This window comes from Mucilaginibacter sp. (assembly GCF_028288185.1).
Lineage (GTDB): Bacteria > Bacteroidota > Bacteroidia > Sphingobacteriales > Sphingobacteriaceae > Mucilaginibacter.
On the sequence record NZ_JAQBOF010000022.1, the window covers coordinates 1 to 57,671 of the forward strand.

General features: G+C 40.8%; 60 protein-coding genes and 1 pseudogene (1 of these 61 running past the window's edge). 26 read left to right on the forward strand and 35 right to left on the reverse strand.

Features of this window, described 5'->3' with window-relative positions:
* The 6 genes and pseudogenes from JWQ34_RS08795 to JWQ34_RS08820 all read right to left on the reverse strand — a co-directional run.
* Window positions 1-118 (reverse strand): annotated as a pseudogene (locus JWQ34_RS08795) (30S ribosomal protein S7); the annotation flags it as partial.
* Between the two features lie 16 nt (window positions 119-134).
* Window positions 135-548 (reverse strand): 30S ribosomal protein S12, encoded by a 414-nt coding sequence (rpsL, locus tag JWQ34_RS08800; protein WP_214071906.1) that lies wholly within the window; start codon window positions 546-548, stop codon window positions 135-137.
* A 576-nt stretch (window positions 549-1,124) separates the two neighbouring features.
* The gene (locus tag JWQ34_RS08805; RefSeq protein WP_299356557.1) at window positions 1,125-2,123 is read right to left on the reverse strand and encodes an ABC transporter ATP-binding protein; all 999 of its coding nucleotides are present in this window, start codon (window positions 2,121-2,123) and stop codon (window positions 1,125-1,127) included.
* 78 nt (window positions 2,124-2,201) lie between these two features.
* Window positions 2,202-3,032: an outer membrane beta-barrel protein gene (locus JWQ34_RS08810; RefSeq protein WP_299356558.1), complete on the reverse strand. Its 831-nt coding sequence runs from the start codon at window positions 3,030-3,032 to the stop codon at window positions 2,202-2,204.
* Window positions 3,033-3,068: 36 nt separating this feature from the next.
* Window positions 3,069-3,839 (reverse strand): hypothetical protein, encoded by a 771-nt coding sequence (locus tag JWQ34_RS08815; protein WP_299356559.1) that lies wholly within the window; start codon window positions 3,837-3,839, stop codon window positions 3,069-3,071.
* The gene (locus JWQ34_RS08820) at window positions 3,823-4,395 is read right to left on the reverse strand and encodes an RNA polymerase sigma factor (protein ID WP_367278606.1); all 573 of its coding nucleotides are present in this window, start codon (window positions 4,393-4,395) and stop codon (window positions 3,823-3,825) included. Before JWQ34_RS08820 ends, JWQ34_RS08815 begins: the two co-directional genes overlap by 17 nt.
* Before the next feature lie 128 nt (window positions 4,396-4,523).
* On the opposite strand from JWQ34_RS08820, the gene JWQ34_RS08825 reads away from it, so the two are divergent.
* Window positions 4,524-4,703 (forward strand): type II toxin-antitoxin system VapB family antitoxin, encoded by a 180-nt coding sequence (locus tag JWQ34_RS08825; RefSeq protein ID WP_299356560.1) that lies wholly within the window; start codon window positions 4,524-4,526, stop codon window positions 4,701-4,703.
* Window positions 4,704-5,117 (forward strand): PIN domain-containing protein, encoded by a 414-nt coding sequence (locus JWQ34_RS08830; RefSeq protein ID WP_299356561.1) that lies wholly within the window; start codon window positions 4,704-4,706, stop codon window positions 5,115-5,117.
* On the opposite strand, the gene JWQ34_RS08835 is transcribed toward JWQ34_RS08830, so the two are convergent.
* From JWQ34_RS08835 to JWQ34_RS08875, 9 genes are all read right to left on the reverse strand, one after another.
* Complete coding sequence (locus tag JWQ34_RS08835) at window positions 5,101-5,634, reverse strand: CopD family protein (protein ID WP_299356562.1); 534 nt, start codon at window positions 5,632-5,634, stop codon at window positions 5,101-5,103. The genes JWQ34_RS08830 and JWQ34_RS08835 overlap by 17 nt on opposite strands.
* Window positions 5,635-5,732: 98 nt before the next feature.
* Window positions 5,733-6,758, reverse strand: coding sequence for a uroporphyrinogen decarboxylase (gene hemE / locus JWQ34_RS08840; protein ID WP_299356563.1), 1,026 nt, complete (start codon window positions 6,756-6,758; stop codon window positions 5,733-5,735).
* Between the two features lie 76 nt (window positions 6,759-6,834).
* A complete protein-coding gene (locus JWQ34_RS08845) occupies window positions 6,835-7,356 on the reverse strand; it encodes a tetratricopeptide repeat protein (RefSeq protein WP_299356564.1) in 522 nt (173 codons plus the stop codon).
* Between the two features lie 3 nt (window positions 7,357-7,359).
* A complete protein-coding gene (locus JWQ34_RS08850) occupies window positions 7,360-8,064 on the reverse strand; it encodes a response regulator transcription factor (protein ID WP_299356565.1) in 705 nt (234 codons plus the stop codon).
* Between the two features lie 11 nt (window positions 8,065-8,075).
* Window positions 8,076-8,951 (reverse strand): HAMP domain-containing sensor histidine kinase, encoded by an 876-nt coding sequence (locus JWQ34_RS08855; RefSeq protein ID WP_299356566.1) that lies wholly within the window; start codon window positions 8,949-8,951, stop codon window positions 8,076-8,078.
* A 120-nt stretch (window positions 8,952-9,071) separates the two neighbouring features.
* The gene (gene hemL / locus JWQ34_RS08860) at window positions 9,072-10,439 is read right to left on the reverse strand and encodes a glutamate-1-semialdehyde 2,1-aminomutase (protein ID WP_299356567.1); all 1,368 of its coding nucleotides are present in this window, start codon (window positions 10,437-10,439) and stop codon (window positions 9,072-9,074) included.
* Window positions 10,440-10,532: 93 nt separating this feature from the next.
* A complete protein-coding gene (gene hemB, locus JWQ34_RS08865) occupies window positions 10,533-11,504 on the reverse strand; it encodes a porphobilinogen synthase (RefSeq protein WP_299356569.1) in 972 nt (323 codons plus the stop codon).
* 89 nt (window positions 11,505-11,593) lie between these two features.
* Window positions 11,594-13,168, reverse strand: coding sequence for a hydroxymethylbilane synthase (hemC, locus tag JWQ34_RS08870; protein WP_299356571.1), 1,575 nt, complete (start codon window positions 13,166-13,168; stop codon window positions 11,594-11,596).
* Window positions 13,169-13,311: 143 nt separating this feature from the next.
* Window positions 13,312-13,770 carry a hypothetical protein gene (locus tag JWQ34_RS08875; protein WP_299356573.1) on the reverse strand — a complete coding sequence of 153 codons (459 nt, stop codon included), beginning with the start codon at window positions 13,768-13,770 and terminating at the stop codon, window positions 13,312-13,314.
* A 77-nt stretch (window positions 13,771-13,847) separates the two neighbouring features.
* Between JWQ34_RS08875 and JWQ34_RS08880 the strand changes: the two genes are divergently transcribed.
* A complete protein-coding gene (locus JWQ34_RS08880; RefSeq protein WP_299356575.1) occupies window positions 13,848-14,321 on the forward strand; it encodes a hypothetical protein in 474 nt (157 codons plus the stop codon).
* A 25-nt stretch (window positions 14,322-14,346) separates the two neighbouring features.
* On the opposite strand, the gene JWQ34_RS08885 is transcribed toward JWQ34_RS08880, so the two are convergent.
* Window positions 14,347-16,851, reverse strand: coding sequence for a zinc-dependent metalloprotease (locus tag JWQ34_RS08885; protein WP_299356577.1), 2,505 nt, complete (start codon window positions 16,849-16,851; stop codon window positions 14,347-14,349).
* A gap of 110 nt (window positions 16,852-16,961) precedes the next feature.
* Here JWQ34_RS08885 and JWQ34_RS08890 point away from each other — a divergent pair, with 110 nt between their 5' ends.
* The 3 genes from JWQ34_RS08890 to JWQ34_RS08900 all read left to right on the forward strand — a co-directional run bounded on the left by JWQ34_RS08890 (window position 16,962) and on the right by JWQ34_RS08900 (window position 19,059).
* Entirely contained in the window at window positions 16,962-17,162 is a 201-nt protein-coding gene (locus JWQ34_RS08890) for a carboxymuconolactone decarboxylase family protein (protein WP_299356579.1), read from the forward strand.
* 9 nt (window positions 17,163-17,171) lie between these two features.
* Window positions 17,172-17,432 (forward strand): carboxymuconolactone decarboxylase family protein, encoded by a 261-nt coding sequence (locus tag JWQ34_RS08895; RefSeq protein ID WP_299356582.1) that lies wholly within the window; start codon window positions 17,172-17,174, stop codon window positions 17,430-17,432.
* Between the two features lie 535 nt (window positions 17,433-17,967).
* Window positions 17,968-19,059, forward strand: a complete 1,092-nt coding sequence (locus JWQ34_RS08900; RefSeq protein ID WP_299356586.1) for a hypothetical protein — start codon at window positions 17,968-17,970, stop codon at window positions 19,057-19,059.
* A gap of 26 nt (window positions 19,060-19,085) precedes the next feature.
* Here JWQ34_RS08900 and hemA read toward each other — a convergent pair whose 3' ends face one another.
* Window positions 19,086-20,312, reverse strand: coding sequence for a glutamyl-tRNA reductase (gene hemA / locus JWQ34_RS08905; protein ID WP_299356589.1), 1,227 nt, complete (start codon window positions 20,310-20,312; stop codon window positions 19,086-19,088).
* A gap of 150 nt (window positions 20,313-20,462) precedes the next feature.
* On the opposite strand from hemA, the gene JWQ34_RS08910 reads away from it, so the two are divergent.
* The 4 genes from JWQ34_RS08910 to JWQ34_RS08925 all read left to right on the forward strand — a co-directional run bounded on the left by JWQ34_RS08910 (window position 20,463) and on the right by JWQ34_RS08925 (window position 23,260).
* A complete protein-coding gene (locus tag JWQ34_RS08910; protein WP_299356592.1) occupies window positions 20,463-20,846 on the forward strand; it encodes a DoxX family protein in 384 nt (127 codons plus the stop codon).
* Between the two features lie 70 nt (window positions 20,847-20,916).
* The gene (locus JWQ34_RS08915) at window positions 20,917-21,753 is read left to right on the forward strand and encodes an alpha/beta fold hydrolase (RefSeq protein WP_299356595.1); all 837 of its coding nucleotides are present in this window, start codon (window positions 20,917-20,919) and stop codon (window positions 21,751-21,753) included.
* A gap of 45 nt (window positions 21,754-21,798) precedes the next feature.
* On the forward strand, window positions 21,799-22,797 hold the full coding sequence (locus JWQ34_RS08920) for an MBL fold metallo-hydrolase (RefSeq protein ID WP_299356598.1): 999 nt from the start codon (window positions 21,799-21,801) through the stop codon (window positions 22,795-22,797).
* Window positions 22,798-22,942: 145 nt separating this feature from the next.
* On the forward strand, window positions 22,943-23,260 hold the full coding sequence (locus JWQ34_RS08925) for a hypothetical protein (RefSeq protein ID WP_299356601.1): 318 nt from the start codon (window positions 22,943-22,945) through the stop codon (window positions 23,258-23,260).
* Here JWQ34_RS08925 and ispG read toward each other — a convergent pair.
* From ispG to JWQ34_RS08940, 3 genes are read right to left on the reverse strand one after another with little or no spacing between them, the layout of a single operon-like run.
* A complete protein-coding gene (ispG, locus tag JWQ34_RS08930) occupies window positions 23,244-25,253 on the reverse strand; it encodes a (E)-4-hydroxy-3-methylbut-2-enyl-diphosphate synthase (protein ID WP_299356604.1) in 2,010 nt (669 codons plus the stop codon). The two genes, JWQ34_RS08925 and ispG, sit on opposite strands and share 17 nt — an antisense overlap.
* 35 nt (window positions 25,254-25,288) lie before the next feature.
* A complete protein-coding gene (locus JWQ34_RS08935; RefSeq protein WP_299356607.1) occupies window positions 25,289-25,546 on the reverse strand; it encodes a Txe/YoeB family addiction module toxin in 258 nt (85 codons plus the stop codon).
* On the reverse strand, window positions 25,537-25,734 hold the full coding sequence (locus JWQ34_RS08940) for a DUF2683 family protein (protein WP_299356609.1): 198 nt from the start codon (window positions 25,732-25,734) through the stop codon (window positions 25,537-25,539). Before JWQ34_RS08940 ends, JWQ34_RS08935 begins: the two co-directional genes overlap by 10 nt.
* A gap of 87 nt (window positions 25,735-25,821) precedes the next feature.
* Between JWQ34_RS08940 and JWQ34_RS08945 the strand changes: the two genes are divergently transcribed.
* Window positions 25,822-26,442, forward strand: a complete 621-nt coding sequence (locus JWQ34_RS08945; protein ID WP_299356611.1) for an RDD family protein — start codon at window positions 25,822-25,824, stop codon at window positions 26,440-26,442.
* Window positions 26,443-26,452: 10 nt separating this feature from the next.
* Here JWQ34_RS08945 and JWQ34_RS08950 read toward each other — a convergent pair whose 3' ends face one another.
* The 3 genes from JWQ34_RS08950 to JWQ34_RS08960 are packed head-to-tail and all read right to left on the reverse strand — an operon-like array spanning window position 26,453 to window position 28,791.
* The gene (locus JWQ34_RS08950) at window positions 26,453-27,445 is read right to left on the reverse strand and encodes a DUF5668 domain-containing protein (RefSeq protein ID WP_299356613.1); all 993 of its coding nucleotides are present in this window, start codon (window positions 27,443-27,445) and stop codon (window positions 26,453-26,455) included.
* Window positions 27,446-27,465: 20 nt separating this feature from the next.
* Window positions 27,466-28,065 (reverse strand): PspC domain-containing protein, encoded by a 600-nt coding sequence (locus tag JWQ34_RS08955; RefSeq protein ID WP_299356615.1) that lies wholly within the window; start codon window positions 28,063-28,065, stop codon window positions 27,466-27,468.
* A 21-nt stretch (window positions 28,066-28,086) separates the two neighbouring features.
* A complete protein-coding gene (locus JWQ34_RS08960) occupies window positions 28,087-28,791 on the reverse strand; it encodes an SDR family oxidoreductase (RefSeq protein ID WP_299356617.1) in 705 nt (234 codons plus the stop codon).
* Between the two features lie 221 nt (window positions 28,792-29,012).
* On the opposite strand from JWQ34_RS08960, the gene JWQ34_RS08965 reads away from it, so the two are divergent.
* A complete protein-coding gene (locus tag JWQ34_RS08965; RefSeq protein WP_299356619.1) occupies window positions 29,013-29,744 on the forward strand; it encodes an ABC transporter permease in 732 nt (243 codons plus the stop codon).
* The gene (locus JWQ34_RS08970; protein ID WP_299356621.1) at window positions 29,741-30,493 is read left to right on the forward strand and encodes an ABC transporter ATP-binding protein; all 753 of its coding nucleotides are present in this window, start codon (window positions 29,741-29,743) and stop codon (window positions 30,491-30,493) included. Before JWQ34_RS08965 ends, JWQ34_RS08970 begins: the two co-directional genes overlap by 4 nt.
* 32 nt (window positions 30,494-30,525) lie before the next feature.
* On the opposite strand, the gene JWQ34_RS08975 is transcribed toward JWQ34_RS08970, so the two are convergent.
* From JWQ34_RS08975 to JWQ34_RS08985, 3 genes are all read right to left on the reverse strand, one after another.
* Window positions 30,526-31,335, reverse strand: a complete 810-nt coding sequence (locus JWQ34_RS08975) for a hypothetical protein (RefSeq protein WP_299356623.1) — start codon at window positions 31,333-31,335, stop codon at window positions 30,526-30,528.
* 69 nt (window positions 31,336-31,404) lie between these two features.
* Window positions 31,405-32,217, reverse strand: a complete 813-nt coding sequence (locus tag JWQ34_RS08980) for a hypothetical protein (protein ID WP_299356625.1) — start codon at window positions 32,215-32,217, stop codon at window positions 31,405-31,407.
* A gap of 87 nt (window positions 32,218-32,304) precedes the next feature.
* Window positions 32,305-33,129 carry a hypothetical protein gene (locus JWQ34_RS08985; RefSeq protein ID WP_299356627.1) on the reverse strand — a complete coding sequence of 275 codons (825 nt, stop codon included), beginning with the start codon at window positions 33,127-33,129 and terminating at the stop codon, window positions 32,305-32,307.
* 198 nt (window positions 33,130-33,327) lie between these two features.
* Between JWQ34_RS08985 and JWQ34_RS08990 the strand changes: the two genes are divergently transcribed.
* The 4 genes from JWQ34_RS08990 to JWQ34_RS09005 all read left to right on the forward strand — a co-directional run bounded on the left by JWQ34_RS08990 (window position 33,328) and on the right by JWQ34_RS09005 (window position 36,752).
* Window positions 33,328-34,212 (forward strand): class I SAM-dependent methyltransferase, encoded by an 885-nt coding sequence (locus JWQ34_RS08990; RefSeq protein ID WP_299356629.1) that lies wholly within the window; start codon window positions 33,328-33,330, stop codon window positions 34,210-34,212.
* Window positions 34,213-34,335: 123 nt separating this feature from the next.
* A complete protein-coding gene (locus JWQ34_RS08995) occupies window positions 34,336-35,397 on the forward strand; it encodes a hypothetical protein (protein WP_299356631.1) in 1,062 nt (353 codons plus the stop codon).
* A 203-nt stretch (window positions 35,398-35,600) separates the two neighbouring features.
* Complete coding sequence (locus JWQ34_RS09000; protein WP_299356633.1) at window positions 35,601-36,086, forward strand: cytidine deaminase; 486 nt, start codon at window positions 35,601-35,603, stop codon at window positions 36,084-36,086.
* Between the two features lie 6 nt (window positions 36,087-36,092).
* The gene (locus JWQ34_RS09005) at window positions 36,093-36,752 is read left to right on the forward strand and encodes a GDSL-type esterase/lipase family protein (RefSeq protein WP_299356635.1); all 660 of its coding nucleotides are present in this window, start codon (window positions 36,093-36,095) and stop codon (window positions 36,750-36,752) included.
* Window positions 36,753-36,812: 60 nt separating this feature from the next.
* Here JWQ34_RS09005 and JWQ34_RS09010 read toward each other — a convergent pair whose 3' ends face one another.
* Window positions 36,813-37,238, reverse strand: a complete 426-nt coding sequence (locus tag JWQ34_RS09010; protein WP_299356637.1) for a hypothetical protein — start codon at window positions 37,236-37,238, stop codon at window positions 36,813-36,815.
* 155 nt (window positions 37,239-37,393) lie between these two features.
* Between JWQ34_RS09010 and JWQ34_RS09015 the strand changes: the two genes are divergently transcribed.
* Window positions 37,394-37,900, forward strand: coding sequence for a YdeI/OmpD-associated family protein (locus JWQ34_RS09015; RefSeq protein ID WP_299356639.1), 507 nt, complete (start codon window positions 37,394-37,396; stop codon window positions 37,898-37,900).
* A gap of 210 nt (window positions 37,901-38,110) precedes the next feature.
* On the forward strand, window positions 38,111-40,951 hold the full coding sequence (locus JWQ34_RS09020) for a DNA gyrase/topoisomerase IV subunit A (protein ID WP_299356641.1): 2,841 nt from the start codon (window positions 38,111-38,113) through the stop codon (window positions 40,949-40,951).
* Between the two features lie 92 nt (window positions 40,952-41,043).
* Here the strand turns inward: JWQ34_RS09020 and JWQ34_RS09025 are convergent, their stop codons facing one another.
* The 4 genes from JWQ34_RS09025 to msrA all read right to left on the reverse strand — a co-directional run bounded on the left by JWQ34_RS09025 (window position 41,044) and on the right by msrA (window position 45,852).
* The gene (locus tag JWQ34_RS09025; RefSeq protein WP_299356643.1) at window positions 41,044-41,910 is read right to left on the reverse strand and encodes an aldose 1-epimerase family protein; all 867 of its coding nucleotides are present in this window, start codon (window positions 41,908-41,910) and stop codon (window positions 41,044-41,046) included.
* Between the two features lie 75 nt (window positions 41,911-41,985).
* Complete coding sequence (locus JWQ34_RS09030; RefSeq protein WP_299356645.1) at window positions 41,986-44,424, reverse strand: bifunctional YncE family protein/alkaline phosphatase family protein; 2,439 nt, start codon at window positions 44,422-44,424, stop codon at window positions 41,986-41,988.
* 76 nt (window positions 44,425-44,500) lie between these two features.
* Entirely contained in the window at window positions 44,501-45,298 is a 798-nt protein-coding gene (locus JWQ34_RS09035; RefSeq protein WP_299356647.1) for a 5'-nucleotidase, lipoprotein e(P4) family, read from the reverse strand.
* 5 nt (window positions 45,299-45,303) lie between these two features.
* Window positions 45,304-45,852, reverse strand: coding sequence for a peptide-methionine (S)-S-oxide reductase MsrA (gene msrA / locus JWQ34_RS09040; protein WP_299356649.1), 549 nt, complete (start codon window positions 45,850-45,852; stop codon window positions 45,304-45,306).
* 106 nt (window positions 45,853-45,958) lie between these two features.
* Between msrA and JWQ34_RS09045 the strand changes: the two genes are divergently transcribed.
* Window positions 45,959-46,357, forward strand: a complete 399-nt coding sequence (locus tag JWQ34_RS09045; protein ID WP_299356651.1) for a hypothetical protein — start codon at window positions 45,959-45,961, stop codon at window positions 46,355-46,357.
* 96 nt (window positions 46,358-46,453) lie between these two features.
* Here JWQ34_RS09045 and JWQ34_RS09050 read toward each other — a convergent pair whose 3' ends face one another.
* From JWQ34_RS09050 to ftcD, 3 genes are all read right to left on the reverse strand, one after another.
* The gene (locus tag JWQ34_RS09050; protein WP_299356653.1) at window positions 46,454-48,343 is read right to left on the reverse strand and encodes a DNA topoisomerase IV subunit B; all 1,890 of its coding nucleotides are present in this window, start codon (window positions 48,341-48,343) and stop codon (window positions 46,454-46,456) included.
* Window positions 48,344-48,562: 219 nt separating this feature from the next.
* Window positions 48,563-49,177 (reverse strand): hypothetical protein, encoded by a 615-nt coding sequence (locus JWQ34_RS09055; RefSeq protein ID WP_299356655.1) that lies wholly within the window; start codon window positions 49,175-49,177, stop codon window positions 48,563-48,565.
* 133 nt (window positions 49,178-49,310) lie between these two features.
* Complete coding sequence (gene ftcD, locus JWQ34_RS09060; RefSeq protein ID WP_299356657.1) at window positions 49,311-50,318, reverse strand: glutamate formimidoyltransferase; 1,008 nt, start codon at window positions 50,316-50,318, stop codon at window positions 49,311-49,313.
* Between the two features lie 513 nt (window positions 50,319-50,831).
* On the opposite strand from ftcD, the gene JWQ34_RS09065 reads away from it, so the two are divergent.
* The 6 genes from JWQ34_RS09065 (at window position 50,832) to JWQ34_RS09090 (ending at window position 57,359) form a co-directional block, all read left to right on the forward strand.
* Complete coding sequence (locus JWQ34_RS09065; RefSeq protein ID WP_299356659.1) at window positions 50,832-51,671, forward strand: ATP-binding cassette domain-containing protein; 840 nt, start codon at window positions 50,832-50,834, stop codon at window positions 51,669-51,671.
* Window positions 51,664-52,443, forward strand: coding sequence for a hypothetical protein (locus JWQ34_RS09070; RefSeq protein ID WP_299356661.1), 780 nt, complete (start codon window positions 51,664-51,666; stop codon window positions 52,441-52,443). Before JWQ34_RS09065 ends, JWQ34_RS09070 begins: the two co-directional genes overlap by 8 nt.
* Before the next feature lie 3 nt (window positions 52,444-52,446).
* Window positions 52,447-52,821: a GntR family transcriptional regulator gene (locus JWQ34_RS09075; protein WP_299356663.1), complete on the forward strand. Its 375-nt coding sequence runs from the start codon at window positions 52,447-52,449 to the stop codon at window positions 52,819-52,821.
* 10 nt (window positions 52,822-52,831) lie between these two features.
* Window positions 52,832-53,527 (forward strand): hypothetical protein, encoded by a 696-nt coding sequence (locus tag JWQ34_RS09080; protein ID WP_299356665.1) that lies wholly within the window; start codon window positions 52,832-52,834, stop codon window positions 53,525-53,527.
* 261 nt (window positions 53,528-53,788) lie between these two features.
* Complete coding sequence (locus JWQ34_RS09085) at window positions 53,789-56,578, forward strand: outer membrane beta-barrel protein (protein WP_299356667.1); 2,790 nt, start codon at window positions 53,789-53,791, stop codon at window positions 56,576-56,578.
* A 7-nt stretch (window positions 56,579-56,585) separates the two neighbouring features.
* A complete protein-coding gene (locus JWQ34_RS09090) occupies window positions 56,586-57,359 on the forward strand; it encodes a GLPGLI family protein (RefSeq protein WP_299356669.1) in 774 nt (257 codons plus the stop codon).
* 99 nt (window positions 57,360-57,458) lie between these two features.
* On the opposite strand, the gene JWQ34_RS09095 is transcribed toward JWQ34_RS09090, so the two are convergent.
* Window positions 57,459-57,671 carry the 3' end of a chloride channel protein gene (locus JWQ34_RS09095; protein WP_299356670.1) on the reverse strand. It continues 1,671 nt past the right edge of the window, so the window shows 213 of its 1,884 coding nt (coding positions 1,672-1,884); its start codon lies off the right edge, out of view; its stop codon occupies window positions 57,459-57,461.

Below are 57,671 nucleotides of genomic sequence, written 5' to 3' on the forward strand. Positions count from 1 at the left end.
AGTAAGCGATGGATTTTTTTCCATCATACATCATATTGTTTACAAATCTCGTCACCTGAACATCGTTAAATTTTGGATCAGGAAGGATTATTCTCTTTTTTGGTTTTGACTTTCTCATTTGTTGTTCCTCCTAATTATTTCTTTTTACCTTTTGTTGGTGCGGCAGCTACTTGTCCTGGTTTAGGACGTTTGGTACCATATTTTGAACGACGTTGGTTACGACCGGCAACACCAGAAGTATCTAACGCACCACGGATGATGTGGTAACGTACACCAGGTAAGTCTTTAACACGACCACCACGGATCAACACAATAGAGTGCTCTTGCAAGTTGTGACCTTCGCCAGGGATGTAAGCGTTTACTTCTTTACCGTTGGTTAAGCGCACACGGGCAACTTTACGCATTGCTGAGTTTGGTTTTTTAGGGGTAGTGGTATACACACGTGTGCACACTCCTCTTCGCTGTGGACAGCTGTCCAACGCTGGCGACTTACTCTTGTCAACCAGAGCTACTCTACCTTTTCTAACTAATTGATTGATAGTAGGCATTCTTGCTTTCTTGTTTTGTTTTTTTAAAGTCCCCCTGCCATCCTTCATTGGTGGGCAGTTTTAGGGACTGCAAAAGTACGGAGTTATTTTATGATTTTCAAGTGGTTATGAAAAAAAGTTTTGGGAGAAATAAAACCCACGTGTCATTTCGACGAGGAACGAGGAGAAATCTATACACACGCGAGTAATATATGTATGGATCTCTCTCGTTGGTCGAGATGACAAAAAGTGTTTTTTTGGGCGTTCCCCTACGGGTCAGGCTCTTCGCTCATACGGCTTCAGGCCTTAGGCGCAGGCCGGTATCCGCTGCGATCCTTAACGCAAACGCCCGCTCTATTATATATAAAGCGGACGTTGTTATTAATGTGTCGGCGCACCCGGAGGCGCGGGCGGTGCAGCGTGGTGCATTGCACCGCAGCCTGTGCTTAGTACACCTAATACTGCTCCAAGCAACATTAAGCGTAAAAATTTCCTTTTCATAGCGGTATGTTTTATAGGTACAATAGTGGTTGGGGTTGATTTGTTTTAGGACTAATAAACAAACCTTTACAGCAATGACAAATAGGAAGGAATTAGTTAAAACTCCAAATACTTATTCACCTTTATATGCACCTTATCGCCGGTATGGTATTTACCGGGTTGGTCATTGAGTAAGCGTAGGGTTATGTGGCCTTTTTCAATCAGCAGATCTTCATAACTGCCTTTAAACAGCACTTGTTTTACGGCCCAGTCTTTACGTGTCCAACTGCTGGTGGGTGTTGCCCATTCGGGGTATATTACGATGTTATCGGCTTTACTACTAATCCCGCAATGCCTTGCATCCTCATTGCTTAATACATTGCAATTGGTTAGCAGTTTGGCAGTATATAAATTCTGCGGATTTTGATACAGCGTTTTTGGGTGTCCCAATTCGATGATCGCTCCCTCTTTTAAAACGATCAGCTCATCAGCCATAGATAATACCTCGGCGGGGTCGTGAGATACCATGATCACCGTCAGGCCTGTCTCCTGCACCACCTGCCGTATATCCTGTTGTAATCCCTCACGAAACGAGGTATCTACCTGGTTAAATGGTTCGTCCAGCAATAAAACTTCGGGGCGGGTTATCAGGGCGCGGGCAATGGCTACCCGTTGCTTCTCGCCACCGCTTAAAAAAAATGCCTGCTTATCTGCCAGGTGTAATATATTAAGTTGCTTGAGTACCTGTGTGGTTCTTTCTTCTTTAGCACTGACATCGGTATTGGGCATTAATACAGCAATGTTATCCCTAACCTTGGCATAAACGTTAAGGCCATCAGTATCCTGGGTAACCATTTTCATGGCATCATGACCGGGAATCAGCTTTTCTTCGGGTCCCCAAATGCGTTCGCCTTTAAATTGTACACGACCCTCATCAGGCGATAATAAGCCATACAGCAATCGCAACAAAGTGCTTTTGCCGCTGCCGCTCTCGCCTATTATAGCTGTAATTTTTTGGGGCTTGATAGTTAGACTGATCCTTTTTACACCCGCCACACGTTCGCCGGGGTAGGTTTTGGTTATAGCAAGGGCTTGTAAAAAGGGAAAATCCGTCATGCGGCAAATATAGCTAAAACAGCAAAAGGCTGTCGATTAAAACAGCCTTTTGACATATTATATATAGAGTTGGTAATTTTAAAATCCGAAGGTTAAGCCTACCGCGAAGTTTTTTAAGCCTGCTTGTGCCGGACTATTTTCAAACATATCGTTAAAGTAATATTTGGCAAATAAACCTGCCGAGCCGTATCCTATGCGGGTAAAGGCACCGTAACGTACTTTGGCAAAGTGATAATCACCATCAATTTTTTGTTTACCATTTTCCTCGCTAATCTGTTTAACACGCGCACCCAGTAATATGCCGGCCTCAGGACCCAGGATAAAGCGAAAACGTTTACCATCCCTATATTCTTTGGTTCTGAATTCAAACGATAGTGGTACACGCAGATAGGTTGACGAAAAGCGGTTCTTGCTATAGTCAATCGCATCAGTGGTATAAGTCAACACCGGGGTATTTCTTTGTATGGTGATGTCTTTACGTAAGCGCAGCAACATCCAATCAAACCCACCTGATACATAAACTTTAAAGTTCGGGTTAAAGCGATAACCAAATTGCAGCAGATCAAAACCTACGTTGCTTGATTTCCATGAGCGATAGCTTAAAAAATCATTTTTGGGTGATAAGGTAAAGCTGCCGTTATCAATCAAGGTAGTTAAGCCTAGATCGAAGCGTGAAAAGGTTAGTCCGAAATTAAAGCCTGATGATTTTCTGTCGTGCATTATACTATCTCTGTGGGCCCTAAAATCGCCCATGCCAATTTTAACCGTAGTTTTTTTGGTAGTTACATTTTTAATTGAATCTGTACCATTATAAGTAGTCGTAGTGGTGGTAACAGTGGTAGTTTTAGTTTGTGCAAAACCTAGTGTTGCAACACCGCATAGCAATGCGGCTATTATTAAGCGTTTCATATTGTGTATGTATTTAGATTGTATGTATATAAATTATTATTGTCTTTTAATTTTAATTACGCCCAGATTTACTCCGGTTACGTTTGATTCGGTATCGTCATCATCGCTATCGCTAAACTCAATGATCTTGTCTTCGCGTTTGTCTACTTTAGCCACCAGTACATTTATTAAACCACCCAGGCTGCGTATACCATGTTTTTTAGCAGGGGCTTCGTTTTGCTTCTCAGCAGATGCCATTACTGCGGGCCGCTCAACCGGGGCCTGGGCCACAATACCTATAGTTTTTGGTGTGAGCTGAACATCCGGGACACTCGCGTTTATAATGGTAGATGCAGGGGCGGTTACTACAGCAATTAATTGCTGATTATCCGTTTTTGTGTATTCCGGTTCTTTAACACTATTATCAACGTTAATAGTTACCGGCATTGTAATTTTATTTACCGGTAATGCATTAACAGTTTGATGTTTTGCTATGGTTGCAACCCTGTCAATTGGTTTTGTTACAACAGCAGGCTGGGTTTCTGTTTTATTGATCTGCGGTTTTACAGGCTCAATATGATTTGCGGTCAATTTGATTTTATCTGCCTTTTGTGCCGGGGTATTTCCTTTTTGCATAAACAATATACCTGCGGTAAGTAGTACCAATACAGTTGCGGCTATACTTAAATAAGGCATTATAGCGCGTTTACCTTTTTTACCATCCAGTTCATCAGCAATGTTATCCCATACCATTGCTGATGGTTCCATTTCAAAATCTTCAAACTTCGAGTTAAAAACCTGATCAAACTCCTTATCCTGCATATCCATATTTTTTATCCTCCATTTTTAAAACCATATCTTTTAATATTGCACGGGCCCTTGATAATTGCGATTTAGAGGCTCCCTCTGTTATGCCAACCATTCCGGCAATTTCTTTGTGCGAGTAACCTTCGATAGCATAAAGGTTAAACACCATTTTATAACCCGGCGATAGTTGTTGAATGATACCCATCAGATCTTTTACATCCATATTTGCCATTACTACCGGGTTAACAGATGGCTCATTACTCATTTCTGTAACATCTACCATCTGTACCATTTTATGATGCTTGCGGTAATACTCTATCGAGCTATGTACCATTATCCGCCTTACCCATCCTTCAAAAGAACCATCGCCACGGTAGTCTTCCAGCTTTTTAAATACTTTAATAAACCCGTTTTGCAACATATCTTCTGCCTCCATCCTGTCTGTCGCATAACGCATGCAAACACCCAGCATTTTAGCCGCAAACTGCTTATACAACTGTTCCTGCGCCTTACGTTCGCCAGCCTTACAGCGGGTTATTAATTCTTCAATTGTATAAGTAGGTTTCAGTAGCATCATTTAAAGGTAAGATGATAGTTAGTACCAAATGGTTGCATGGGGTTACAAATATTTTTTAAATAGTTATTTATAAATATAGAATTCTGTATTTATAAATATTTTGTGTATCTTTATTAAAATTTATGTGTATGAGAACTAATATTGAAATAGATGATGAGTTAATGGCAAAAGCTCAAAAATCAAGCAACATAAAAACAAAAAAGGCTTTAATTGAAAAGGCTTTACAACTATTAGTAAGTATTGACAATCAAAAAAACTTAATAAATCTTTGGGGAAAAGTTGAGATTGATGACAAAGCTTATTTATAAATGGAGACAATTTTAGTCGACACTTCGGTTTGGATCAACGCGTTTAAAGGCATTGAGACTAAAGCGAGTGTTTTTTTAAGAGATAGTAATAATATTTTAGTTGCTACCTGTCCAACCATTGTACAAGAAGTTTTACAAGGCATAGTGTCTGATAAAGACTATCAAAATATTAGCGAGTATTTTAATAATATAATAAACCTCCCTACAAATGGTTATAACTATGCGCGTGAAGCGGCCAGTTTATACAGGCTACTCAGAAAGAAGGGCATCACAATACGCAAACCTAATGATTGCTTGATAGCTGTTTATGCGATAAAAAATAATATTAGTGTTCTGCATGATGATAAAGACTTTACTAATATTGCTTCTTTTAGCGAGTTGAGAACTGCACAGATCTTTACTTCTTCTCTCTAAAATACTTATAAACCTTCACTGCCGACATCAACACGAGCGAGAAAGCAATTATCCCCACCACCCCAAAGATCCAGCTCAACGAGTTTTTAAGTACTGCCAAAAACACAATGGCAAACAGCAGCAGGGTTGCCAACTCATTCCATAAACGTAGTTGGGTCGATGTCCATTTGTAAATGCCTTTGCGCATTTGGTTCATTTTATATTGGCAGATAAAATGGTAAGCTATCAGGCCAACCACAAACAGCAGTTTAATATGCATCCACCCCATTTGCAGCCAGCCGGGCGCCAGGCAAAGCATGGTGACGCCGGCAGCTAAAACCAGGTACATAGATGGTGTGGCAATGATCCACCAGAGCTTACGCTCCATGATCTCGAATTGGTCTGAAAGTATGGTACGGGCAGGCTCGGGTTTATCCTGCGCTTCGGTATGGTAAATAAACAGGCGCACCATATAAAATAGCCCCGCCATCCAGCAGACTACAAATATGATGTGTATGGCTAATATATATTGGTACATGCGCCTTGTTTGGTTGTCATTGCGAGGAGGAACGATGAAGCAATCGCGAACTTTGCATCCTTGCGATTGCCACGCTTCGCTCGCAATGACATATAAATTTAGTACTTAAATTCTTTTATCACCTCAACCGCGTACTTCACATTATCAAATGGGATATCAGGCATAATGCCGTGACCTAAGTTAAATATGAAGCCATTCTCGCCTTTCATGCGATCAAACAGGCGGTAAATTCTTTCTTTAATTACCTTTTTATCAGCATACAAAATATGCGGATCAAGGTTGCCTTGTACGGCTATTCCTTGCGGTAGTCGTTTTTTAATATCCAACAAGTCAACGTTCCAGTCGATAGAAATTACATCAGGTTTAGCTTCGGCCATTAATGGCGCAAAAACCGAGCTCCCTTTACAGAACGATATAACCGGAATATCTTTTCTGTCTAATTTACTAATGATCTCCGTAATATAACGGTGCGAAAACTCTTTGTAATCATCCCATGCCAACGCCTGCGCCCAGCTATCAAAAATCTGTACGGCGTTTACTCCGGCTGCAATTTGCAGGTTAAGGTAATCTGCCGTTACAGTAGCGATCTTTGCTAATAGCTGATGCGCCATTTCCGGCTCATTATGCAGCATTAGTTTAGTAAGCTTAAAATCTTTTGATGATCCACCTTCAACCAAATAGCTCATTACGGTAAAAGGCGCGCCGGCAAAACCAATTAACGGAATACTGCCGTTAAGCCTTTGCTTAATAACTTTTATCGCGTCAGCAACATATTGTAGCTCGCCAATACAATCGGTATTTAAGTTATCAATATCCTTTTGGGTACGTATGGGGTTGGCAAACTTAGGGCCTATGTTTTGGGTAAAGCTTAAATCTCCGCCCATAGCTTCGCCGGTAACCAATATATCCGAAAATAAAATAGCGGCATCTATACCCAACAGGTCAACCGGCAACATGGTAACGTCGGCGGCTATCTCTGGTGTTTTGCACATCTCCAGGAAAGAATATTTGTTTTTTATCTCCCAGTACTGGGGCATAAACCTGCCGGCCTGGCGCATCATCCATACGGGCGGGCGCTCGGTTTTTTCAGAAAATGCAGCTTTTATTAGTAATGAATCTCTCATGTTTATTTTAATGAGAGTCAAGATGTAAGAATCAAGACAATAAATTCTCTTGATTCTTGATTCTTACATCTTGACTCTATTTCTTATCCAATTCCTGATGAAGTCGTTGTACTACATCCTTCATTTTGGCGGTTATTTTTTCTTCGTGTTTATCAGCCAGGGCTAAATAAGCTTTGGCTTTGGCAAAATCATTATGTCTTATGCTGATGTTAGCCACATGCACTAGCGCCGCCACATGATCATTTGCTGTTCGTAACGGGTATTGCGCTGCTATTTCGTAGTGTTTTTCTGCTTCATCATAATCAAGCTTTTGCAGGCATACACCGCCGTATATAAACTCATAAAAACCGCGGCGTTTTTTGCTTAACCAATCTGGCTTAGTCACTTGTTGTAACAAGGCCTCGGCTTTGTTATAATCCTTGTTATGAAAAGCTTTGGCTGCCAGTACAATAGTGCCTTCTTTAAAGTAACCCCATATCAGCAGCAAAATAAACATACCGGTAACACCGGCTATTTCATAAACTTTAAGGTTTATGGCCACTGCCATCATAATAACAAAAGCGCCTATAACAAATATGCGTGCCCTGTTTGTAAACATTAATTAATGCTGATCTGTAAATTTATACCCAACACCACGTATAGAATGAAAGTAAACCGGGTTTTTAGGATCCGGTTCAAAATACTTACGGAATGTTAGGATAAAGTTATCAATGGTACGGGTTGATGGATATACATCATAGTTCCATACGGTCTCTAATATCTGCTCACGCGATACGGCGTCATTACGACGCTCTATCAACAGCTTCAGCAACATGGTTTCTTTTTTAGTTAACGGGGTAATGCTACCATCGCCATTAACCAGCTCGAACGAGTTAAAATGAATAGTTTTATCGCCAATTTTATAGCTGTTAAACTCTTTCAAATCATCACCTTTCAGGCTGCGTTTTACCAGGTTGTTAACCCTTAAAATCAATTCTTCCAGGTTAAAAGGTTTGGTAAGATAATCGTCTGCACCTTTCTTTAATCCGGCTATTTTATCTTCGTTGGTGTTTTTTGCGGTCAAAAACATAATAGGCACCTCAGAGTTTTCCAGTCTTATAGTTTCGGCAACTACAAAGCCATCAATTTCGGGCATCATTACGTCCAGTATCACCAGGTTAAAGCGTTCTTCTTTAAAAATCTGCAACGCTTTTTTACCGTTGTTAGCGGTTGATACTTTATAACCTTCCAACTCAAGGTTAAGTTTAATGGCTTCTAAAAGATGGTCTTCATCTTCGGCCAGTAAAATTCTTTTTCTGCTAGGCATTTTATTGTGATTTATGTGAGTCCAAAAACAACCTCAAATATGCTTCCCTCAGGGCGATTGTCTTTGACCCTGATGCTTGCCTCATGCTTATCCAGTACTTGTTTTACTATGTATAAGCCAAGGCCGGTACCTTTTGTATTACGCGTATCTTCGCTTCCAACCCGGTAAAACTTGTCGAAAATACGGCTTTTTTCTTCATCGGCTATGCCTATGCCATGATCTGCCACCTGCAGGTGTATCCTACCCTCTTTCTGGAATAGCTTAACCTCTACAGCTTCGCATGGTTTTGAATACTTTATGGCGTTCTCCACCAAATTGGTAACAACTGACGTTAACGCGAACTTATCGCCCGTTATTTCAATCTTAGGTTCAATTTCGGCATTGATGATCTGCTGGTTGCCATCGCATTTAGTTATTTGCAGGCGGTTTACAATACTATCAACCAAAACAGATAAACTAAAACTTGCTTTAGGGAAACTGTACGACCGGTTTTCGATTTTTGATGCCAGCAACATATTCTCTACCATATCATCCAGTCGCTCAATATCTAACAATGACTTACCTATAAAATCTTGTATTTGCGCTTTAGTCAAATCTCTTTTTTGTATAGTTTGCAGTAACAGTTTAATAGATGCCAATGGCGATTTTAGCTCGTGCGTTACTGATAGCAGGAAATTCTTCTTTTGTTCCTGTAGCTTACGTTCGCGGTTAATAGACCGATGTAAATAGTACGCACCAAATGAAAGTACGATCACAAACATCGAACCTTCGCTCAATATCATACCTATCTTTTTATGCTGCAGGCTTACCAATTGGTAGCCCCACCATATTAACTGCGCAACGGCATAAATTATTAATGCATAAAATATAACAAGCGATCTCTTCATAAGCCCCCTCTAAATCTCCCCCCAAAAGGGAGACTTTTTGTTTTAGTTTTATTATATGATCTTTTCATATTAACAATATTATAAAGCCCCTCTCCTTTGGAGAGGGGTTGGGATAAGGCGTTATTTTTTAAATACTAAATCAAGGCTATCAAATATAGCTCTTTTTGCTTTCTCCAGGTCTATCTTGGTATGTGCCGATGATATGAACCCAACTTCGTAACCCGAAGGACCTAAATATATACCCCTGTTTATTAGCTCGCGGTGCATTATTTTAAATTTCTCCATGCTGGCCGGGTCTATCTCTTCAGCCTTGCTTATAGTTTCCTGGCCCGTAAATGCGAACCAAAATATAGAGCCAATGCTAAATACTTTAAACTTATAACTCCTCGCGGTAGCAAAACGTTGGATAGCCTCTGTAAACTCTTCCGTTTTTTTATGCAGGTTTTTGTAAAAGCCCATGCGTAGCAGCTCGGTCAACTGGGCAATACCTGCTGCCATAGCCACCGGGTTGCCTGATAAGGTACCTGCCTGGTAAACCCCGCCATCAGGCGATATATGCCCCATGATCCCGGCAGAAGCACCATACATACCAACCGGCAAGCCACCACCTATAATTTTACCATAGGTGATAATATCCGGCTGTATCTGGTAATGTCCTGCAGCACCTTCAAAGCCTATACGGAACCCTGATATAACCTCATCAAATATCAATAACGTCCCATTTGCTGTACAGATGTCGCGCAGTGCTTGTAAGTATTCTTTAGTTTGCAATAGCAAGCCATTATTTGCCGGAATAGGCTCAATAATAACCGCGGCTATCTGGTCTTTAAAATCACTAAATGCTTTTTGTAAGGCTTCGATATCATTTAGGCTGATAACAATTGTTTCGTCAGCAAAAGCTTTGGGTACACCTGCTGATGAGGTTTCGCCGAAAGTAACCAGGCCCGAGCCTGCTTTAACTAATAAGGAGTCTGAGTGCCCATGATAGCAGCCTTCAAACTTTAAGATCTTATCGCGTTTGGTGTAGCCACGCGCTAACCTTATGGCCGACATTACAGCCTCGGTACCCGAACTTACAAAACGCAGTTTCTGTATAAATTTATTGTTTTTGAGGATCAACTCGGCAAGCTCATTCTCTAACGCCGTAGGTGCGCCGAATGACATACCATTTTGCATTACCTCAATTACTTTCTCTTTTACTTTTGGGTGATTATGGCCGAGGATAAGCGGTCCCCATGAACAGCAAAAGTCAATAAACTCATTATCGTCCGCATCCCAAATATGGCTGCCATCGCCTTTTTTAATAAAAAGCGGCGTACCGTATACTGATTTAAACGCCCTTACCGGCGAGTTAACTCCACCCGGGAAAAATGTTTTAGCCTTTGCATACAACTCGGCAGATTTTTCCCTGCTGATATCCGGCTTACCCGAAGTATTCACTGGCAGATCATCCTCGCTGGAAAACATTTTTTTTATTGAATCTAACATAGCCCCCTCTAAATCTCCCCCGGTAGGGGAGACTTTTTGTTTTGTTTTTATATTTTATTAAAGCCCTCCCTACCGGGGAGGGTTGGGTGGGGCTTATATCCACCCATTCTCCAACACTTCCTTCGCATGATACGTCAATATCGCGGTAGCGCCTGCCCTGCGGATGCTGGTTAACACCTCGGTTACGGCGCGCTGCTCATTAAGCCAACCTTTTTGTACGGCGGCTTTTAGCATGGCGTATTCGCCGCTTACGTTATAGGCTGCTACGGGTAGTTCGGTATTGTCTTTTATTAATTTTATAACGTCAAGGTAGGCCAACGCCGGTTTTACCATTAAAAAATCGGCTCCCTCTGCTTCATCTAAACGGGCCTCTATTAGTGCTTCACGTTGGTTGGCCGGATTCATTTGGTAGCTTTTCTTGTCACCAAACTTTGGCGCCGAATTTAACGCATCCCTAAACGGACCATAAAAAGCACTGGCATATTTAGCCGAATATGACATGATAGATACCTGCTTAAACCCTGCATCATCCAGCGTCCTACGAATATAACCTACCCTGCCATCCATCATATCGCTCGGCGCAATAATATCTGCTCCTGCATGCGCATGAGCTAATGCCATTTTGCCTAATATCTCTAGCGTTTCATCGTTTAGTATTTCGCCATTCTCTACAATGCCGTCATGGCCATCACTGCTGTAGGGGTCCATGGCTACGTCTGTTATAACACAAGCTTCGGGGAAGTTCTTTTTTACCTGGCGGATAGCACGCAGATACAGGCTTTCCTCGCGGTGGCTTTCGGTAGCGTATTTGTCTTTCAACTCTTCGCTTATGTTGGGGAAAAGATCAAACGAATTTAACCCCAGCTTCATGCAGCCTTGTACTTCGCGCAGCAAATTGTCTATGGAGTACCTAAAGATACCCGGCATAGACGCAACCTCTGTTTTTTGATTTACACCATCCACAATAAATAGCGGGAATATCAAATTAGCCGCACTAACATGCGTTTCCTGCACCATCTGGCGGATAACTTCACTCTTACGGTTTCTTCTTGGTCGTTGTAACATAAGTTAGTCCATGGACCATGGTCGATAGTCCATGGTTGTTTTATGCAAATTTAAAGTCTATGGACTATCGACCATCGACTATGGACTTCTTACAATCCAAACACCGCCTCTGCCAGTCCAACTTCGTCTGGACTAAAAGGCAATGTATATTTTACGCCCATTTCATCAAACTTTTTGCCGGTTGATTTACCTATGGCAATTACTTTTTGATATGGGTCCAATAAGTTGTCGGCGAAGTAGGCATCTACGTTTGATGGACTGGTAAATACCAGCACCTCGGCACCCGACCCTTCTACTTCATCCTCCAATACAGTTTCATATACCACCAGGTCTATTACTTTAGTATCGGGCGACAAACCTTTTTGTATGCTTTTAAGCGAGTCCTCGGCACAAGGAAACAATACCTGCGTACCGTTAGCCACCTTAGCAAATTCTCCGGCAACTTCGGCAGAGTCATTACCCAAACCGGTAAAGTCAGCAAAATGCCCTTTGCGGCGCAGCATTTCTTCACTGCCTGCACCCATCACCCCAAACTTAACATGTTTTGGCAATAGTGGTTCTAACTGGAAAAAGTATTCGACCGCGTTTTTACTGCTGAAGAATACCCAATCTATATATTTTAATATGTACGAATCTAATTTGGTAATAACCGGCACCGTGCGTATCAGCGAGCGCCCGTCTATCTGTATATTATGCTTCTCTAAAGCCCTGCGGAAATAGCTTTTCTCATTCACTTCGCGCGATATAAACACGCTGCCCGGCAATTTACGCCCGGGGTTAAACGCAGCTACTATCTTTTCGGCAAGGCCATCGGTGGTTTCTGCTTCTAAAAATAAACGATCGGGGAACTGGTCGCCTTCATCTGCTTTTGATGTAAATACCTGGTAAACGCCATCTTCTTTACGGCAATATACACCCAATGGTAAGTGGCAGCCTCCACCAAATAGTTTAAGCACCGTACGTTCAACCGCAAGCTCTTTGGCTACTTTAGGGTGGTTTAGCACTTTCAAAGCCTTTAATAGTTCAGTATCCGCTTCGCGGATCTGTATAGCTAAAACACCCTGTGCAGGTGCAGGGATTAGCTCGTTAGGCGTTAGCTCTTCTACATGGAACTCGCTCAAATCAATACCTAAACGGCTAACACCGGCTTTGGCCAGCATAATAGCATCGTAATTCTCATCGCGCAGTTTGCCTATGCGGGTAGGTACGTTGCCGCGCAGGTCCTCAATCTCCAAATCAGGTCGGTAGGCCAGCAGCTGCGCCTTTCGGCGATTGCTTGATGTACCCACAATAGCGCCATATTTAACCGACAGTTTTTGCTTAACATCCACACAATCTTTCAAGATCAACAGCAGCTCAGACGGGTCCTCCCGTTCTGATACTGCCGCGATGATGAGTCCCGGAGGGTTTTCTGTAGGCAGGTCCTTGTGGCTATGTACCGCCAAATCAATAGTGCCTGCCAATAATTCTTCTTCCAGCTCTTTGGTAAAAAAGCCTTTACCTTCCAGCTTATCAAAACTTAAATTTAGTAAGCGGTCGCCTTGCGTTTTAATAATTTTCAGTTCGGCGGTAATATTAGCTTTAGCCAGGCTATCCTTAACAAAGTTTGCCTGCCATAGCGCCAAATCGCTACCGCGTGTTCCTATAATTAATGTTCTTTCCAAAGGGGTTATCTATTTGCAACCGCAAATTTAATTTTTTATACCGATGGTTGTAGTTTTTATTGAGGATATGAAAGTAGAGTGACAAGTTAATGAGTGATTGAGGGAATTAGTGAGTGAGTGAATGGTGGCCCGAGCTTAAATCGCTAAAAACTAAATGTCCCGGCCACTAAGGTAAGCTGTTCATCATCATCGCTTATCAAATGGCTAAAATTGCCGGATACCGGTTTAGTACTTGATATCATAACTGCTCCAATCATAGGTACCGGCACACTGGAATGTGAGGGATAAAATATAATTTGAGGGTCTTTAGACCGTGCGGACTCGGCAACAAAGTGCCCTGACCTAATCATTGTAAAGGATATGATCAATTTTTCACCATTGTCAAAAATAGCCGTCAAACTCTTTGATGAAGCATGAACAATACTTGTGGCCAACTTTATACTATGGCCCCGATGATCAACAAATGTAAGTTTACAAAATGGCTGCACTTTGCTTTGCGACAAAGCAGCATGATTAGCTTTTACAACAGGTTTAAAACCAACAAATGAACCGCTGATGCAAACTAACAACGCCAGCATGACTATTAATGAGCTCTTTTTCATAGTATAAATATAATGCTATTTTAATATTTTTGGCAGGATTTATGTATCTATTATTGTATACTTAGATATATATGGTTATGAAAAAGACATTACAACTAGCATTTACTGTTTTAGCATTTGTTTTTATTTTACAGGCCTGCTCAACTACCAAAAGTTTAGTGGGTGCACAAAATGGCCATATTAATGGTACCTGGACACTAACTAACGTTAGTTATGACGGGCTTTTACCCAACGCCGTACAGGATGTGTTTAATCAAGCCCCTCCGCGCGATTTTATTAACAGTACCTGGCAACTAACCAATAGCGGCAACGGTATGTATACGCTGGCAAACGGCACATCGCAAACCATATTTTGGAGCTATAATACGCAGGATAAAAGCAATCCTATATTTCAGTTTAAAAAAATATACCAGGGCGATAAAGCTAAAAACGTAACGGACGGCTACCAGCTTAACATAGCGCAAAATGATGGTAAATTTATGACCTTAAAATCGCCCATTAGGGTAGGTGATAAAACAGCTTATATTGTTTATTCGTTCCAAAAAAAGTAACTAACAATACGTTATAAATATCCTACTAAAACCCCTTAAACATATCCGGCATACCAATAGGCGCACCCGGTGGCATTTCTAACGGCGGGGCGGGTTGGAACTTATCCGGTGATTTTTCAAACTCGTCTATCTTTAACAGCGCGAAATATAGTGACGCTTTTTGCTTAGGCGCAGCGGTGGCCAGTTTGCCCTGCATCCAGCTTTTAAGCTCGTGGATCTTTAACAATGTTTCGCCACGTACGTTCTCGGCAGTTTGGGTATCGGCAGCCAGCATCAGCATGTATTTTAGGGTAAGGTTGTTTACCAGTATCTGTAATTCGCCTTTATAACCGGGCACAGCCGGAGCCTTCCATGTTCTGGCTATCAACTTATCCAATACGGCAAACAGGCCGGGTTGAGCGGCATCGCGGGCGTTATATTCAATTAAACGGGCGGCACGGGCATTATCCAGTAGGTAACCTAGTGTGGTAGACGCGGCAGTTTCGGCAGCCGCAATAGGGTCGAACGTTGGGCCGGTATGGCCGCCAAAGGTCTCTACACTGGCCGGGTAACCCGTAGGGCGTGGCGGTATCTTTTGTATCAATGCTTCGGGCAGTGCCAGGGCATCGGGCGTTACGGAGTTCATCATGGCATCAAAGGCACGCCATTGCTCGGCAGGGGCAACCATTTTAGTAGGTTCCTGCCCATCATTCTTAACTGCATGGGTAAAATACAGGCCGCCAATTGATTTAGAAACAGCCTCTAATTGGTAACGGTGCAGCAGGTACATGGGCACCAGCACATCTTCCAGCATAGCCATTGGTGCATCCTGCTGTATAGCTTTTTCAGAGAAATTATCCAACACATGGCGCCTTATGGTCATTAGCTTATTAAACTGGTCAATAGGGTTTGTACCGTCATCCCATTGGTTTGACATAGGGTGAGCATTGCCACCAATATCTGGTATATATTTATAGCCTGCGGCCAGGGTTTCTTTCATGATTTGTCGCAAAGCAGCACTCTCATCGGCAGTGCCAAAGTCTGAATATCCCCAGATAATAGCACGTTTATCCCACGTACCTATGCCTTTGGCGTAAACGTCTGACAGATCAATAGTACCGTCCTTCTTCAAATTAAAGCGCGGAAAAGGGTAATCCATTACCGAAGCCCTATCTTTAGGACTGGCGGCAAAATTGTGGGTAAGGCCCAGCGTATGCCCAATTTCGTGCGCGGATAGCTGCCTGATACGGGCCAATGCCACTTCCTGCATTTGTGTAGATACGGGCTTGCCATCCTCATAAGGTTGTAATAAGCCTTCGGCGATCAAATAATCCTCCCGATGACGGTCAGACCCTAAAGTAACTACGCCTTTAATGATCTCGCCGGTGCGTGGGTCTATGTACGATGAACCGTACGAAAACGCACGTGCGGGTGTAGCCGAGCGATCAACCCAGTTAACTACGTTATAGCGGATGTCCATTGGGTCGGCACCCTCTGGCAATTCTTTTACGATGAAGGCATTTTTGTAACCCGCGGCTTCAAAAGCCTGATTCCACCATGAGCCGCCTTCAATCAGCGCTTGCTTGATGATGGGTTGCGCGCCACGGTCTATATAATAAACAATAGGCTCAACCGGCTCGCTTATAGCTGCGGATGGGTCCTTTTTTTGTAAACGATGGCGCTCTATAAATTTTTTGGCGATAGGCTCATTCATCGGCGCGGCAAAATCAAGATACTGGAAAGTAAAATAACCAGACCGTGGGTCGAACCTGCGGGGTTTGTAATTACCATCGGGCAACTCAATTAAAGCCTGGTGCACGTTAACCGTAACCGATCCAGGATCAGGTGCCGCGCCACGCTGGCTATTACCGGCAAAGGTTAGCATAGCTTCAAACTCGGTATTTTTAGGAAAGTTTTTGGTATTCTCCAGGTATATGGCTGATCGTGTTTCGTCCAAGCGGTAAGCTCCGCCACCTGCTGCACCACCACCACGAACAGCGGCTGCACTGCCCGGGTTACCGCGGCCGCTGCCTAACGCATCGCCCAGGTGCTGGCCATCTCTGACTAAAAACGGAGTAAAGTCTATCAATACCTTGCCACCATCAATCGCCACCGGTGCAAAACCAAATATAACCGATTTAGCAAAGGCGGTTTCTACTGATTTCTTTTCGTCCGGATTACCATTTACAGCACGATATTTTAAATTGGGCTCTACAAAAAATATCTTTGCTCCTACCCTAACAAACTTTGCTACATCAGACGATGCCTGCCCACGCTCGGGCCCGCCATTGCCTACCCCATCAACCAGAGATGTAAAGTACAAAAATTCTTTATCCAGCTTATCTATCTCTAAAAAGATCCTGCCGGTTTTATCGTCATAATAAAAGTTAAAATACCCCTCATATTTTTTAAAGTTTTGGGTAAAGGATGATATACTAGCCGGAGATGCGTTGGCCCTGTTTTCGGCACCACCACCCGGGGCACGGTTTTGTGCATTTGTTGTTACCAGACCAGTTATAAGGATGCAAAAGAGAAGTAAAAAGTATTTCATAGCGGGCTTTTTAGTTAATCGCTAAAAAGATACAAAATATTTTCCAAAAATGTCCAATTGAGCTTAAACTGATCGTCATTGGGGCATAATTAATAACTAAAAGAAAACAAATGGAACCAAGATTGAATGCTTTTGTAAAAGGACAAAACGCCATGCGGGCGTTGTATGGGATAGGCGCTTATTTGGCTAAATCGCCGGTTGAGCAGCCGTTGTTAAACTTAATTTACTTCAGGGTGTCGCAAATAAACGGCTGTGCCTATTGTTTGGATATGCACGCTAAAGACTTACGTGCCGAAGGCGAAACCGAGTAGCGCCTGTATATGCTTAATGCATGGCGCGAAGCCCCTTTCTATACCGATCGCGAACGTGCCGCACTAGCCTGGGCCGAGGCTGTTACCAAGATCACTAACCGTAATGTACCTGACGAGGTGTACAACGATGTCATAAAACAATTTACTGAAGAAGAATTGATAGACCTTACGCTGGCTGTTACCACCATTAATACTTATAACCGTATTAATATAGCATTTAAAATACCGGGTGGAAGTTATACGGTTGGGCAGCATGCGGTGCAGGTATAGCTAGTCCCTTACCGAGCGTCATTGCAGACGAGGTACGAGTGTGGCAATCTGCGCGCCAGGTATGTGAGCTGCCTATCGTGTAGAGATCGCCACGCTAATGCTCGCGATGACGTAGCGGTAAAAGAAAATTGGGGCTTTTACTAATTATTGTTGATCAAAATATACTTAGCCATTATCATAGTACACTAACATCTTTTTCTACCGGCTGTCCGAAGCTTGCAACTTTGGACTTGTCAGGCAATTGGCTTTCAAAGTCAATTGCCATAAATTCGGCTACTAAAGCATAAGCACCTCACAATCAAACTACTTTGTTTTCCCTTTAATAAAACTTAAAATTATCATCGCATTGATAGTTGATTTAAAAATAGATTTGATAATGTCTAAAAATAAGTAGAAATTGACCCCAAAGGTTGTGCATAAATAATAATTTACTTGGCCGTGATTATTATTTAAGATATTGATTTTTAATATAATACATAATTTTGTTTTATCCTCTGTTTTTAATCAGACTATACACTAAACCCAATAATTAATTATGAAAAAAAGTTACTTTTTATTAACTGTCACACTATTTCTTGCAACAAGTAAGTTGTTCGCCCAGGGATGCGTGGCCATTAAAAGCACAGGGGGGGTATGTTCTATGCTTGACCATCCCGAAGAAACAGACAAAAATGGCGGATGGGTTTTTAATTCAAATATCCGATACTATAAATCATATAAACATTTCATTGGCAGGCAAGAGCAACCCCAACGAGTAACTTTAGGTACTAATGTTATAAATCATGCTTATACGCAGGATATTGCTTTAACGCGTGTAATTAATAGCCGCTGGTCATTTTCGGTTGATGTACCCATTATATCAAATACCCGTTCGTCCTTATATGAACACGGCGGTAATGAAAGACATTCGACATCGTCATTTGGTATTGGCGACATTCGTATCGCGGGGTATGTTTGGGCATTTGATCCACATAAATTTAAAAATGGAAATATCCAGTTTGGTTTGGGCCTTAAACTACCCACAGGCGATTATAAATACACTGATTATTTTTACAATACCGGCCCTGGTGGTACTAAATTATTGGGCCCTGTAGATCAGTCTATTCAGCTTGGTGATGGCGGTACAGGTATTACTACTGAAATTAACGCTTTTTATCATTTATCACATACTTTTAACTTATACGGAAACTTTTATTATCTGATTAATCCCCGTGAGCAAAATGGAGTTTCATCAGCGCGTGGCGGTACACCAAGTGCCACTTCCATAGCTTATGGAAGCGATGTAATGAGTGTGCCTGATCAGATGATGCTAAGATTTGGCACAAGTGTGTCTGTAAAGCGGTTCATATTTTCAGCCGGTTTTCGCGACGAATGTTTACCTAGCAGAGATATTATAGGTGGCAGTAATGGTTTCAGACGTCCTGGCAATATAATTTCAGCCGAACCTGGTATAATATATGCTTTTAAAAAGGTGAGTGTAAATGCATTTGTTCCTATAGCTTTAATCCGTGAAAGGACACAAAGCGTGCCTGATAAAATTAAAACCGATTTAACCGGAGTATACGCGCAGGGGGATGCTGCTTTTGCAGATTACGCAATAAACATTGGTATAAGTTTTAAATTATAAGCAATGATGAAAAACCGGGGATGGAATTAATTATTATTGATCAAAATATCCTTAGCCATTACCATAGGTACACTAATATATTTTTTCTCCATGTAGTTGATCACCTTTTCCAGTATCTCGCGCGAGTGAGCATCCATACCTTCCAGATCATCAGCAAATACGCTATTGATGGCGGTATTGCGTATCTCTTTTATTTTTTCGGGAACCTGGCGCATGGCTAGTTCTACTTTACGCTGTTTAAGCATTAAGCAAAACTCGGCTATATTATCTTCTATAATAGTCTCGGCGTGGGTAAGCTCCTGGTAGCGTTCCTGTAGGTTGCGTTTGGCAACTTCGTTTAATGAGTACACCTCGATAAAATTAACAGGGAACTGCTCTAAAACTTCGGGGGCGGTATCGTTAGGGATAGCAAGGTCAACAATGGTTTTTTTACCGGTTTCGCCGTTTAATAGCGTTGTATAAATTTCCGGGGTGATGATAGGCTCGACTGCCGATGTGCAGGTGATAATTACATCAAAACCTTTATTATAGGTAGCTAAAGCATCTAAAGTAAAAGCTTCGCCATTCAGGTCAACAGCTAATTTCTCTGCTTTTGACAGTGTACGATTAAACACCGCGAAGTTAGAGAACTTATGTTTTTGCAGATACTTGGAAATGTTTTGGTTGGTTTCGCCTGCGCCGATGATGAGGATGCGGGCATTTGTACATAGCTTAAGATCTTTAAGCTTGCGGTAGGCCAGTGATACTACCGAGATGGGGTTTTTGGAGATGTTGGTGTTAGTGTAAACTTCTTTAGCGGTCTTGACCACACAATTCATAAACATTCGCAGGCCATCTCCGGTTAAGCCCTCTTCGCGGCTGCACTCGTAAGCCTTTCGCAACTGGGCCAAAATTTCTTTTTCGCCAACTATCAGGCTTTCCAGCGAGCACGACATTCGTAACAAATGGTTCAATGCATCGCGGCCTTCATAAATAGAAGCCGCGTCAACAAAGGTACCCATGTACTTAGCGCACAGGTCAATATTTAATGCTTCAATAAATTTCTGGGCAAATGCTTTGTCAACAACCTGCGGGGTTAGCATTACAAACTCCACACGGTTACAGGTAGCCAAATAAAATATTTCAGTTATACCAAAATCAGCTTTTACTTGCTGTAGCTTGCCCGTTAAGTTCTCCTCGCAGATCACCAACTTCCCCAGCTCCTTCAGTTCGATCTGTTTGTGTGTAAAAGCTATTACCTTTAAATACTTCAAAGCATTTTTAAATTTGACCCGACAAAAATAACATCCTAAACCAGAACCAATGTCAAGCCTTTGTCATACCCATATATTTAGAATGTTTATAAATAAATGAGGGTTAATTAAATTAACATCTGTTTTACAGCCAAAAACGTAGCTAAAATTATGAAATCGTTAAAAAAGATTAGTCTTCTGATTCTCATTTTTGGTTATTTGTATGCTGGGGTTAGCCATTTCCTTAATCCGGTGGGATATATCCGCATAATTCCGCATTATATTCCTTTACCCAAACTAGTAAACTACCTATCTGGTATGTTTGAAATATTGTTTGGTTTACTACTTATTGCAAAAATATCCCGCCCAATTGGCGCTATTGGGATTTGCTTATTGCTTATAGCCTTTTTGCCCGTACATATCCAAATGATAATTGACGCTCCTTTTAAGTTAGGTACGTTTACCGTTAGCCCTTTGGTTGCCTGGATACGGCTGGCCCTGCAACCGCTGTTAATAGTATGGGCCTGGTGGTATGTTAAAAAGGATAGTTTGTAACAACGGTGTTAAAAGATCATCTATAATTTGTTTACTACAGCCTATTGTGGTAATATTGACTTACCTAACTATGATCAAAAAAGAATTTTTCACACTATCGGGCGCCAAGGGCAGGGGCATGTTAACCGACCTTACCTATGATGATAAATTCAGGGATGCGCCGCTGGTAATTTTCGCACATGGTTTTAAAGGATTTAAAGATTGGGGCACACATAACCTGGTGGCCAATTACTTTGCTGAAAACGGATATCGTTTTTTAAAATTTAACTTTAGCCATAATGGTACCACACCCGATAACCCGGTTGATTTTACAGACCTGATAGCTTTTAGTGATAATACATTTTCTTTTGAACTGGGTGATTTAACTACTGTCATTGATTTTGCCTGCAATGGCTCGGCAATACCACAGGCAAATGGGGTATATTTGATAGGCCATAGCATGGGTGGCGGTATAAGTACCATTAAAGCTGCCGAAGATGAGCGGGTAAAAAAACTGGTTAGTATGGCTTCGATATCAAGTTTTCATAACCTATGGCCAAAACAAGCCGAAGAACAGTGGCGCTTGCAAGGCATAATGTATATGCTAAACACCCGCACCAACCAGCAAATGCCATTAAAAGCAAGTTTATTGGATGATTTGGACAAGAACCCCGGCAGGTTGGATATTTTAGCTAAAGCGGCCCAGATAACACAACCCTGGTTAATAATACATGGCGATGAGGATAAAACCGTACCCCTTAGTCATGCCAAACAATTAAAAACAGCCCAACCCCATGCCGAATTTTTAATTGTTAAAAATGGCGATCATACTTTTGGCGGCACCCATCCCTATACCGAAAACACATTACCAACTCAACTGCATGATTTTTGTAACGAGGTGATTAAATTTTTTAATAAAGAAGTCTAAACAACAATTACCCCGTTGTTGATATAATATTTCACTATACAGCTAATGAGTATATCAGGATCAAGAAAAAAGAACGGGAAATTTTTAAATCCTATACCTACTACCCAAGTTGGTGTCGACAAGATCATACCCATGATAAAGGCGTATGCTACCAACAAAGCCGAGGTTATACCCAAACAACAATTAGGGCCTTTTAAAACAGATAAATCCATATACCAAACCCCACCCGCAAGCGGATTAAGGATTACCTGGGTTGGCCATTCGAGTTTATTAATTGAGATTGACGGCAAAACCATATTAACCGATCCGGTTTGGAACCAGTGGGTATCATTCATCAAGTTTATGGCGCCAAAACGTTTTTTTGATCCACCGATAAAGTTAAGCGAGCTGCCGCCACTGGATGCCATCATTATATCGCATGACCATTACGACCACCTGGATAAGGCCACTATTAAATTTTTTCAAGGATCAACCATTCCTTTTTATTGCTCATTAGGTGTTGGTCGACATTTACAAAGCTTCGGTATAGAAAGAAATTATATTACTGAATTGGATTGGGGCGATAGTGTAATGATAGATCACGACTGTGTTATAACCGCTACATCGTCAAGGCATTTTTCGGGCCGTGGGTTATTTGGCCGGAATGAAACGCTATGGTCGTCATTTGTAATAAAAGGCACTAAACATAATATTTTTTTTGGTGCCGATTCTGGGTACTTCCCAGGCTTTAAAGATATTGGCGAAGCCTTTGGTCCGTTTGATCTGACAATATTAGAAATTGGCGCATACAGCGAATATTGGCCAGACATACACATGGGACCTGACAATGCAAGCAATGCGCACCTGGATTTAAAGGGTAAGATAATGATGCCTATCCATTGGGGTACCTTCAACCTTGCCCTGCATGATTGGTTTGAGCCTATTGAACGGTTGCAACAATACGCCATCGATAAAAAAATAGAACTATTTGTACCCGAGCCAGGTAAACCAACCGAAGTTACAGGCGCATATAATTCTGGGTGGTGGAAACAGTATTTGAGTTAGCAGTTTTTAGTTGACGTTGGCAGTAAACCAATATCTATTAGCTTAGTTTTACCAACAACAATTGCAACAGATTGGTAAATCTGTTGCAATTTTAACAACTATTTAACTTTAAATTTCGTAATTTGCTAAAAAAGTACGAAAAACAATGGGACGAGTAGTGATAATTGCCTACAAACCGAAGATCGGTAAGGAAGAGGCATTGAAAAAGCTGGTGAAGACGCACTGGCCCCGATTAAGGCAAGAAGGCCTGGTCACGGAGAAAGAAGCATATAGTTTAGAAACCCAGGATGGAACCCTGGTTGAGGTGTTTGAATGGCTATCAGATCATGCCATAAAAACTGCCCACAAAAACCCTGCGGTACAGCAAATATGGCGCGAGTATGCCGAAGTGTGTACCTACACCCCGCTGTGCAATGTGGCCGAGGCCGGTCATTTATTTGCCGAGTTTACTCCGCTAAACTAGGCTCAATCCAGTTACCATCTTCACGGATAATACCGATCAATTCATCAAGGGCATTAGCTGCGCTGATGTTTTTCTTTACGGCTTCTTTGCCGCGGTAAAGGGTGATCTTATCTGTACCTGAGCCTACATAGCCGTAGTCAGCATCGGCCATTTCGCCGGGGCCATTTACTATGCAGCCCATAATACCAATTTTTAATCCTTTTAAATGGCTGGTACGGCTACGGATCATTTGTGTGGTAACCATCAAATCAAACAAGGTACGACCACAGCTTGGACATGATATATATTCGGTTTTTGATATGCGTGAGCGTGTTGCCTGTAGTATACCAAATGCCGTTGAGGTAATGATCTTAGTATCAACTTGTGGCACATCTATCCAGATCCCATCGCCAAAACCGTCTATTAGTAATGCACCAAGATCCGTGGCTGATTGTAGTTGTAAGTTTTGAGTTCTGAGTTCTGAGTCTTGAGGTTCAAAAACATAACTCCGTTTAATAATAACCGGCACTTCCAATTCTAACTCTTCCATTTTAAAGAAGAATATGCGTTGATCGGCCATGCCATGTAAGGCATCAGTTTCTAAAATAAAAACCAGCGAATTACTAAATGGCAATGAACCAAACTCGTCCGAATCAATATCGGCAGACTTTAATGTTACCAGGTTTAATGATGATGATCTGTCAACATCACCGACATATTCTTTTAAAGTAAATACGGGATGGCAAAGTGTTTTGTCAGCCAGTTTTTGCCAGGCCTGGTAATTATATAATTGCTTTAGGTTTGATGGCAAATTAAACGATGGCAATTCATTGCCAAAAAAAACAAAATCAACCGATTGCTCGGCCATATTATATTTATCCAACAACGGCGAGTAGATATACCCGGCACTATTTAATACCGAAGTGTCTTTCAGATTTTCTTTAGACAGATCAATCACCACACGCGGCACCATGTGCCCGCCTATAAAAGCGTTAGCTTCGTAGGTTTGGCGTTTTTTGTATTCGTAGGGATTATGTTTGAAGTTTTGAGTTGTGGGTTGTGAGTTGTGAGTATTTTCTTGATTCTTGGTTTTTGATTCTTGACTCCTCTTAACATATCGCTCTACCAATGCAATAGCCACCGGTGCTTCGGCTTCGGGTTCTTCGGTCAGAGATACACGGACAGTATCGCCCAGGCCATCTTCCAGCAAAGTACCAATACCTACGGCTGATTTGATACGACCGTCTTCGCCATCGCCGGCTTCTGTAACTCCAAGATGTAGTGGGTAGTTCATGCCTTCGGCAACCATAGTTTCCACCAATAAACGATAAGCCTGCACCATTACCTGCGGGTTGCTTGATTTCATGGACACTACTAAGTTGTAGTAATTCAACGTTTCGCACATTCGCATAAACTCCATTGCCGACTCCACCATGCCCTGCGGGGTATCGCCATAACGACTCATTATCCTGTCGCTTAATGAGCCGTGATTGGTGCCGATGCGCATAGCAGTGCCATACTCTTTGCAGATCTTTACCAACGGTGTAAACTTTTGGTAGATACGTTCCAATTCGCCCTGGTATTGCAGGTCGGTATATTCTATCTGGTCAAATTTCTTTTTATCGGCATAGTTGCCGGGGTTTACCCGCACTTTTTCAACAATACGTGCGGCTACTTCGGCGGCGTTGGGGGTAAAATGTATATCTGCTACTAAGGGGGCGGTGTATCCCCTTTGACGTAATTGCTTTTTTATCTCTGCTAAGTTTTGCGCTTCTTTTATACTGGGCGCGGTAATGCGCACATACTCGCAACCGGCATTGATCATCCGAATAGATTGCTCGACTGTACCCATAGTATCCATGGTATCAGTAGTGGTCATGCTTTGTATACGAATAGGGTTATTACCGCCCATAGGTACATCGCCAATATTAACCTCACGGGTAACAAAACGCGAGTACTTGGTTAACGAGTTACAATAACGGCCGGGGAGTAATTTTATAGCAGGAGCATTCATGGCAGGTGTGTTCTTTAATGCAAAGATAAGGAATACTAGTAATGTCCTTTTAAAGAATAAACATTTAGCTTATCACCATCTAAGCCATACACTAACCTATGCTCATGATTAATCCGCCTGGACCATTTGCCCGATAATTCATGTTTTAATGCTTCCGGTTTTCCAATACCAGAATAAGGCGATTCTTGAATAGATTGAAGTAATTCTTTTATTTTTTTCTGCAAGCCGATATTTCCGCTCTTTTTTAAATCATGAAGATCTGATAAAGCTTTCGGTGTGAAAATTACTTCCATAAATTTTCAACATCAACCTTAATGCCCTTACCTGCTTTAAGGTCTTCATCCCCTTGATTTATCATAGCTACAAATTCAGGGTCATAAGAAGTTTTCTTTTCTTCAAATGAAATTTTAAACGCTTTCATAAAAGCTTTTAAAGCCGTAAGCTGTTCTTTATTATTTGGATGAACTATTAATGTTTCCATATTTCAAATTTAAATAATTTTAGTTAAAAATCGATGTTTAACATCAGCGATAATTATTTACCTTTCGAAAGTATATTTACACCCAACATGAACAACGAATATTACCTGGTTGAAGGCGAAGAGAAAACAGGCCCGTACACTTATCAAGAACTAATAAATATGGGTATTACTATCCATACAGAAATTATCACCTCAAAAAGTGATGCGCCGCAATACGCGTCTGAACTGCCCGAATTTATTGATTATTTTGAAGCACAAGGCATATATTTCCCTACCGGGGATAATTTGGCTACTTATGGCTCCAGGATATTTGCTTTTATTATTGATTACTTTTTGGTGAGTATAATTGTTGCCATAATTGATATTAAATCAGGCTGGATCACCTTGCCCGCACAACCTACATTTACATTGCCGTATCCGCAATCCATTATATTGGTGGCCAGTTTTTCGGCTACCTTTTTATTGTATAATGTATTGTTTGAGCTGTCTAAATTTAAAGGAACCATAGGTAAAATACTATGCAAAATAATGGTGGTTGATATTGATGGCCAAAACCTTAAAATAGGCAATTCTATTGTCAGGAATTTAGGTGTATTGGTATCATTAATGATCTATGCCCTACCCTTTTTAACCGCTTTATTTGGCGAGCACAGACAAGCCTGGTACGAAAAACTAACTAAGGCTTACCAGATATCAAAAGCCAATTAATGTTAAGAGATTAGTATCTCTTAACATTAAAGTCGGCCATACCGCCGCTCATTTTTATGAATAATTTGTTAGCAGCGCTGCTAAAGCCCGGGGTTTCGTAGGTATTATCTTTAGTTTTAGTAAAACCTTCGAAATTGGTTGATGAAAGGCCGGTGCTGCTGGTTATACGGCAAGCCGCAGTTGTTGGCACGCTAATGCTTACCGATGACATCCCTGTTGATACCACAACATTTGTTGCAGACAATGGCTGGCCCAGTTTTACACTAAAATCTGCCGCGCCACCGCTTAGTTTTAATGATCTTACTTTAAATTTAGATAGATCAAAATCAAGCTTGGTAGCACCTGTTTTTACATCGATGTTCCACTCAGGGTTAGGGTTCAGTTTAAAAATAGCTGTGTTATTTCTACCGTATTTACCATCTTTTTTATCCTCACTATCAAAGCCAAAGGTAAAGCCGTGGCCATTTTTCATTTTATAGGTAAGTACCGCGCTCGAGTCTGAATTAGTGCGTATAAGAGAGTTCACAAAGTGTTTACCAAAAACTTTGGTATCGGCACTAAACAATTGGTTAGTGGTATCGCTTAACTTATACAATGCGCCGCCACCGCTTATATTCAATTCGGCAACTTTAATGGCCGTGGTATAAGGTTCGTCAAAAACCTTGCTGCCTTCTACTTTTGTTATTTTACCACCGGTGCTGTCGCTATCATCATTGGTATCAAAATTATAGCTGTAATCGTTCCAGCCGTTATGGCGCTTGCCAAAATTGCCAAATAAAATTAAGCAAAATCCAATGGCAACTACAGCTAATTTTACAACAGTTGCCCAGGCAGACCGGTTGTTATGGCCAAATATTAAATTTATGCCGGCTATCACTATTAGTATAGGTATGAGGTATACAAAGTTGAACCAATGGAAGGTTACATAGCCAAAGTTGTGAAGCAGTATAATCGCTCCTATCATTATCAGGACCGCGCCCGGAATTATTTTATCGTTTCTCATGATCGTATTTTTAATAGTAGTTAAACTGCCGGAGGAGTGTCCTCTGTTTTATCTTCTGCTTTAGTTTCTGTTACCGGTTCTTCGGTAGCGTTCCAGTTTTCTTTTTCCCAAGGATCTTGTTTTTTGCGCGAAAACATCAACAACAATCCTCCGGCAACAAATATCAGCGGCCATAAGCGGTCAAACTCCCAATTGGGCAACAAGTCAAAGTTATCTAACAAAAAGAATGATCCAAATGCTACTAATGCTATACCAACAATTATCCCCGCGTTTGATTTCTTTTTAGGTGGCATTACAAACGGAGCGCCTTGTTGTTGTGGGCGCGCGAAACCACCAAACGGGTTAGGTACGCTATAATCTGTCGGTCCGTCGCCTTGTGGTGGTACGGTATAATCAACCGGACCGGGGTTATTAAAACCGGGGCGGTTAAAACCATACACCTTTTTAGGCATTACAATCCATAGTATAATGTAGGCTCCTAAGCCGCAGCCATGCAGTACCATTGCCAGTACAAATGCTGCCCTTACCAGGGTTATGTCAATGTTTAAGTAATCAGCAAGGCCCGCGCATACGCCTGCTATCATTTTATTATGTTCATCGCGTTGTAGTCTCTTTTCCATGATCTTAGTTATTAAAATAGGTTATAATTGCCCGCCAGCGGGTTTTATGGTTATTTGGTCAACATTGGCGCCTTTGCTCATTTTGTAAATATTTACAATTGCCGATGCTATATCTTCGGGCAGTACCATTGTGTCTTTGTCAACATCCTGTCCCCTCCATGAGTCTGTTAATGTTGAGCCGGGAATAACCGCAGTTACCTTAACCCCGTGCTGTTGCATCTCTAATCTCATTACATTAGTAAGACTTAGCAACGCAGCCTTTGTTACGCTATAAGTACCAGCATCAACCACCGGGTTTAATGCTGCTACCGAGCAAATATTAAATATATGCCCCTCGCCTGCTGCTATCATTTCTTTACCAAAACGGCGGTAAAGTTCATAAGTTGGCATCAGGTTGGTATTTATCATTTGCTGGAACAAACTATCTGCATCATCCAGTATTTTACTGTACTGGTACATGCCCAGGTTATTTACCAGGATGTTGATGCTGCCCAATGCCTTTGTGGCATCATTTGCAAATTGCAGTAACTCTGTTTTGTTACTACCATCCGCAACAGCGGTAAAAACTTTTATGGCCGGGTTAATTTGCAGCAGTTCGGTTTTAAACGCGTCAAGCTCGTCAGCTTTTCGCGAGTTAATGGCCAGGCTGATACCCTCTATCGCAAATGCTATGGCTATTGCCCTGCCCATTCCTTTAGTTGCTCCGGTTATTAACGCGTTTTTCATAGTATAAAAGTAGATATATTTGAGAGAAGCCGTTTATATAAATCGGGGAACAGGGCAGATTAATCGGTAAAAATGGAAATTTTATCCGTGTAGTAATTAAACAGCAGGCTTTAAAATATATGCTACGCTAAACAAAACCTAACATATTTAGTTAATTACTACGTTGTACCCAATCAGGTTTAAAAAGTAAAATGTATTTTTAACCGGTTTTATATGATAGCATGTTTCACAGTTTAGGCAAATACCTACTTTTATTACGATTAAGTTTCCGCAAGCCTGAAAAATTCAGTGTTTATTGGGCCGAGGTAATGCGCGAAATGGTTTCTATCGGCATTGGCTCGTTAGGCATTATCGCTATCATATCGCTTTTTATTGGGGCGGCTACTACTATACAAGTGGCTTTCCAGCTAAGCAGTCCACTGGTATCTATGAGTATTGCCGGTAAAATTGCCCGCGACTCGACCATACTGGAATTTAGTCCCACCATATCCGCATTAGTTTTAGCAGGGCGCGTAGGTTCAAGCATAGCATCGCAAATTGGCACCATGCGTGTTACCGAACAGATTGATGCGTTAGAGATAATGGGTGTAAACGCGCCAGGTTATTTAATATCGCCAAAAATAATTGCCAGTATGACCATGATCCCTTTATTGGTTATAGTATCTATAACGCTTGGATTAACCGGTGGTTATTTGGCTTGCGTATTTTCGGGAGATATTACTCCCGGCGATTATATTGCCGGTGTGCGCGATGGTTTTGACGGGTTAACTGTACAAGTGGCGTTGGTTAAAGCTATTGTATTTGGATTCCTGATCTCGTCCATTTGTGCTTACCAGGGTTTTTATACTTCGGGCGGCGCGCTAGAGGTTGGGCAATCATCAACCAAAGGCGTTGTATACAGTTGTGTTATGATATTATTTGCCGATTTAGTTATAACCCGCATAATGCTATGATCGAGATCAAGGATATTCATAAAACCTTTGGTGAGAATGATGTATTAAGAGGCATATCGGCAAGTTTCCAGCCCGGTAAAAACAACCTGATTATTGGCGGATCAGGTTCAGGCAAAACAACCTTACTGAAATGTATTGTGGGCCTGCACGAGCCCACCAAAGGCGATGTTTTTTTTGCTGGCGAGAACTTTACCGACATGAATTTTGAGCAGCGCGTACCTATACGCACGCATATTGGTATGCTGTTTCAAAACTCGGCCTTGTTTGATTCTATGACGGTTGAGGAAAACATTATGTTCCCCCTAAACCTGTTTACCAAAAAAACCCAAGCCGAAAAACTGGAGCGTGCCAATTTTTGCCTGGAGCGGGTTAACCTGGAAGGTAAAAATAAACTTTATCCCGCCGAACTTTCGGGTGGTATGAAAAAGCGGGTTGGTATAGCACGCGCTATATCCATGCAGCCTAAATATTTATTTGTTGATGAGCCCAACTCGGGCCTCGACCCAAAAACTTCTATCCTGATTGACGACCTGATCAATGAGCTTACCGAAGAATACCAAATGACCACCGTAATAGTTACGCATGATATGAACTCGGTAATGGGTATTGGCGAACACATTATATTTCTGCACAACGGCGAAAAATGGTGGGAAGGCAGCAACAAAGAAATTGCCAAAACCGATAACAAAGAGCTAAACGACTTTGTATTTGCCAGTAAATTTATGCAGGCGGCAAAATCGAAGTTATAAAGATTGGTTGTTGAAGATTAATCTTTGACAATTCACTTCACTAATGTATACTGACCCCAGCAATCCGTATCATACCTGGCTGTGCCCAAGTATACGTTAGCTATTTTTGAATCTATCGACATGCCGGCGTAGTTACCTGCGGCATCACGGGTTATCTCAAAACCGGGTACATAATCTAATGCTACGGCGTTTAACCTGATATTATAGCTAAAGCGGTTCAAATTCGCGGCATCAATATTTAGCAATTTTAAATCAATACCCAGTTCTACCGTATATACCAGTTTATCGTTAAAACCAGATTTTGCTTTTATGCCATCTACATTATAAATTGACAGCAGCGTATCAACATCAGGCAAATTGTTTGTTCTTATATATTTTGCTTTTTCCTCAAGGCTATTATTACAAATCCGCATTACCGAATCACGGCGGATGGTGTTTACGGCATCGGCTAAAGCGTCAGACAGGTTACTAAAATTAATTACGGCCCTGTTATTACGGCTATATACGGGATAAGTAACTGTAATTGCGTCAGCGATAGTTTTTTTATCGTTTTGATTGATGCTAAAAGAGACGCCGCCGTTAATAATTTTATTGATGATCTCGCGCTTATCGGTTTGAACAACTAAATACAATCTTTTATCATCATTGGCAACTGTATAAAAAACCTGGGTAGATCTATTATAGGCCTGCAAATGGTTACCCCATTCGGTAGACTTGCCGTCTATCTTAATATTAGCCGGAGCGCGCAGACTGTTTTTTTGGATGCCCGGAAGTTTTTGGGCAAGCGCCGTAAACGATACAGAAGCGAGTAATATAAGCTGTACTACTTTTATTTTTTTCACGATTTAGGTATTGATTGCATAAAGCTATATATAACCTATGGCTAAATCAATTTTATGATCGTATTTTTATCATTTGACCAAAGTGTATTCCCCCCAACAGTCTGTTGTAGATAGCGCGCTGATGAATGAATTGGCCAGTTTGGGGTCAACAACATTCATCATATCTATGGTACCGTCGTTTTTCCTGGTGATGACAATGCCGGGTACAAAATCTATCTGCATTTCATTAAAGCGGATATTATAATTAAACTTTTCAGAATTGTTTACCGATAATCCCAGCAGTTTAAGGTCTATTGATAATTCGAGCGTATAAGCCATTTTATTATTGAAGGCCGATGCTACCTTAACCCCATTCATATTATAAATAGAAACAAGTGTATCCAGATCGTTTATACCGTTTACTCTGATAAATTTTGCTTTACCTGATAACCTTGAATTATTAAGATTCATTAACGAGTCTGTCAGTCTGCCGGCATCTTTTGAAGATGGATCTATTAATGCCATATTGTTAACATTGATATTGGGGCGGTCGTCCATATTAAACACCGGGTAAGTAACAGACATCCCGCCGTTGGTTGTTTTCTTGATCCCCTTTTTTATAGTGAGTGAAACGCCGCCGTTAATAATTTTGTTAATGATCTCGGGCTTAACTGCCTGTACCGTTAAATAAAGTTTATTATCATCGTTTGATAGCGTGTAATAGGCTTGTATAGCTTTGTTATAAGCCTGGAACTGGTTGTTCCACTCGGTGGTTTTACCGTCTACCTTTATGTTGGCAGGGGCACGCAACCCGGCTTTTTGAACAAGCGGGAGCTTTTGCGCGTTAGCAATGTTAAAAAACAATAAAATGGGCAAAATGCCTTTAAATAGGGGGCTGGTCATTTTTTCACGAATTGGGTTAATTGGTTAAATAAATGTACTTATTTAAACCCTATTTAAAATAAATATTTTGTCGGGATAAATTATATTCTATTTGGCCAAAGTATATACTCCCGAAAAATAGGTTGGATTTGCAAAGCCGAGGTTATCCGGGCCTGGGTATCCTATATTAACTTGGCTACCATCGCCGGCGGTATAAACCATTCGTTGCCCATTGTCTATTACGCTAACATCACCCGGAGGGCCGTTTACCTGCAATGTATATTTAAATATACCCGGCTTATCGGCAGCAAACTTTATATAGCTGAGCGGTATGGCCAGTTCATACGTATAAACTAATTTAGCATCAAAGCGTGCCGCCGCTTTAAAGCCTTCCGTATTAAAAACAGAGAGCGTGCTATCTGCAATTGATGGCTCACCGATAATGCCAATTGTTTTTAGTCGGGCGGTCAGCACGGCGTTATAACCAATCATTACAGAATCGGCCATTGCATTGTTTCTATTAGTATCCTTTACCGTTTCGAAAGGGCTTTTTAAATTTAAAAATACAGGGCGTTCTGTTTTCGCATAAACCGGGAAAGTAACCGCCAATCCATTTTTATTTTGTTTTGGATCTGCCAGTATAGTTAAAGTAATACCGTTTGATATTATTTTCCTGATGATTCTTCTTTCATTAGACTGTATAGTTAAATATAGTTTGGTAGCACTGTTTGATAGCGTATAATACATCTCGGTTGTACGGTTAAACGCCTGAAATTTATTGTTCCATTCGGTTGGTTTACCGTCAATTTTAATATCTGCAGGTGCAAGCACGCTGGTTGTTTGTATTTTAGGTAGCCTTTGAGCGTTCGCAATTATCGAAAATAATAGAGCTGGTAAAAGCAGGGCAAATGATGTAATTTTTATCTTTTTCACGTTAATATCTGTTAGCGAAATAAAAATACATATTAAACCCTACCCATAAAAAAGTTTTGGCTTATCTAACAAATATGTTACTACTTGGCTAAATCAATGCTTTCTTAAAAATCCACATGCCAATCCATTAAATATAGGGTAATCCTTATATTTGCCGCAAATAACTAATCTCTGATCTCCAAACACTAATCTCAAACTATGATCCAACTGCTTACCCCCACCCACTGGAAAGATTACGAGCTTATTGATTGCGGCGATTTTGAGAAGCTGGAACGCTTTGGTAACGTAATATTAATCCGCCCGGAGCCGCAGGCCGTTTGGAGCAAAGTTTTGCCACAGACAGAGTGGCAACGCTTACACCATATCAGGTTTAAGGGTCGCTCGGCAACATCAGGCGAATGGGTGAAGAAAAACCCGGCTACGCCCGATCGCTGGCACGTGGAATATAGAAATCCCGAGGCAGCAATAAAATTCAGACTGGCATTAACCTCTTTTAAGCATTTGGGTATTTTCCCCGAGCAGGCGGTTAATTGGGATTATATCTCGCAAAACATTAAAAAGTTTAAAACACCCGATCCTAAAGTACTTAACCTTTTTGCTTATACCGGCGGCGCATCCCTAATAGCAAAAGCTGCAGGAGCAGATACTACGCATGTCGACTCCATAAAACAGGTGGTTACCTGGGGTAATGAAAATATGGAACTATCGGGCTTAAAAGATATACGCTGGGTAGTTGAGGATGCCCTTAAATTTGTAAAGCGCGAACTTAAACGCGGCAAAAAATATAACGGTATTATTCTGGATCCACCTGCTTACGGCCATGGACCAAATGGCGAAAAATGGAAACTGGAGGATCATATCAACGAAATGATGCGGGACGTAGTGCAGCTACTTGATCCGGAAGAACATTTTTTAATTCTGAACACCTATTCGCTTGGCTTCTCGGCAGTTATAGTGGAAAATTTGATAAAAAGTGCATTCTCAAAAGTGCAGAATTTAGAGATAGGCGAGCTTTACCTGCAGGCAACATCGGGCATAAAATTACCGCTGGGTGTATTTGGTAAGTTTTATAAACACAAATAACCATTTTGTGGATAATTTTAAACGAACGAACGCTTTAAAAGATGTTATTTTGCATCTTGTATAATACTATCAAGCCGATACTTCACAATTAGCTGCAATACAACACAAAAACAAATTCATTAAATGAAAAACATTTTTTTATCAGCAGTATTATTGCTGTCTTCGTTAGGTTTATTCTCTAACTGTACTCAAAACAAGCCAGGCGCAGCAAATGCTAAAGCAGTAACCAAAACTGCAGCTACCGCTGCCGAAAGTACCGAGCCTGCTCCCGGAGATACAACCGTTAAGGTAACTTACCCGCCCATTAATAAGGCGCAATATGATTCATTAATGAAACGCATGGCCCATGGTGATACTACCGGCAAATGGCCCGTTAAAAACACCCCCTATCCTATACCTGGCGCTATACTGCCTTATAAAAGGGTAGTTGCTTATTATGGTAACCTATACTCTAAAAAGATGGGCATTTTAGGCGAATTGCCTCCTAACGAAATGCTGGCCAAATTAAAAGGCGAAATAAAACATTGGGAAAAAGCAGATCCGCGGGTACCTGTACAACCTGCCTTACACTACATTGCCGTGGTAGCCAGCGGCGACCCGGGTAAAGATAAAATGTACCGCCACCGTATGCCTTTTAAGCAAATTGATACAATTTTATCTTTAGCTAAAAAAGCACATGCCATTGTGTTTTTAGATGTGCAGGTGTCTTTAAGTAACATCCGTACAGAATTACCTTTATTAGAAAAATATCTGATAATGCCGCAGGTACATTTTGGTATGGACCCTGAGTTTTCTATGAAAGATGGCTCGCTTCCGGGTAAAAAAATAGGGACCTATGATGCTAATGATATTAACTATGTATCAGGCTATCTTGCGGGATTAGTTAAAAAATACAACCTGCCTCCAAAAATATTAATAGTGCACCGCTTTACTAAAAAGATGGTGACCAACTATCAAAACATCAAACTTCATCCGGAGATTCAATTGGTAATGGATATGGATGGATGGGGCGAGCCTGATTTGAAAGAAGGCACCTGGCGCTACTTTATCTATAATGAGCCGGTACAATTTACAGGCTTTAAATTATTCTATAAAAACGATATCAAAAAAGCACCACACCACATGCTAACGCCCGAAGAGGTTTTGAAGAAGAAGCCTTACCCGATGTATATACAGTATCAATAATAAAAAAGTCAAAAGCAAAAAGGCTCCCGAAAATATCGGGAGCCTTTTTGCTTTTAGCACCATTACTGTGCAGGTTATATAATTATTTTAATTTTTCATGTATTATCCTTATCTTGTTTCCCCGCTCTTTAAAAAGTTCGGGGAATTATTTTTTTATAAACTTAAAAAGGAACCCTTTCCTTTGGAGGGGCAAGGTGAGGCCGATGACTAACCACGAAATAAAAATAGCTTTCCAGGAATATACTTCTGTTAAAGAATTAGATACAATCGACCAGGATCTGTGTGCCGAAGCAGTTAAAGCAATGAAAAATTCACATTCGCCTTATTCAAAATTTAGGGTGGGGGCCGCATTACGCTTAAAAAGCGGTAAAATAATACTGGGTAGTAACCAGGAAAATGTGGCTTATCCATCTGGCTTATGTGCCGAACGGGTAGCACTATTTCATTGGGGTGCCAACCATCCAGATGACCCTATTATTAGCATGGCCGTAACCGCGCATACGGATGAATTTGTGCTGCAAAAACCCGTAACCTCGTGCGGCGCATGCCTGCAGGTTTTAGCCGAGTATGAGAAAATGCAAAATCAGCCGGTAAAGGTTATCCTATTTGTTACAGAAGGGCCGGTTTGGGTAACCAACGGAATAGAATCTTTTTTACCATTTTTGTTTTTCGAGGATCGTTTATCCTAACTCAACATGAAATTAAAATTAGCCTTTCTATTTGCAGCATTTATTATTTGCACCAATCTATATGCGCAATCAGGGTTTCCATTTGCTAAAGAGGTACAGGCTTTTAAGCATCAGGATAGTTTAGATTTTCCCAAGCCTAATGGTATGTTGTTTATAGGTGCTTCATCCATACGTAAGTGGGCAGATCTGGAGCAGCGTTTTACCGGTGTGCCCATTATTAAACGCGGTGTAGGCGGGTCAGAATTGTGGCAATGGGCGCAGTATTATATGCCCTATATTGTATTTCCGTATCATCCGCGTAAAATATTTTTATATGCCGGCGAAAACGATATGGCCGTTGGTAAAAAAACGCTTGATCAAACCTTTGAGGCATTTACCAGATTTTACACCGTGATGCGTAAAGAGTTGCCCAATGTCGAGTTTTATTACCTTGCACAAAAGGCCAGCCCAAGCCGTCCAAAATTCATAGCCCCGGGTATCGAGCTAAATAATCGTGTAAAAGCTTACATAGCCGATAAGCCCAAAAACACTTATGTAGACCTGGCCACCCCTATTTTAAATGATAAAATGCAGCCAGACTCATCCTTATTTGTAAAAGACATGCTGCACTTAAACAGTAAGGGCTATGATAAATGGCAGGCTGCTTTGCAGGATTATATAAAATAATATAAAAAGAAAAGGCCCTAACTAACAAGGGCCTTTAACTATAAACAAAACTAAACTAAATTAAGATTGTGTTTCGATCTTAGTGATTCTAAAATCAGCATGGTCTAATGAAATAGTTACCAGGTTAGTACGCACATACCCATCGTAACGTAAAATTACTTTCACAACCATGTCCTTGTCTGTTTCATCCATAACAGATGTTACATAAGTACAGGCCTGTTCAACATTTTCTGATGCTTTGAAAGATGCAAGTAATTGTTTTTTGTCGAAATTAAACTCCTTTTCGCCACGATACATGGTGAATTTAACATCTTTAGCAAGGATGTTTTCAAGGCCATCAATTTTTCCATGAACCACTGCATTTACATAAATATTTAATACATCGTTTTTTGTTAATACTGCCGCAGCTGGTTTTGTAGAAGCGTTGGCAAATGAGCAGGCTACTAATAATGTTAGGCCTAATAAAAGTGATTTTAAAGTTTTCATAATATGGTATTTAAGGTTATTAATTAATTTTTATATCCATAAGACAGCAGTGATAACCGAAACGTTACACACAAAAAATATTTTTTTGTTGATTTAACTAAAATTTAACATTTGGCCGGTTTTGATAAGGCGCATATTTAGCTGATATTTATAGCATGATCGAGTTCAAAACCATCATTTTACAGTTTGGTGAGCAGGGCGAAAAGACAGGCTGGCGATATATTGAAATCCCTGCTGATATTGCTCAAAAATTAAAACCGAACAACAAAAAAGCATTCAGGGTACGTGGTATGCTGGATAGTTTTGCGATAGAAGGCTTCGCGTTAATGCCCATGGGCGATGGTAAATTTATTATGCCCATCAAAGCCGAAATACGTAAAAGCATCCGCAAAGAAGCAGGCGCCATGCTTACTGTAAAATTAGAGGAACATAAAGATTTTAAAGTATTAGTCCCTACCGATCTACAAGACTGTTTTGACTTTGACCCTGAAGCTGAAGCTCAATTTAACAGCCTTGCCATGTCGCACCGTAACTATTTTATCAAATGGATAGAAAGCGCGAAGACGAATGAGACACGTGCAAAACGGATCATCAATACCGTAAATGCCATGCTGCGTAAATGGGATTATAATGTAATGATAAGAGAAATGCGAAATGATTGATGGATGTGTAAATGTGCGGATATGCAATATGTACAGATGAAACGATTTTCTTGGTAAGTTACCCTAGCCGACTTAATAAAGCTAGCCAAGGCAAATTTGTACTATAAATAACGTTTATAAACAATATAATGTGCAAAAAATATGCACATCTGCATATCCGCATATCTGCACATTCGCCTATCTTTATCCATCCAAATTTTTTAGTAACTAATGAGTGAAGATCCGAACGAAAACGATATCCCTGCTAACAACAACGAAGATAAAATACATACCGTTACCTCACTCGATGGGTTGTACGAAAACTGGTTCCTTGATTACGCGTCATACGTAATACTTGACCGTGCCGTTCCGCATATAAATGATGGATTAAAGCCAGTGCAGCGCCGTATCCTCCACTCGTTAAAAGAGATGGATGACGGGCGTTTTAACAAGGCCGCTAACGTTATTGGTAACACCATGAAATATCACCCGCATGGTGATGCTTCCATTGGTGATGCCATGGTGCAGATAGGCCAGAAAAACCTGTTGATTGATTGCCAGGGTAACTGGGGCGACCCAGTAACCGGCGACTCGGCAGCAGCACCACGTTATATTGAGGCCCGCTTATCCAAATTTGCTTTAGAGGTTGTTTTTAACCCGGATACCACTACTTGGCAAGCTAGTTATGACGGCCGTAATAAAGAACCTATTACACTACCGGTTAAGTTTCCGCTATTACTAGCTCAAGGTGCCGAGGGTATTGCCGTAGGTTTGGCTACCAAGATATTACCGCATAATTTTATTGAACTATTGGATGCATCGGTAGCGGTATTAAGGGGACAAACACCAAACTTATTGCCAGATTTCCCTACCGGTGGTATGGCTGATGCCTCTGCTTATAATGACGGGCAACGCGGAGGCCGTATCCGCGTACGCGCAAAAATTGTAGAGCGTGACAAAAAGACTTTAGCTATTACCGAGATACCTTTTAGCACCACCACGGGTGGCTTAATTGATAGCGTAATATCTGCCAATGATAAGGGTAAGATCAAGATAAAAAAGATAGAAGATAACACTGCGCAAAACGTCGAGATCGTTATCCATTTGGCACCGGGTATATCGCCTGATGTTACTATTGATGCCTTATATGCTTTTACAGATTGCGAGGTTTCCATATCGCCAAATACCTGCGTAATACAGGATGATAAGCCGCGCTTTATGAGTGTGAATGATATGCTTACCGAAAGTACGCATTTCACCAAAGAACTGCTTAAACAGGAGCTGCAAATAAAGCTAAGGGAGTTGATGGAGAAAATATTTTTTAGCTCGTTGCTAAAAATATTTATCCAGGAGGGGATGTACAAACATGCTGACTACGAAACATCAGGCACATTTGACGAAGTACTGGTAGTATTGAATCGTTTGTTTGAGCCTTTTTTGCCATTGTTCTATCGACCTATTGTTGCCGAGGATTACCGCAAGTTGATAGATAAACCTATGAGCAGCATTACCCGTTTTGACTTTAAGAAAACGGATGAGCAGATAAAAAATTTAGAGAACGAAATAAAAACCGTAAAAAATCATCTTAAACATCTTACCGAGTACACCATTGACTGGTTTGAAAAGCTGAAAGATAAATACGGCAAAGGCCGCGAGCGTAAAACCGAGCTGCGCACTTTTGACAGGGTAGAAGCATCGCAGGTAGCGTTAGCTAACGTAAAACTATATGTTAACCGCGAAGATGGTTTTATTGGTACCGGCTTACGTAAAGATGAGTTTGTTGGCGATTGCTCTGATATTGATGAAATCATAGTTTTCCGTGAGGATGGTCGCTGCATTATTACCAAAGTGCAGGAAAAAGTTTTTGTGGGTAAAGATATCCTCCACGTTGCAGTTTTTAAAAAGAACGATGAGCGCACTGTTTACAACATGATTTATAAAGACGGGCAAAGTGGCGTGAGCTATATTAAACGTTTTGCAGTAACCGGCGTAACGCGCGATAAAGAGTACGACCTTACTAAAGGCAGCAAGGGATCAAGGGTCTTATACTTCTCTGCCAATCCTAACGGCGAGGCCGAGGTTGTTAACGTTGCGTTAAAGCCTCATGCCAAGTTAAAGAAATTGCAGTTTGACGAAGACTTTGCACAGTTAGCTATTAAAGGCAGGGCATCCATGGGTAATATCATTACCAAATATCCAGTTAAAAAGATTTTGTTAAAGAGCAAAGGCATATCAACTCTTGCCGGCCGTAAGATATGGTATGACGATATTTTAAAACGGCTAAACGTTGATGCACGTGGTAAGTTTTTAGGTGAGTTTGATGGCGATGACCGTATACTAACCGTTTTTGCAAATGGCATTTACGAGCTAACCAGCTTCGACCTGAATAACCACTATGATGATAAAATGACCATCATAGAAAAGTATAACCCCGAGAAAGTTTACTCGGTGGTACATTATGATGGTAAATCAAAAAACTACCTGGTTAAACGGTTTGTGTTTGAGAATACGGTAATAGGCAAAGAAACCAGCATTATCAGCGATGAAAGCGGATCAAAAATGACACTGATATCAAATGCGGCTGAACCCATCGTTGAAGTGAAACAACTAAAAGGCGCTACCAAAATCCCGGAGACTATCGAGCTTAATTTGGCCGAAGTAATAGATGTTAAAGGGATGAAAGCAATGGGTAACCGCATCTCGCAACATCAGGTTGAAGCCGTAAAACTGATAGCTGAAAACAATCCGGTTGAGGAAGTAATAACAGATGAGGTTGAAGAAGAAGTAGAGGAAGAGTCGTTAGAAACAACAAATGAGACACCTGAAGCTGTAGATCAACAACCGGAACCAGTAGCGGATTTACCTAAATTACCTAAACCTGCTGTAATTGAACCTATTGAACAACCCAAAATTGAATCAGTTTCAGAACAGCAGCCCGAAATGGAAATTGAGTCTGAGCCTATTGAAAAGCCTAAAACAGAAGAACCGCCGCCAGCTAAGAAAATAGATTTCGAGATAACTAACCCGGATGATATTGATATAGACGATAAAGGCCAGTTGGGATTATTTTAAAGAGATTTTGTCATTGCGAGTGAAGCGTGGCAATCGCAAGGAGAAAAGTCCGCGATTGCTTCGTTGTTCCTCCTCGCAATGACAAATGAGTATTACATACTTATAAAAAATGCCGCCTCAAATACGTGGCCAATACCTAGTTTTTGTATAGCTTCTTTTTGGGTTATGTCTGCATGTTTGCCTACGCTATCTGCGCAACCCAACCAGGGTTCAATACAAACAAAATCGGCGCCGGGTTTATTCCAAAGCCCCAGGTAATTAAAATGTGGGAACTCTACCGTTAGTGATTGATCATGCTGCGTGCTTTTTATAGTCACCACTCTTGAACGCAGGTTTTTAAATACCAGCGCGTCATTAGCAAATAGGTCGCGGGTTAAAAACAACTTGCCTTTATCGGTGGCTACCGGCTCGGTTTCGCCATTAAATGTTCCTTCTGGCGCTAGCAGATGTGTTTTTAACTTCTCGTCAACTTCAAATTCTATATAATAATCCTCGTGCTTCTCGCCTTTATTAAAGGGTACATTAAAGGCCGGGTGCCCGCCAACCGAAAAATAAATTGGTTTTTTATCCAAATTAATAACCTTATAAGTTACACGCAGGGCGTCATCTATCAGGTCGTAATGAATTTGGAAATCAAATTTATAAGGATATTTGGCCAATGTTTTTTCACAATAAGGCAAAGAGAACCACGCCGATTGTTCGCTAGATGAGATCAGCAATAATTCAGACGTGCGTGCAAAACCATGCCTTGGCAGTTCATAAGTTTTACCATCAACTAAAAGCTCATTATCAATCAGCTGCCCAACAATGGGGAACAAGTTTGGCGCATGCCATGGCCAAATGGCGGCATCGCCTTGCCATAAATGTTCAATGCCGGTAGTTTTGTTAAAAAATGAGGTGAGCTCGCCGCCCTGGTTACGAATAGCTACTTTAAAAAGATGGTTTTCTATAATTGTCATCGGTTATTTATTGGTACGCTAAAGTTAACAATTATCATACATAGTGGTTTTACCTTTAGCAATTAATCAATAAACTTAGTCATCGTCCTTTTTCTTTTTTTGCTCAAGAATAACAAATGCGCTGCGTCTTGGAGCCGGCATAACAGAATCTTCGCCCTTAACAGATTTCCAGACCACGTCATTCAATTCAAGGTCCGGCACCTTGTCTTCATCAGCAAGGTTAAACATTTCAGAGCGTTTACTGCTTCTGTTTACCGCTACATTGCGTTTTTCTATATCAACTTGTGGTGCTTTTAAAGTGTATCGTGTAAAATCGGGTTTGTTGGTAAAGCAGTCATATAAGGGCATTGCGGCTGCATCATACTGGCTCATAGGCGGCAGGCCCAAAATCAACTCCATAGTACGTAACACACCTGATGTTGAATACATGCCATGAATCACTGCATTGCGCTTAACATACGGCCCGGCAACATATACCGGCGAGCGGTGCGCATCCACATGGTCTGAGCCATTTTGCGCGTCATCCTCCAGAATAAACACTACCGATTCCTTCCAGATAGCGCTTTTTGAAAGATGTTCTAACAACATACCTACGCCCTGGTCATTGTCAGCAACTGCCGCAATTGGCGATATGGCACCTTTTCGTTGCCCGCTGGTGTGGTCATTGCCCATCCGCACTATATTCATACGCGGTACCTGGTTAATATTAAGGAGCGAATCAAAATCATGCGCCCATACATTAGCACGAAACCTGTCGGTAATATCTAAAGTAAAGCCCGGCGTTTGCACACACATGTGGCCTTGCAAGGCTTTAATAGTTGTTTTGCCATAAGCTGCAAACTCGCCATAACTGCGGTAGCTTACACCTGCGCGTTTACAATAATCCCATATATAACCATCGCGCGGATCAACTATTTTACGCACACCTTCAGAGCCATAATCGCCACCACGACCGCCATAGCTGGTTGGCCAGGTTTTTTCTATGTAATCTGTAGCATAGGCAGCTGTGCTCCAGTTATGGCCGTCGGCACTAACTTCAGCATCAACATAAAAATTATCCAATAGCGCAAATTCATTAACAATAGCATGGCTGTTTGGTGTAACCTTACTACCGAAAATACAAAGTGAAGTATCGCCGTTACCTTTTTCTACATCGCCTAAAACCTGGTCGTAAGTACGGTTTTCTTTGATGATATAAAACACATATTTAATAGGCGATTTATCAGCCGGGCTGCGTGGTATAGGGTTGCCGGCTTCGCCTGGTGCCCTTTTTTCTAATTTGGCAGTAAAAGGTGTATTGGCATAAACTTGTTTAGTATAAGCTTTAAGTTGATCCGGGGTAGGTGTATTGATAAATGACAATGTACCCTTAAACAAGCCGCCAATATATTGTTCTTTTGTATTTGTAGCACCTTTTTGGTAACTGCTGTTATCAGCTTTCTTTATAGGATGCGGGCCGTTAGGATTTGCCATAGAGGTAAATCCTTTACCATTTGACACTAAAATTTTGCTGCCCAACGTTTTAATATTGGTAGGGTACCATCCAACCGGAATAAACCCACGGCTTTGGCTTGCGCCGGATTTGCTAACATCAAATACAGCCAAACAATTGTTATCGGCATTTGCTATATATAAAGTTTTTTCATCGGCTGATAATGCAAGTCCGTTAGTAGTTGAACCTGTTAGTTTTGTTGGATAAAGCGAGGTAGACAATACTTCGGTTACTTTATCGGTAGCCGTGTTAATAATAGATACCGAGTTATCATTAGCATTAGCCACAAATAAGCGGGTGCCTTTTTTATTTAACAAAATCTCGTTAGGATGGCTGCCTACTTTAATAGTATATAGCTTACCGGACACTGTATTATAGCAGGTAACTTCTTCGGCATTCCAGGTAGATATGTATAGTATTTTCTCATCAGGGGATAGCACACAAGTATAAGCCTCGGACGCTAGTTTTACTTTTGATTTTACTGTACGATTTGCCAGATTGACAACGTATAAGCTATTATCTTCTTTAGTTACGGTGTATAACAGTGTATTGCTTTTGTTTACCGCGATGCCCGTAGCGCAAACTTTGTTTTTTGGGTACGCCGCCGGAGCAAGTTTAATGGTATCGGCAGGTACAAGTTTATTGTTTTTTATGCTGAAATCAATTATCCAATTATCATGGCCGCCCGATGCATACAAATGTTTATCATCACGGCTAAATGTTAAACCGTACCACAATTTGCCTATTACTTTTTCGTCCAATAGTTTTTCATTTACAGGATCAATCAACTGTATAGATTGGGTGCTTTGCCCGTTATTGGTAACGGCCAGCAATTTGCCTGATGAGGAAAGCTGTATGTTTAACGGCAGATCGCCCAAAGGTAATGAAGTACCGGCAGGGCTCAACTTCCATCCGTTAGGTAAAAGCACCTGACCTGTTTGTGTTATTTTACCGGGTAATTGGGCCTGAGCTTTTAGTGCAACAGCTGTAAGCGCTGCAAAAATTAATAGTTTTTGTTTCATTGTTTTTTAACTAGTGTACCAAAAATACATATTGATTTACTGTAAAATCCTATTTAACAAAAACTTAATATAGATGTTACTTATCTAGCTTAATTAAAGATTTGATCACCGAATCTTTTTGAGCCGAAGTAAGTTTATAATTAAACTTAAATATAGCGTTCTCAAAATCACCATAAGATGGATTGGGTATAATGATATACTTATTCCCGAATTGCTTTTTCAATTTTTCGGTAGTTGCCATACGGCTTTCTTCTGATGGTTTATTATCATATAAGGCATCAAAATCAGTCAGATTATCGCCGCAAAGTAGTACGATGTTATATTTGGATAATACAGCCTGACGGCGGGCTTCTTTGCTTGATACAGCTTGTTTTAAAATGATATGCGTATCATCAGCATAAGGCAAATGGTAAAGCTTTAAATTTTGAGTTGTTCCAAGGCGTTCATCCTCATCCCTATTAGTGATATAAAATACAACAACGCCTTTTGATGCGGCGTATTTAAAAAATGATGGCGCTCCCGGCACAGTATCAGCAATGCCTTTGGCGGTCCATTGTTTCCAGGCTTTCAGGTCGAACTCCTGATTGTTGATAGCTCTTGCTGCATCGTAAGGGCTATTATCTAATAGCGTTTCATCAATATCGGTAACTACGGCAAGCGGCTTTTTGCCTTTATGTTTAAGGGCCGCATCTAAACGCAATTTAGCCATGTTATACGCCTGGAAACATAGCGCTTTATACTCGGCCGCACGTTGCTGGTATAAGGATGACCATACCTTGCCCCCATTGGCAGTAGATAGATCTTTGGGAGTATCCTGCGCGTTAGCGGCAATAACCGTGAATAATAAACCTGTTAGCAAAAGTAATTTTTTCATGAAAATTAGCTTAATAGCTCCGGCTTTATTTTATCCAAAAAATCTTTGGCAAACTTATTTAGCTTGGGTTGTATCACAAACGAGCAATAAGGTTTTACCGGGTTCTCGTTAAAATAGTTCTGATGATAATCTTCGGCCTTGTAAAACTCACTTGCAGGGGTAACTTCGGTAACGATGGGCTTGCTGAACACGTGCTCATCGGTTAGTTTTTTTATCATGGCTTCGGCTGCTTGCTTTTGCTCATCAGTAGTATAAAATATAGCCGAACGGTATTGTGTACCCACATCATTGCCCTGGCGGTTTAAAGTGGTGGCATCATGCGTTTTAAAAAATATAAGCACTATCTCATCCAGGCTAACCGCATCGGCATCATATTCTATCTCTACCACTTCTGCATGTCCGGTATTGCCACTGCAAATTTGCTCATAAGTAGGGTTTTTAGTTTGGCCTCCCATGTAGCCTGAAACAATAGCCCTTACACCCTTAACTGTCTGAAATATAGCTTCGGTGCACCAAAAGCAACCGCTGCCAAATGTTATTTTCTGTATATTCATAATATTATAACGAAGGTATGACACTTTAGTTTAAAAGCACATGTTTAAACATTTATATTTGGTATTTTAATTGAGTAACTTTAATCACAACAAAAAACTTAAAATTATGAAAATTGCAGTATTAATTGCACGGATATTACTTGGTTTGATCTTCGTGGTGTTTGGATTGAATTTTTTCTTTCCGCAGGTTTTGCATATGGCACAACCGCCTATGAGCAAGGAAGCTTCTGCATTTGCTGGCGGACTTTGGGGTTCGGGCTATTTTTTCCAGTACCTGAAAGTTATTGAAATTGTAAGCGGGTTATTTTTATTGGTTAACCGTTATACCGCTTTCTTTTTACTGGTATTACTACCTATCAGTGTAAATGTCTTCTTGTTTCATACCATGTTGGCACCGGCAGGCATACCTGTTGGAGTTGCTGTATTGGCATTAAACATATTTTTATGCATTGGTTATATTAAATATTATGCCGGTGTGTTTACTGCTAAGCCAACGGCTAGCTAAATTATTTGTCATTACAAAGGGTAATAGATTAGACAACTTTTTAAAAGTTGTCTAATCTATTTATCCTGGTAATCTTCTAATCCTAAAAATCTTAGTCTAGCTAGCTATCGGCAACTCTTCTGCATCTTCTACAATGGTAGGGTTCACTGTTTCATCATCTTTCTCCACCCTTAAATTACCGATGATGTGTTGTTGTCTCGCGGGGGTGTTTTTACCCATAAAGTACTCTAACAAACCTTTGATATTGGCGTCTTTCAGGATAACCGGATCCAGGCGGATGTCTTTACCTATAAACAGGCCAAACTCATCCGGCGATATTTCGCCCAGGCCTTTAAAGCGGGTTATTTCTGGTTTTACACCTAATTTAGCTATGGCATTACGGCGCTCTTCGTCGCTGTAGCAATAAATGGTTTCTTTTTTATTACGAACCCTAAACAACGGAGTTTGCAATATAAATACGTGCCCGGCTTTTACCAGGTCTGGGAAGAACTGCAGGAAGAAAGTCATCAGCAGCAAGCGTATATGCATACCATCCACATCCGCATCGGTAGCTATTACTATATTATTATAACGCAGTGCATCCAGGCCATCTTCTATATTAAGCGCATGTTGCAACAGGTTAAACTCCTCATTCTCATAAACCACTTTTTTTGTTAGTCCGTAGCAGTTTAGCGGCTTACCTTTTAAGCTAAATACTGCCTGTGTCATCACATCGCGCGATTTGGTGATCGACCCGCTGGCCGAGTCACCTTCGGTAATAAACAGGGTGGTATCTTGCTTACGCTCGTGGGTATCATCAAAATGCAGCTTGCAATCGCGCAGCTTGCGGTTATGTAGCGATGCTTTTTTGGCGCGATCGTTAGCCAGTTTTTTAATGCCGGCAATATCCTTGCGCTCGCGCTCTGATTGCATGATCCGCTTTAATAGCGCATCTGCCGCAGACGGATTTTTATGCAGGTAATTATCTAGTTCTTTCTTTACAAAATCGCCGATAAATGTGCGGACAGATGGCCCTTCCGGACCAATATTTTGTGACCCCAGCTTGGTTTTTGTTTGCGACTCGAACACCGGCTCCTGCACTTTTATCGCGATAGCAGATACGATAGATGCACGAACATCCGAAGCATCAAACTCTTTTTTATAAAACTCGCGGATAGTTTTAACTACTGCTTCACGGAAAGCCGCCTGGTGCGTACCGCCTTGCGTAGTGTGCTGGCCATTTACGAACGAGTAATACTCCTCGCCATATTGCTGCCCGTGGGTCATGGCTATTTCTATATCCTCGCCTTTTAGGTGGATGATAGGATAACGCAGGGTTTCTACATCGGTTCTTTTGGTTAGCAGATCGTACAGCCCGCGTTCCGAAAAATATTTTTGATTATTAAAGTTGATGGTCAGGCCTGAGTTAAGGAACACATAGTTCCAGATCATGCTATCTATAAACTCGGGGATAAAATGATAATTCCTGAAGATGGTCTCATCAGGATAAAAATTGATAGCGGTACCGTTGCGTTGTGTGGTTTCTTTTTCGGGTTCGTCTTTTACTAACTCGCCTTTTTCAAACTCGGCAATTTTGGTGCGGCCATCGCGGTATGATTGCACAATGAATGATGTTGATAATGCATTAACCGCCTTTGTACCTACCCCATTTAAACCTACCGATTTCTGAAACGCCTTGCTATCATATTTACCACCTGTATTTATTTTTGATACGCAATCTATCACTTTACCCAGTGGTATACCGCGGCCATAATCGCGTACGGTAACTTTATGGTCGCTTATATTGATCTCGATGGTTTTGCCCGAGCCCATTACAAACTCATCTATCGAGTTATCTACAATTTCTTTCAGTAATACATATATCCCGTCATCATAAGCCGAGCCATCGCCCAGCTTACCAATATACATGCCGGGGCGCAGGCGGATATGTTCTTTCCAATCAAGCGACCGTATACTATCTTCACTATAACTTACTGCTTCTGCCATTTTAATATCTGTGTAATTTCAATCCGGGATGCAGGAAGCCTCCCTACAGCAAAAATAAAGTTTAGCAGCTCAACTCCTAATTCAAATCTCTTAACTTATCAACATTGTTGTTAAAGATTGAAGATTAGTGATTAAAGATTGGTGCCTGGCGCTTTTTTACCCAACGACAGGCACTAATCTTTAATCTTCAATTAACTAATCTTTAAACCCTAATCTTTGTTACTTAAACTTCAGACAATTACTGGCAAGGTTCATGTTTTTAAAGAATTCGGGGCCCTTTTCGTTGGTGAAACAAATGGCCATGATGGTGCCCGCACCGTTTTTTTGGAGTACAACCAACAACGCGTATTTATAATGTTTGGTAATGGGCGAATCGTCGAGGTTTAATAGATAGGTGCTGCCGGCATCGGCGTTATACCTGTCTAATATGTATGATGGAAGGTCTCTTTTTAAATAACCTTTCTCGGAGGTAAAAGCTGTAATCTGATTTTTAGCCAGGCTTTTATATAATGAATCAGTAGCTATATGAATGTTTTTATCCGCTAAAAATTTCTCGGCTTCCTTTTGGGTATTAATGCGCATCCATACTTCAAAATCCGCATCGGGTAATTTCATTGCGTAATCAAACGGGAATGCATCTGTATTAGGCGCTTTAATTTCCTTAAAACCCTCCGGGAAAGTAAACGCAATATTTACCTGGGCCAATGAGTTGGTAAAGTTTTTAAGCTGATTTCCTGCAGGCGCATGGTTTATCTGCGCAAATACGGGAGTTGCCAACAGCAGCAACAAAACATTAAATAGAAAACAGTTAATACTTTTTGTGACAGTGTTCATTATATAAGCAATGCAAAAAACGTTAATTTTTAGCTTATTGTATGCCAACTTAAAATTATGAAATTTTATAATATAAATTTAAAAAATAAACAATTAGGTTAAATTAAAACTTTATTAGAAAAGCACCTGTTAACTATAGTTGGTACTCGATGATCCTTTTTTGCGGATCAAAAGGTGCCAGTTCATTTAAACCCATTGCTTGTATAGCGGCATCAATTAATTTAGTTTGGTTAACCACATAGGTAATGCCTTGCTTATGCAAAAAATATTGGCCGGCATCAACTATGGCTCTTAGGGGGATCATGCCTATCAATTCGCTGCCGGTAACGTTAACACCGTGTGCTGTTGCACGGGCGCATACTTCGTCAAACACTACATGAATTGGGGTTGCGGCTATATTAGTTAAATTCATAGATACCTGTGCTTTGCCATATTCTTCAATATACCAGCCAATAGCTTTTACGTATTTTAACGTCCCCTGGATTCGTTCTTTGCCATTTTCACCAATAATAATTTTACCGGTCTCTCTTACCTCCTGCGCAATCTCATTGGCCACGTGGGTTGATTGCGTATCCAGGTTAATATTATAGGCTATCAAAAAATCACGGGCACCTATTACGGTTGCACCGCGTTTGGCATCCAATTCGGCGGGGCCAAAATCTGGCAGCCAGTTGGGCAGTTTTATTTTTTTGAAGAACCCCTCATACTCGCCGGCACGTATGGCGGCCAGGTTACTACGTTTTTTGTTGGACTGCGAGTGCTCATATAAATAAACCGGGATCTGCAATTCGTTACCAACGCGTTTGGCCAGTTGCAGGGCATATTCGGCAACCTCATCAATGGTGATATTGCTAACCGGTATCAACGGGCAAACATCTGTAGCGCCCATGCGTGGATGCTCGCCGGTTTGCGTGCGCATGTCTATTAACTCGCCAGCCATTTTTATGGCGAGGAAAGCCGCTTCAACAACCGCATCGGGTTCGCCGGCAAAAGTTACTACGGTACGGTTAGCTCCGCGGCCCGGATCGACATTCAATAATTTCACGCCCGTTACCGATCCTATTTCGCCGGTAATACTGTTGATGATGTCAGGATCAACACCTTCGCTAAAATTGGGTACGCACTCTATAATTGGTTTCATTGGAGGCGCAATTTAAATATTATTTGGGAAGATAGCCTCTCTATAGATCACCCTCCTTAAAAATTAAGGCACATCTTTGAGCCATCATCATCTAATAAAAATGCTCCCTGCTATTCACACCAGTATTGCGGTTTTTAGCGGTAGTAAAATGGGCTGGTTTTAAAGTATATGCCGTTTTACCGGTAGTAATTTTACGCATTTATCGGATATAAGCCTTTTTACCGGTAGTGTTTTTTGCCATTTATCGGGTATAAGGCACTTTACCAATGGTATTATTTTCTATTAATTTATTGATAATAAGTATCTTATGATAATTCAAAGAACACAGAATGGTTTTTTACTAAACTCAATATTTTGCTTTAATATTTGATAATTGGAAGTATTGTGATTATAGCAATATACAAAAATTACAGTGCATTAATGGTGGCAATATTTGGCTTTTTTAAATAAATTTTGAAATACAAATTCTTTATTTACATTTGTAGTGTACTATTTAACTAATACACTAAACCAATGATCGAATTATCACAATTAACATTTGGGTACGGCAAACAAAAACTATTTGATAACCTAACCCTATCCTTAAAACCCGGCCATATTTACGGGTTGCTGGGTATGAACGGAGCGGGCAAATCAACGCTGTTAAAAAACATAGCCGGGCTGGTTTTCCCATGGTCAGGCACTTGTATCGTAAACGGGGTAAATGCCGATAAACGCCTACCCTCTTTTTTGCAGGAGTTGTTTTTTGTTCCGGAAGAAATATATCTGCCATCAGTTAACGCTAAACAATTTGCAGAAAGCACCGGTCATTTTTATCCTAATTTTGATTTTGGGCAATTTATTAACATCCTTACCGAGTTTGATGTACCTATCGATAAGCTATTAACCAAACTATCATTCGGTCAGCAAAAAAAGGTGATCATCGCCTTTGGCCTTTCAACTAATACATCTTTATTAATAATGGATGAGCCGACTAACGGTTTGGATATTCCATCAAAAGCCCAGTTCCGTAAGATCATTGCTTCGGCATTGACGGAGGATAGATGTGTCATTATTTCAACACATCAGGTACGCGATCTCGATAATCTGATAGATACGGTACTGGTACTGCACAACCGCCAAATAGTATTGGCCAGCAGCCTGGATGAAATTGCAGATAAAGTAAACTTTAGCTCGATATCAATAGATAGCACAGATCATATCTATGCAGAGGAGAACATTAGCGGACTACACGCCATTACAAAAAACACTAATGGCAGCTATACAAAAGTAGATATGGAACTTTTATTCAATGCCATCATCAGCAATAACACACAACTTATTGAAATTTTAAACAAACCCGGTCATGAGTAATACATTTAACTTAACCCGCTTTATCAGGCTTTTTAAAAAGCATACTTTGGAGCATGCAAAAACTTACCTGCTATCAACCGGCGTACTGGCCGGTGTAACAGCTATAGGGCTTGGACTTTTTGTTGTTACTAATGGGGGGCGATTAGCTATACCGTTACAAAACATTGTTTTTATTTACGTATTGACGCTTGCAGGCAGCATATTTACCAGCCTGGTTTTTGCTGATCTGGGCGATAAACGTAAAGCCAACCAGGTGTTAACTCTGCCGGCTTCGCACCTGGAGAAGTTCCTGGTAACATGGATCTACTCGTTCGTTATCTATCAGTTGTTGTTTATTGGGGTGTTTTATGTAGTAGATTGGGTCATCATCGGTATTAGCCATCCGCCGGCCAATGACCCTAACAAAATGATCAACATTTTTGATCTGGAGCAAAGAGCATATATGGCCTTTATAGTGTACGCCATTTTTCATGGTTTTACGTTATGGGGCGCTATATTTTTTGAGAAGCTTCATTTTATAAAAACCGCCTTTATTTTCTTTATATATGTATTGGTATTTACAGTAATTAATACCCCTATGTTGCAGTTTATAATTGGTAAAAATGACCTAAGATCGTTTGTATTTCAACAATTTAGCTTTACAGACAATAAGCGCGGCTGGGACATCTGGGCCACTGACAACATGAACCATACAACATTAATAGTTTTTGCCATTGCGGTAATTATATTATGGTTAAGCGCATTTTTTAGATTAAAAGAGAAAGAGATATAACCCATGAATTTTAAAGATAAGGAAGCCATTTACCTCCAGATTGCTGATTATGTGAGCGAACACATAACCTTAAACAAATGGCTGCCTGACGAAAAAGTACCATCGGTACGTGAGCTGGCAGTTGAGTTGCAGGTAAACCCCAATACGGTAATGCGCACATACGAGTATTTACAGCAGCATGAAATTATATTTAATAAACGTGGCCTGGGCCTGTTTGTAACGGCCAACGCTATTGAAAATATAAAAACCATACGCCGCGAACGTTTTATGCAGCAGGAACTGCCGGATTTTTTCAGGAGCCTTTATCTGCTTGACATTAGTCTTGAAGAGTTGCAAAAACGCTATGAAGATTTTAAGTTGAAAAATTACAAGAATTAAAGATATAACCATGAAAACAAGCAACAAATTATTGCTATTGGCCACCGTTATCCTATTTGGTTACCTGGCAATATTTAATTTTCAATTACGGGCAGAATACCTAAAAGGCGATTTTAGAAACCCATACTACGGCATGAAATTTACTCCGTTAAATAGTTTTACTACTATTCGGCATAACGCTGGTAACGTAGTGGCTCTGCGTGTAGAAAAAGGCCCCAAATTTGGCGTATGGATGGTGGATAATGTAAAGGAAAAAGTGGCCCTTACCGAACGTGATAATACCTTATTTGTAGATTATGTTAACAAAACTAATTTTAACTATTATCAATCTGGCATAGTGGTGGTTTGCCCGGAGGTAAATACTGTTATTACTACGCCGCTTGCAATGCATCAAGTAATGTTTTGGGAGCGGGCGGTAACCCGGGTATCAGGTTTTAACCAGGATGCTATGAATGTTATAGCCGGTAAATCTACTCAGATTGAATTAGATGAAAACACTATACACAAACTAAACGCGGCTACAACTGCCAGCGAGGCTACACTAACCATTAATACACACAACCAAATTCAAGCTGCCGATTTTAAGATAGCCGGCAAAAGTGATCTAAGGTTATTAAGTCAGATCGCCAAGAGCAACTATAGCTATACAGATAGCGCTACTATTACCTTAAACGGCAAATCATTTGCAAAAGTAAATCAGCATTGACCAATTACTTTTGCAATTTATATTTGAGTTTCATCCCAATTTCATACACTTTCATCACTTTTACTTTATCACCATAATATGCCCCTTACCTTGGGGGCATGTTTATTATTAACCTAAAATATTTATCACAATATCAGTAACTAATAGAAAAAACTACCGTCTTATGGGTGACTATAAAATGTTAATTAAAGTTAAGAAATGTTAAAATATTTCTATTACTAATTTTTTAGTTACATCTTTACCCATACCAAAAACAACCTAATGAAAATCACAATTTCATCAATTGCGCTGCTCGTGCTGTTCTCGTTAACCGGTTATGCGCAAAGCAATTATGCTATCAAGGGTTCGGCTGTTGATACGTCCGAAAAAAAAGCCCTGCATAATACCACCATCATGGTGTTAAATGCCAAAGACTCTACACTATCTAAATTTACACGGGCGGCGGCTGATGGGGCTTTCGCTATTAACAACCTTAACGCAGGCAAGTTTATACTGGTACTATCCTATCCCGGCTATGCAGATTATGCCGAAGATTTTACGCTGGATGAAAAGGCACCTATACATAATTTCGCCAAAATAAGCCTGATACTTAAATCGCGCTTATTAAAAGATGTGATCATTAAAGGCCAGGTAACCGCCATAAAAATAAAGGGTGATACAACAGAGTTTAATGCCAAAGCCTACGTTATACAACCTAATGATAAGGTAGAGGATTTGATAAGGCAGTTCCCCGGTATACAGGTTGATAAGGATGGCAAAATTACCGCGCAAGGCCAAACGGTTAGCAAAGTATTACTGGATGGCGAAGAATTTTTTGGCGATGACCCTACCCTGGTAACCAAAAATATACGTGCCGATATGGTTGACAAGGTGCAGCTTTATGATAAGAAAAGCGACCAGACCACTTTTACCGGCATAGACGATGGTGTTAAAACCAAAACATTAAACATTAAATTAAAAGACGGCAAAAAGAGTGGCTACTTTGGCAAAGCCGATGTTGGTATAGGTACCGATAAGTATTATACGGGCCAGTTACTGTACAATAAGTTTCAGAACAAAGAAAAATTCTCATTATACGGCACAGCCGCCAACACCGGCAAAACCGGCTTAAACTGGGATGACAGCCAGAAATATGCTGATGGAAACGGCTCAACTATGGATGATAACGGCAATTATTATTTTAACGGTGGCGGCGATGACCTGCGTTATAACGGCCAGGGCATACCAGTAGCAAAAACCGGCGGCGCGCATTACGACAATAAATGGGCCAACGATAAGTATACCATTAACAGCAATTATAAAGTGGGCGCATTGGATATTGACGGCACCAAAAAAACCGTAAGGCAAAACAACTTGCCGGGCCGTATCATCAACAGCACTACCGATCAGCTTTTTAACAACTCCATCTTCAGGCAAAAACTTGATGCTACCTTAAATATAAAATTTGATACTACCGCCAATTTAAAAATAGCGGTTGACGGCACCATTAAAGAAATTAAAAACAATACCACATCGGCAGATACCAGCCGCCGTGGCAACAATACTTTACTAAACCTAAGCAACAGTATCACAACCAATGATAATAAGCGCCGGCAGTTTAATGCCAGCGCTTTTTTTACTAAAAAGTTAAAGAAAAAAGGTCGCACTATATCGGCATTATTTGCAGTTTCATCGCTTGATGACCAGAGTACAGGCTTCTTAAATTCTAAACTGGCTTATTTTGATACAACAGGTGTTTTAACCCGTACAGAACTAACCGACCAATATAAAACGGGTAAGAATAAAAACATCAACTTAAACACTAACCTAACTTATACTGAGCCGATAACCAAAGCATTGTCAATTGTATTTAATTATGGCTTAAATGCCAACAATGGCAGCTCAGATCAACGATCATACAGTAAACCTGCAGGTGGTATTGATTATAGCGTATTAGTAGACTCGCTGAGTAACTATTTTAAACTTAACCAGCTATCTAACCAGGCTGGAGCTATCCTTAATTATACTAAGGGTAAAACCATCATCAACTTCGGCACCAAAGCGTCTGATGTTTCTTTTAAGCAGATAAACGAATATACCGGCGATATATTAAAAAGACATTTTATAAACTGGAACCCGCAAGCTATGTTTATGTATAAGTTCTCGCAACAACAAAGCCTAAGGGTTAGTTATAACGGTAATACCAACCAACCTTCTATCGGCCAGATACAGCCGGTTAAAAATAATAGCAATCCATTGTATATTACGCTGGGCAACCCTGATCTTACGCCTTCATTCAGGAACAACTTTGGCGGTTTTTATAATTCTTATAAAGTGCTAAGTGGGCAAAGTGTCTATATATCCGGCAACTACTCGTTCACAACCAACCCCATCGTAAACAATACCTCTACCGATGCCGGTGGCAAAACAACCATACAATATTTCAATTTACCCGGCAAAAGGCCAAGTAACTATAACGTTTATACAGAGGTTAGCCGCAAGATATTGGGCATAAACATAGGTCTGGGCGGCAGCATGTATGGCAATACATCCTACAATATGGTAAAGAATGATGTAAACGCCACCAACCAGTTAAATACTACTAAAGCTATTGATTATTCGGTCACTATCAATATTAACAAATACGTACAGAATAAATTTAATTTTTATGGAAATGTGGGGCCAACGTATAGCATAAATCAATCATCATTACAAGCCAGCAATAATAGTAATGGCGGCGGGTTTAGTGGCTATTTTGGGGGTAACTACTATTTACCGCTTCAGTTTGAATTAAACCCGAACGTTAATTACACCTATTCTGCACCAACGGGCGCATTGCCGCAGGGTTTCAGATCTACTATATTGAACGTCACCTTAACCAAATCTTTCTTTAAAGAGAAAAACCTGAAGTTATCGCTGGCAGTTAATGACTTGCTGAACCAAAACAACGGCTTTAACCGCTATGCCTATGGCAGTATAATTACCGAGGACAGGTACACCACCATTAAAAGATATTTCATGTTCTCTGTAACTTATGATTTTACCAAAATGACAGCCGGATCAACCAAATAACCTACCTATGAAAAATCTATTAATAACCCTTAGCTGCTTTTTTATATTGGCCAATACCAAATGCCTGGCACAGACCGAGCACTTTACTACATCGGGCATTATTGAGTTTGATAAAACATCAAACATGTATGCTATCATAAAAAAGGAAATAAATAAGGAAAATGAGTCGTACGTGCAACCCGCGTTCGAGCAGTACAAGAAGAATCAACCGCAGTTTAAAGTATTAAAAAGCGCCTTAAAATTTGGCAACAACAAAACCTTATTTACCCCAGCCGAACAGGAAACGCCGCCCAATAACTTTTTTAACGTAATGATAGCCGAGCAAAACTCGACTATTTATACCGACCTGAATACCGGCATAAGTACTAATCAGAAAAAGGTGTTTGAAGAGACTTTTTTACTAAAAGATACCACCCGTAAAATTAAATGGAAGATAACCGACGAAACCCGCGAAATAGCAGGCTATCCTTGCCGCAGGGCTAACGCGTTAATAATGGACTCGGTTTACGTAGTAGCGTTTTATACCGATAAAATATTGGTTACAGGCGGACCTGAATCATTTACGGGCCTGCCCGGCATGATACTGGGCGTTGCTCTGCCGCACGAAAACGTTACCTGGTTTGCCACCAAAGTAACCGATACAAGCGTACCCGAAAGCACCATCACTCCGCCAAAAAAAGGCAAACCTGTAGACAACAAACAATTTAAAGCCACGCTTGACAAGGCACTAAAAGAATGGGGAACTTACGCGCATAGTTATTTGAAGGCGCTTTTTTTGTAGGGTGATATTGCGTTAAGCAATTAACCCTATAATCTTCTAATCCTATAAACGTAGCCCTCTTGAACACCTTTAAAATAACATAAGGTGAGAAATCTTAGTTTAGTTATCGCTGTTAAAATCTATCAGCTTTCTGCCTTTTATCAGCATTTTTATGCGTTGGCGCTTTAATGAAATTTTTATGTGGGCAAATTGGCTTTTCTCTATATGGCTGGTATAGGCATTAATAATGCCCTTATAGGATAATACCCCAATAACCTTACCCCCGCTTCCGACAGAAAGTACAGGTAACACCTCCACTCCAATTTTCGACAT

Coding starts and splice junctions, on each gene's coding strand:
- rpsL (WP_214071906.1), bottom strand. CDS start 548: ATGCCTACTATCAATCAATTAGTTAGAAAAGGTAGAGTAGCTCTGGTT.
- JWQ34_RS08805 (WP_299356557.1), bottom strand. CDS start 2,123: ATGACGGATTTTCCCTTTTTACAAGCCCTTGCTATAACCAAAACCTAC.
- JWQ34_RS08810 (WP_299356558.1), bottom strand. CDS start 3,032: ATGAAACGCTTAATAATAGCCGCATTGCTATGCGGTGTTGCAACACTA.
- JWQ34_RS08815 (WP_299356559.1), bottom strand. CDS start 3,839: ATGGATATGCAGGATAAGGAGTTTGATCAGGTTTTTAACTCGAAGTTT.
- JWQ34_RS08820 (WP_367278606.1), bottom strand. CDS start 4,395: ATGATGCTACTGAAACCTACTTATACAATTGAAGAATTAATAACCCGC.
- JWQ34_RS08825 (WP_299356560.1), top strand. CDS start 4,524: ATGAGAACTAATATTGAAATAGATGATGAGTTAATGGCAAAAGCTCAA.
- JWQ34_RS08830 (WP_299356561.1), top strand. CDS start 4,704: ATGGAGACAATTTTAGTCGACACTTCGGTTTGGATCAACGCGTTTAAA.
- JWQ34_RS08835 (WP_299356562.1), bottom strand. CDS start 5,634: ATGTACCAATATATATTAGCCATACACATCATATTTGTAGTCTGCTGG.
- hemE (WP_299356563.1), bottom strand. CDS start 6,758: ATGAGAGATTCATTACTAATAAAAGCTGCATTTTCTGAAAAAACCGAG.
- JWQ34_RS08845 (WP_299356564.1), bottom strand. CDS start 7,356: ATGTTTACAAACAGGGCACGCATATTTGTTATAGGCGCTTTTGTTATT.
- JWQ34_RS08850 (WP_299356565.1), bottom strand. CDS start 8,064: ATGCCTAGCAGAAAAAGAATTTTACTGGCCGAAGATGAAGACCATCTT.
- JWQ34_RS08855 (WP_299356566.1), bottom strand. CDS start 8,951: ATGAAGAGATCGCTTGTTATATTTTATGCATTAATAATTTATGCCGTT.
- hemL (WP_299356567.1), bottom strand. CDS start 10,439: ATGTTAGATTCAATAAAAAAAATGTTTTCCAGCGAGGATGATCTGCCA.
- hemB (WP_299356569.1), bottom strand. CDS start 11,504: ATGTTACAACGACCAAGAAGAAACCGTAAGAGTGAAGTTATCCGCCAG.
- JWQ34_RS08875 (WP_299356573.1), bottom strand. CDS start 13,770: ATGAAAAAGAGCTCATTAATAGTCATGCTGGCGTTGTTAGTTTGCATC.
- JWQ34_RS08880 (WP_299356575.1), top strand. CDS start 13,848: ATGAAAAAGACATTACAACTAGCATTTACTGTTTTAGCATTTGTTTTT.
- JWQ34_RS08885 (WP_299356577.1), bottom strand. CDS start 16,851: ATGAAATACTTTTTACTTCTCTTTTGCATCCTTATAACTGGTCTGGTA.
- JWQ34_RS08890 (WP_299356579.1), top strand. CDS start 16,962: ATGGAACCAAGATTGAATGCTTTTGTAAAAGGACAAAACGCCATGCGG.
- JWQ34_RS08895 (WP_299356582.1), top strand. CDS start 17,172: ATGCTTAATGCATGGCGCGAAGCCCCTTTCTATACCGATCGCGAACGT.
- JWQ34_RS08900 (WP_299356586.1), top strand. CDS start 17,968: ATGAAAAAAAGTTACTTTTTATTAACTGTCACACTATTTCTTGCAACA.
- JWQ34_RS08910 (WP_299356592.1), top strand. CDS start 20,463: ATGAAATCGTTAAAAAAGATTAGTCTTCTGATTCTCATTTTTGGTTAT.
- JWQ34_RS08915 (WP_299356595.1), top strand. CDS start 20,917: ATGATCAAAAAAGAATTTTTCACACTATCGGGCGCCAAGGGCAGGGGC.
- JWQ34_RS08920 (WP_299356598.1), top strand. CDS start 21,799: ATGAGTATATCAGGATCAAGAAAAAAGAACGGGAAATTTTTAAATCCT.
- JWQ34_RS08925 (WP_299356601.1), top strand. CDS start 22,943: ATGGGACGAGTAGTGATAATTGCCTACAAACCGAAGATCGGTAAGGAA.
- ispG (WP_299356604.1), bottom strand. CDS start 25,253: ATGAATGCTCCTGCTATAAAATTACTCCCCGGCCGTTATTGTAACTCG.
- JWQ34_RS08935 (WP_299356607.1), bottom strand. CDS start 25,546: ATGGAAGTAATTTTCACACCGAAAGCTTTATCAGATCTTCATGATTTA.
- JWQ34_RS08940 (WP_299356609.1), bottom strand. CDS start 25,734: ATGGAAACATTAATAGTTCATCCAAATAATAAAGAACAGCTTACGGCT.
- JWQ34_RS08945 (WP_299356611.1), top strand. CDS start 25,822: ATGAACAACGAATATTACCTGGTTGAAGGCGAAGAGAAAACAGGCCCG.
- JWQ34_RS08950 (WP_299356613.1), bottom strand. CDS start 27,445: ATGAGAAACGATAAAATAATTCCGGGCGCGGTCCTGATAATGATAGGA.
- JWQ34_RS08955 (WP_299356615.1), bottom strand. CDS start 28,065: ATGGAAAAGAGACTACAACGCGATGAACATAATAAAATGATAGCAGGC.
- JWQ34_RS08960 (WP_299356617.1), bottom strand. CDS start 28,791: ATGAAAAACGCGTTAATAACCGGAGCAACTAAAGGAATGGGCAGGGCA.
- JWQ34_RS08965 (WP_299356619.1), top strand. CDS start 29,013: ATGTTTCACAGTTTAGGCAAATACCTACTTTTATTACGATTAAGTTTC.
- JWQ34_RS08970 (WP_299356621.1), top strand. CDS start 29,741: ATGATCGAGATCAAGGATATTCATAAAACCTTTGGTGAGAATGATGTA.
- JWQ34_RS08980 (WP_299356625.1), bottom strand. CDS start 32,217: ATGACCAGCCCCCTATTTAAAGGCATTTTGCCCATTTTATTGTTTTTT.
- JWQ34_RS08990 (WP_299356629.1), top strand. CDS start 33,328: ATGATCCAACTGCTTACCCCCACCCACTGGAAAGATTACGAGCTTATT.
- JWQ34_RS08995 (WP_299356631.1), top strand. CDS start 34,336: ATGAAAAACATTTTTTTATCAGCAGTATTATTGCTGTCTTCGTTAGGT.
- JWQ34_RS09000 (WP_299356633.1), top strand. CDS start 35,601: ATGACTAACCACGAAATAAAAATAGCTTTCCAGGAATATACTTCTGTT.
- JWQ34_RS09005 (WP_299356635.1), top strand. CDS start 36,093: ATGAAATTAAAATTAGCCTTTCTATTTGCAGCATTTATTATTTGCACC.
- JWQ34_RS09010 (WP_299356637.1), bottom strand. CDS start 37,238: ATGAAAACTTTAAAATCACTTTTATTAGGCCTAACATTATTAGTAGCC.
- JWQ34_RS09015 (WP_299356639.1), top strand. CDS start 37,394: ATGATCGAGTTCAAAACCATCATTTTACAGTTTGGTGAGCAGGGCGAA.
- JWQ34_RS09020 (WP_299356641.1), top strand. CDS start 38,111: ATGAGTGAAGATCCGAACGAAAACGATATCCCTGCTAACAACAACGAA.
- JWQ34_RS09025 (WP_299356643.1), bottom strand. CDS start 41,910: ATGACAATTATAGAAAACCATCTTTTTAAAGTAGCTATTCGTAACCAG.
- JWQ34_RS09030 (WP_299356645.1), bottom strand. CDS start 44,424: ATGAAACAAAAACTATTAATTTTTGCAGCGCTTACAGCTGTTGCACTA.
- JWQ34_RS09035 (WP_299356647.1), bottom strand. CDS start 45,298: ATGAAAAAATTACTTTTGCTAACAGGTTTATTATTCACGGTTATTGCC.
- msrA (WP_299356649.1), bottom strand. CDS start 45,852: ATGAATATACAGAAAATAACATTTGGCAGCGGTTGCTTTTGGTGCACC.
- JWQ34_RS09045 (WP_299356651.1), top strand. CDS start 45,959: ATGAAAATTGCAGTATTAATTGCACGGATATTACTTGGTTTGATCTTC.
- JWQ34_RS09050 (WP_299356653.1), bottom strand. CDS start 48,343: ATGGCAGAAGCAGTAAGTTATAGTGAAGATAGTATACGGTCGCTTGAT.
- JWQ34_RS09055 (WP_299356655.1), bottom strand. CDS start 49,177: ATGAACACTGTCACAAAAAGTATTAACTGTTTTCTATTTAATGTTTTG.
- ftcD (WP_299356657.1), bottom strand. CDS start 50,318: ATGAAACCAATTATAGAGTGCGTACCCAATTTTAGCGAAGGTGTTGAT.
- JWQ34_RS09065 (WP_299356659.1), top strand. CDS start 50,832: ATGATCGAATTATCACAATTAACATTTGGGTACGGCAAACAAAAACTA.
- JWQ34_RS09070 (WP_299356661.1), top strand. CDS start 51,664: ATGAGTAATACATTTAACTTAACCCGCTTTATCAGGCTTTTTAAAAAG.
- JWQ34_RS09075 (WP_299356663.1), top strand. CDS start 52,447: ATGAATTTTAAAGATAAGGAAGCCATTTACCTCCAGATTGCTGATTAT.
- JWQ34_RS09080 (WP_299356665.1), top strand. CDS start 52,832: ATGAAAACAAGCAACAAATTATTGCTATTGGCCACCGTTATCCTATTT.
- JWQ34_RS09085 (WP_299356667.1), top strand. CDS start 53,789: ATGAAAATCACAATTTCATCAATTGCGCTGCTCGTGCTGTTCTCGTTA.
- JWQ34_RS09090 (WP_299356669.1), top strand. CDS start 56,586: ATGAAAAATCTATTAATAACCCTTAGCTGCTTTTTTATATTGGCCAAT.